The 52,602-nt window shown below is 62.8% G+C and carries 38 protein-coding genes and 3 pseudogenes (1 of these 41 running past the window's edge); 25 read left to right on the plus strand and 16 right to left on the minus strand.

Annotation, left to right across the window (positions count from 1 at the left end; translation table 11 throughout):
* Positions 1-120, plus strand: partial view of a bacterioferritin-associated ferredoxin gene (locus tag BMW74_RS16065; RefSeq protein WP_093423249.1) — the 3' portion only. 99 nt of this gene lie to the left of the window's left edge; the window shows 120 of its 219 coding nt (coding positions 100-219); the start codon falls outside the window, past its left edge; the stop codon is at positions 118-120.
* 199 nt (positions 121-319) lie between these two features.
* Positions 320-790 (plus strand): bacterioferritin, encoded by a 471-nt coding sequence (bfr, locus tag BMW74_RS16070; protein WP_093423077.1) that lies wholly within the window; start codon positions 320-322, stop codon positions 788-790.
* Between the two features lie 133 nt (positions 791-923).
* Here bfr and grxD read toward each other — a convergent pair whose 3' ends face one another.
* On the minus strand, positions 924-1,262 hold the full coding sequence (gene grxD, locus BMW74_RS16075) for a Grx4 family monothiol glutaredoxin (protein ID WP_093423082.1): 339 nt from the start codon (positions 1,260-1,262) through the stop codon (positions 924-926).
* A 97-nt stretch (positions 1,263-1,359) separates the two neighbouring features.
* A complete protein-coding gene (locus tag BMW74_RS16080) occupies positions 1,360-3,468 on the minus strand; it encodes a molybdopterin oxidoreductase family protein (protein WP_093423086.1) in 2,109 nt (702 codons plus the stop codon).
* Between the two features lie 450 nt (positions 3,469-3,918).
* Between BMW74_RS16080 and argF the strand changes: the two genes are divergently transcribed.
* Positions 3,919-4,839, plus strand: a complete 921-nt coding sequence (argF, locus tag BMW74_RS16090) for an ornithine carbamoyltransferase (RefSeq protein WP_093423089.1) — start codon at positions 3,919-3,921, stop codon at positions 4,837-4,839.
* Positions 4,836-5,945, plus strand: coding sequence for an ABC transporter ATP-binding protein (locus BMW74_RS16095; RefSeq protein WP_093423094.1), 1,110 nt, complete (start codon positions 4,836-4,838; stop codon positions 5,943-5,945). Before argF ends, BMW74_RS16095 begins: the two co-directional genes overlap by 4 nt.
* Before the next feature lie 49 nt (positions 5,946-5,994).
* Here the strand turns inward: BMW74_RS16095 and BMW74_RS16100 are convergent, their stop codons facing one another.
* Together BMW74_RS16100 and ybaK are read right to left on the minus strand one after the other, a co-directional pair.
* A complete protein-coding gene (locus tag BMW74_RS16100; RefSeq protein ID WP_093423098.1) occupies positions 5,995-6,777 on the minus strand; it encodes a PhzF family phenazine biosynthesis protein in 783 nt (260 codons plus the stop codon).
* 95 nt (positions 6,778-6,872) lie between these two features.
* The gene (gene ybaK, locus BMW74_RS16105; protein WP_093423103.1) at positions 6,873-7,343 is read right to left on the minus strand and encodes a Cys-tRNA(Pro) deacylase; all 471 of its coding nucleotides are present in this window, start codon (positions 7,341-7,343) and stop codon (positions 6,873-6,875) included.
* A 341-nt stretch (positions 7,344-7,684) separates the two neighbouring features.
* On the opposite strand from ybaK, the gene BMW74_RS16110 reads away from it, so the two are divergent.
* The 11 genes from BMW74_RS16110 to BMW74_RS16160 all read left to right on the plus strand — a co-directional run bounded on the left by BMW74_RS16110 (position 7,685) and on the right by BMW74_RS16160 (position 20,175).
* Positions 7,685-8,536 carry an MIP/aquaporin family protein gene (locus BMW74_RS16110; RefSeq protein WP_093423107.1) on the plus strand — a complete coding sequence of 284 codons (852 nt, stop codon included), beginning with the start codon at positions 7,685-7,687 and terminating at the stop codon, positions 8,534-8,536.
* A gap of 77 nt (positions 8,537-8,613) precedes the next feature.
* Positions 8,614-10,119: a glycerol kinase GlpK gene (glpK, locus tag BMW74_RS16115; RefSeq protein ID WP_093423112.1), complete on the plus strand. Its 1,506-nt coding sequence runs from the start codon at positions 8,614-8,616 to the stop codon at positions 10,117-10,119.
* A gap of 94 nt (positions 10,120-10,213) precedes the next feature.
* Positions 10,214-10,969: a DeoR/GlpR family transcriptional regulator gene (locus tag BMW74_RS16120; RefSeq protein ID WP_093423116.1), complete on the plus strand. Its 756-nt coding sequence runs from the start codon at positions 10,214-10,216 to the stop codon at positions 10,967-10,969.
* Positions 10,970-11,267: 298 nt separating this feature from the next.
* Complete coding sequence (glpD, locus tag BMW74_RS16125) at positions 11,268-12,803, plus strand: glycerol-3-phosphate dehydrogenase (RefSeq protein ID WP_093423121.1); 1,536 nt, start codon at positions 11,268-11,270, stop codon at positions 12,801-12,803.
* 379 nt (positions 12,804-13,182) lie between these two features.
* Entirely contained in the window at positions 13,183-14,097 is a 915-nt protein-coding gene (locus BMW74_RS16130) for a glutamate/aspartate ABC transporter substrate-binding protein (RefSeq protein ID WP_093423125.1), read from the plus strand.
* A gap of 192 nt (positions 14,098-14,289) precedes the next feature.
* Positions 14,290-15,036: an amino acid ABC transporter permease gene (locus BMW74_RS16135; RefSeq protein WP_093423130.1), complete on the plus strand. Its 747-nt coding sequence runs from the start codon at positions 14,290-14,292 to the stop codon at positions 15,034-15,036.
* On the plus strand, positions 15,036-15,707 hold the full coding sequence (locus BMW74_RS16140; RefSeq protein ID WP_093423134.1) for an amino acid ABC transporter permease: 672 nt from the start codon (positions 15,036-15,038) through the stop codon (positions 15,705-15,707). Before BMW74_RS16135 ends, BMW74_RS16140 begins: the two co-directional genes overlap by 1 nt.
* Positions 15,704-16,438, plus strand: a complete 735-nt coding sequence (locus tag BMW74_RS16145) for an amino acid ABC transporter ATP-binding protein (RefSeq protein WP_093423139.1) — start codon at positions 15,704-15,706, stop codon at positions 16,436-16,438. The genes BMW74_RS16140 and BMW74_RS16145 overlap by 4 nt, the downstream gene beginning before the upstream one ends.
* A 169-nt stretch (positions 16,439-16,607) precedes the next feature.
* Entirely contained in the window at positions 16,608-18,512 is a 1,905-nt protein-coding gene (locus BMW74_RS16150; RefSeq protein ID WP_093423142.1) for a two-component sensor histidine kinase AauS, read from the plus strand.
* Positions 18,509-19,837 (plus strand): two-component response regulator AauR, encoded by a 1,329-nt coding sequence (locus BMW74_RS16155; protein WP_093423145.1) that lies wholly within the window; start codon positions 18,509-18,511, stop codon positions 19,835-19,837. Before BMW74_RS16150 ends, BMW74_RS16155 begins: the two co-directional genes overlap by 4 nt.
* Positions 19,838-19,845: 8 nt before the next feature.
* Complete coding sequence (locus BMW74_RS16160) at positions 19,846-20,175, plus strand: GlpM family protein (protein WP_175479240.1); 330 nt, start codon at positions 19,846-19,848, stop codon at positions 20,173-20,175.
* 28 nt (positions 20,176-20,203) lie between these two features.
* Here BMW74_RS16160 and BMW74_RS16165 read toward each other — a convergent pair whose 3' ends face one another.
* Entirely contained in the window at positions 20,204-21,223 is a 1,020-nt protein-coding gene (locus tag BMW74_RS16165; protein WP_093423168.1) for an alpha/beta fold hydrolase, read from the minus strand.
* Between the two features lie 304 nt (positions 21,224-21,527).
* Here BMW74_RS16165 and metR point away from each other — a divergent pair, with 304 nt between their 5' ends.
* Positions 21,528-22,445: a transcriptional regulator MetR gene (gene metR, locus BMW74_RS16170; RefSeq protein ID WP_093423254.1), complete on the plus strand. Its 918-nt coding sequence runs from the start codon at positions 21,528-21,530 to the stop codon at positions 22,443-22,445.
* 17 nt (positions 22,446-22,462) lie between these two features.
* On the opposite strand, the pseudogene BMW74_RS25745 reads toward metR, so the two are convergent.
* The 3 genes and pseudogenes from BMW74_RS25745 to BMW74_RS16180 all read right to left on the minus strand — a co-directional run.
* Positions 22,463-22,555: pseudogene (locus tag BMW74_RS25745) on the minus strand (DUF4381 domain-containing protein); the annotation flags it as partial.
* Positions 22,556-22,583: 28 nt separating this feature from the next.
* Positions 22,584-23,222, minus strand: coding sequence for a LysE family translocator (locus tag BMW74_RS16175; protein ID WP_093423171.1), 639 nt, complete (start codon positions 23,220-23,222; stop codon positions 22,584-22,586).
* A 24-nt stretch (positions 23,223-23,246) separates the two neighbouring features.
* Positions 23,247-23,669, minus strand: a complete 423-nt coding sequence (locus tag BMW74_RS16180) for an NUDIX hydrolase (RefSeq protein ID WP_093423174.1) — start codon at positions 23,667-23,669, stop codon at positions 23,247-23,249.
* 190 nt (positions 23,670-23,859) lie between these two features.
* On the opposite strand from BMW74_RS16180, the gene BMW74_RS16185 reads away from it, so the two are divergent.
* The 4 genes and pseudogenes from BMW74_RS16185 to BMW74_RS16200 all read left to right on the plus strand — a co-directional run bounded on the left by BMW74_RS16185 (position 23,860) and on the right by BMW74_RS16200 (position 26,998).
* On the plus strand, positions 23,860-24,378 hold the full coding sequence (locus BMW74_RS16185) for a DUF4234 domain-containing protein (RefSeq protein ID WP_093423177.1): 519 nt from the start codon (positions 23,860-23,862) through the stop codon (positions 24,376-24,378).
* 81 nt (positions 24,379-24,459) lie between these two features.
* Positions 24,460-24,753 (plus strand): annotated as a pseudogene (locus BMW74_RS16190) (LuxR C-terminal-related transcriptional regulator); the annotation flags it as partial.
* Between the two features lie 165 nt (positions 24,754-24,918).
* Positions 24,919-26,535, plus strand: coding sequence for an FMN-binding glutamate synthase family protein (locus tag BMW74_RS16195; RefSeq protein ID WP_093423180.1), 1,617 nt, complete (start codon positions 24,919-24,921; stop codon positions 26,533-26,535).
* Positions 26,536-26,692: 157 nt separating this feature from the next.
* Entirely contained in the window at positions 26,693-26,998 is a 306-nt protein-coding gene (locus BMW74_RS16200; protein WP_093423183.1) for a putative quinol monooxygenase, read from the plus strand.
* Here the strand turns inward: BMW74_RS16200 and BMW74_RS16205 are convergent.
* On the minus strand, positions 26,973-28,463 hold the full coding sequence (locus tag BMW74_RS16205; RefSeq protein WP_093423186.1) for a glucosyltransferase domain-containing protein: 1,491 nt from the start codon (positions 28,461-28,463) through the stop codon (positions 26,973-26,975). The two genes, BMW74_RS16200 and BMW74_RS16205, sit on opposite strands and share 26 nt — an antisense overlap.
* Before the next feature lie 192 nt (positions 28,464-28,655).
* Positions 28,656-30,077 (minus strand): amino acid permease, encoded by a 1,422-nt coding sequence (locus BMW74_RS16210; protein WP_093423189.1) that lies wholly within the window; start codon positions 30,075-30,077, stop codon positions 28,656-28,658.
* 425 nt (positions 30,078-30,502) lie between these two features.
* Between BMW74_RS16210 and BMW74_RS16215 the strand changes: the two genes are divergently transcribed.
* The 3 genes from BMW74_RS16215 to BMW74_RS16225 all read left to right on the plus strand — a co-directional run bounded on the left by BMW74_RS16215 (position 30,503) and on the right by BMW74_RS16225 (position 44,364).
* Positions 30,503-33,610, plus strand: coding sequence for a transglycosylase domain-containing protein (locus BMW74_RS16215; protein WP_093423192.1), 3,108 nt, complete (start codon positions 30,503-30,505; stop codon positions 33,608-33,610).
* Between the two features lie 178 nt (positions 33,611-33,788).
* Positions 33,789-38,921 carry an NEL-type E3 ubiquitin ligase domain-containing protein gene (locus BMW74_RS16220; protein ID WP_093423195.1) on the plus strand — a complete coding sequence of 1,711 codons (5,133 nt, stop codon included), beginning with the start codon at positions 33,789-33,791 and terminating at the stop codon, positions 38,919-38,921.
* Positions 38,922-39,243: 322 nt separating this feature from the next.
* Positions 39,244-44,364 carry an NEL-type E3 ubiquitin ligase domain-containing protein gene (locus tag BMW74_RS16225; RefSeq protein ID WP_093423198.1) on the plus strand — a complete coding sequence of 1,707 codons (5,121 nt, stop codon included), beginning with the start codon at positions 39,244-39,246 and terminating at the stop codon, positions 44,362-44,364.
* Between the two features lie 381 nt (positions 44,365-44,745).
* Here BMW74_RS16225 and BMW74_RS16230 read toward each other — a convergent pair whose 3' ends face one another.
* The 5 genes from BMW74_RS16230 to BMW74_RS16250 all read right to left on the minus strand — a co-directional run bounded on the left by BMW74_RS16230 (position 44,746) and on the right by BMW74_RS16250 (position 50,498).
* Positions 44,746-45,228 (minus strand): CS1 type fimbrial major subunit, encoded by a 483-nt coding sequence (locus BMW74_RS16230; RefSeq protein WP_093423201.1) that lies wholly within the window; start codon positions 45,226-45,228, stop codon positions 44,746-44,748.
* A 48-nt stretch (positions 45,229-45,276) separates the two neighbouring features.
* The gene (locus BMW74_RS16235) at positions 45,277-46,029 is read right to left on the minus strand and encodes a molecular chaperone (protein ID WP_371911758.1); all 753 of its coding nucleotides are present in this window, start codon (positions 46,027-46,029) and stop codon (positions 45,277-45,279) included.
* A 66-nt stretch (positions 46,030-46,095) separates the two neighbouring features.
* Positions 46,096-47,325, minus strand: a complete 1,230-nt coding sequence (locus BMW74_RS16240; protein WP_256562582.1) for a hypothetical protein — start codon at positions 47,323-47,325, stop codon at positions 46,096-46,098.
* Positions 47,326-47,348: 23 nt separating this feature from the next.
* The gene (locus tag BMW74_RS16245) at positions 47,349-49,877 is read right to left on the minus strand and encodes a TcfC E-set like domain-containing protein (RefSeq protein ID WP_093423207.1); all 2,529 of its coding nucleotides are present in this window, start codon (positions 49,875-49,877) and stop codon (positions 47,349-47,351) included.
* 126 nt (positions 49,878-50,003) lie between these two features.
* Positions 50,004-50,498 (minus strand): CS1 type fimbrial major subunit, encoded by a 495-nt coding sequence (locus BMW74_RS16250; protein WP_093423210.1) that lies wholly within the window; start codon positions 50,496-50,498, stop codon positions 50,004-50,006.
* Positions 50,499-51,008: 510 nt separating this feature from the next.
* Here BMW74_RS16250 and BMW74_RS16255 point away from each other — a divergent pair.
* The gene (locus BMW74_RS16255; protein WP_093423212.1) at positions 51,009-51,578 is read left to right on the plus strand and encodes a PadR family transcriptional regulator; all 570 of its coding nucleotides are present in this window, start codon (positions 51,009-51,011) and stop codon (positions 51,576-51,578) included.
* Positions 51,575-52,333: a siderophore-interacting protein gene (locus BMW74_RS16260; RefSeq protein WP_093423215.1), complete on the plus strand. Its 759-nt coding sequence runs from the start codon at positions 51,575-51,577 to the stop codon at positions 52,331-52,333. Before BMW74_RS16255 ends, BMW74_RS16260 begins: the two co-directional genes overlap by 4 nt.
* Before the next feature lie 30 nt (positions 52,334-52,363).
* On the opposite strand, the pseudogene BMW74_RS25325 reads toward BMW74_RS16260, so the two are convergent.
* Positions 52,364-52,602: pseudogene (locus BMW74_RS25325) on the minus strand (hypothetical protein); the annotation flags it as partial.

The following is a 52,602-nucleotide window of genomic DNA, read 5'->3' on the forward strand; positions in this document are numbered from 1 at the left end:
GTTGCCAGTCAATGCGGTAAATGCGCCTGCCTTGCCAAGCAAGTGGTTCGCGAAACCCTCGCCGACTTGCAATTGAGCCAGGCCGCGATCCCCTACCCGGTAGAATTTTCCGCCGCGTAACGAGAACATTCCAAAGAGCCGGACTTAGTGTCCGGTTTTTTTATGCCCAGAATTCAATCGCTTAGCGCCAGGATGCGGAACACAAACATTCTTATTCCGATTAATTTTCATATATTATTCAATAACTTAGGTTTGACACTCAGAACCCGCAGGCCCAGACTCGGCCGCATATACGGTCATTAAAGGGCAGGACCCCATCATGAAAGGCGACGTCACGGTCATCCAGCACCTCAACAAGATTCTTGCCAATGAGCTGGTCGCAATCAATCAGTACTTCCTGCATGCACGCATGTATGAAGATTGGGGTCTGGAAAAGCTCGGCAAGCACGAGTACCACGAATCCATCGACGAGATGAAACACGCTGACAAGCTGATCAAGCGCATCCTGTTCCTTGAAGGCCTGCCAAACGTCCAGGACCTGGGCAAGCTGCACATCGGCGAGCACACCAAGGAAATGCTGGAGTGCGACCTGCGCATCGAGCGTACCGGTCACGCCGACCTCAAGGTCGCCATCGCGCATTGCGAAACCGTTGGCGACTTCGGCAGCCGTGAACTGTTGGAAGACATTCTCGAATCCGAAGAAGAACATATCGACTGGCTGGAAACCCAATTGGGCCTGATCGATAAAGTGGGTATCGAGAACTACCTGCAATCGCAGATGGGCGAGTAACCATTACCGCGCCGTAACTTCTTGATGGCCAAAAAAAGCCCCGCACTCTTGAGAGTCGCGGGGCTTTTTGTTGCCGGCTGGAATACAACTTACAGGCAATGAAGACTCACTTGTAAGTCGTACTCACGCTGCATCACGCTTCGGTCTTGGCAGCAGCCTTCTCGGCAGCTTCCTTGATCAATGCCTGCAACGAACCGTCAGCAGCCATCTCGGTCATGATGTCGCTACCGCCGACCAGTTCACCACCGACCCACAGTTGCGGGAAGGTTGGCCAGTTGGCGTATTTAGGCAGGTTGGCGCGGATTTCCGGGTTCTGCAGGATGTCCACGTACGCGAACTTCTCACCACAGCCCATCACGGCCTGCGCGGCTTTCGCAGAGAAGCCACACTGTGGGGCATTCGGCGAGCCTTTCATGTAAAGCAGAATGGTGTTGTTGGCAATCTGCTCTTTAATCGTTTCGATGATATCCATGGAGCACCTCGGCTGAACTTTCCGACTCAGTTGTCGGCACGGTGGCGCATTGTAACGGAAAGCCCGACGCCATGCTTGGTCTCCCCGACAGACACACTCACGCCGCCGCGACCGTCACCGGCACACCATTGAGCACCGCATTGCCGGACAACTCGTCCAACTGACGCTCATCCGTCAGGTCGTTGGCGCTAGAGCCCGGCTGCGCCATGGCGATGGTCATCCGCACACCGGGACGGGCATGCCCCCAGCCGTGGGGGAGGCTGACCACGCCCTTCATCATGTCGGCACTGCCCATCACCTCCACCTCGATCTCCCCGATTCGCGAGCTGACCCGCACTCGCTGCCCATCGCACAACCCACGGCTCGCGAGATCGTCCGGGTGCATCAGTAACTGGTGGCGCGGTTTGCCCTTCACCAGCCGATGATAGTTATGCATCCACGAGTTATTGCTGCGCACATGCCGGCGCCCAATCATCAACAGCTCATCGGCAGGCGGCGCTTGCAACGCGGCAAATCGCGCCAAGTCCGCCAGGATCGCCGGCGGTGCCGCCTGTACACGCTGATTGGCGGTTTTGAGTCGCGGAGCCAGGTTGGCCTTCAGCGCCCCCAAGTCAACGCCGTGGGGGTGATCGAACAGGCTGGCCACCGACAGTTTGTGTGTCGAGGCGTCGCCATAGGGGCCGGCACGCAAGCCGAAGTCAATCATCTGCGCGGGAGGCATCGTAGGCTTGAGCGTCTTGCCGGTCCTGGCGGCAAATGCTTGGGCGAGTCCGACGAAGATTTCCCAATCATGCAGCGCACCTTCCGGCTTGGGCAGGATCGCCCGGTTGAACCGGCTGACGTTGCGCACCGCGAACATGTTGAACGTAGTGTCGTAGTGATCGTTTTCCAGCGCCGAGGTGGACGGCAGGATCAGGTCGGCATAGCGCGTGGTCTCGTTGATGTATAGGTCGATGCTGAGCATGAACTCCAACCCGTCGAGGGCGTGCTCCAACTGCCGGCCATTGGGGGTGGACAACACCGGGTTGCCGGCCACGGTCACCAGCGCACGCACCTGCCCTTCGCCTTCGGTGAGTATTTCCTCGGCCAGCGCCGACACCGGGAACTCCCCGCCGTATTCCGGCCGACCCGACACGCGACTCTGCCACAGGTTGAAATGCCCACCGGAAGTGGAGGCCACCAAGTCCACCGCTGGCTCGGTGCACAGTGCGCCGCCCACGCGATCGAGGTTGCCGGTCACCAAATTGATCAACTGCACCAGCCAATGGCACAAGGTGCCGAATGCCTGGGTGGAAACCCCCATGCGCCCATAACACACAGCCGTCTTCGCGCTGGAAAAATCCCGCGCCAACTGGCGGATTTGCGCCGCGGGCACCGAGCACAGTGGGCTCATGGCCTCGGCGCTGAATCCCGACACGGCCTGGCGGACGTCCTCCAGCCCATCGACCGGCAAATGGCTGTCACGCGTCAGGCCCTCGGCGAACAAGGTGTTCAGCAGGCCGAACAACAGCGCCGCATCCCCCCCAGGACGGACAAACACATGCTGGTCGGCCATCGCTGCCGTCTCGCTGCGCCGTGGGTCGACCACCACGACTTTGCCGCCGCGGGCCTGGATCGCCTTCAAGCGCTTTTCCACATCCGGCACGGTCATGATGCTGCCGTTGGAGGCCAATGGGTTGCCTCCCAGGATCAACATGAAATCGGTGTGATCGATGTCGGGGATCGGCAATAGAAAACCGTGGCCGTACATCAAGTAACTGGAGAGGTGATGGGGCAGTTGATCGACCGATGTCGCGGAAAAACGATTACGGGTTTTCAGCAGGCTGAGGAAGTAGTTGCTGTGGGTCATCAACCCATAGTTGTGCACACTTGGATTGCCCTGGTAGATGGCGACCGCGTTCTGCCCATGCCGCTCCTGTATCGCCGACAGGCGATCGGCTACCAACGCGAAGGCATCGTCCCAGGCAATCGGCTGCCATTGGCTGCCGACGCGCCGCATGGGCTGGCGGAGTCGGTCCGGATCATTCTGGATGTCCTGCAAGGCCACGGCCTTGGGGCAAATATGACCACGGCTAAAGGTGTCCTGCGTATCGCCCTTGATTGAGGTGATCTGCAGGTCGGCGTCTTCGCTGGCGGTGGTCTCGATGGTCAAGCCACAAATGGCTTCACACAAGTGGCAGGCACGGTGATGGAGAGTCTTGGTCATGGCCAGTCTCTGTTATTCGAGGCAACCCGGACGCGGCTGCGGAGACAAAACTATGGGCCGGGCCCGGCCGCTACGCCAGCGACGTTCGTCTTGTGAATCGACGACTATCAGGCCAGTCGATACCCAACCATGAGTGCCCGCCCAGCATGGCGCGAACCGACCAGGACGGTCCCCCGCCCCCCCCCCCGGATTGCCAACGCGCGCGAAGGCAGTGTACAAAGGGTTCGCTGCTGTCAGGAACCAGGCTTCAAAAGCGCTACTGCGGTTATCCCGTAGCCCCTCTGAACTCCCCTAAAAACCGTAGCCCTATTGGTAAGACGCGACATTTAATGTCAGTATCGCGCCTTCCCCTATTTCGTCGCCCCGTGCGGCTTACGCCGCAGGTCTCGCCCGTTTCAAATTGAACAAGGCTTTGAGTATCTGCGGTCTGTTGCAAAAAGGTAGTCAATGATGAGCGCAAGGCACTTTCTCTCCCTGATGGATTGCACGCCCGAAGAGCTGGTCAGCGTCATCCGTCGAGGCATTGAGCTCAAAGACCTGCGTAACCGCGGCGTACTGTTCGAGCCGTTGAAAAACCGCGTCCTGGGGATGATCTTCGAGAAGTCCTCGACCCGGACTCGCCTGTCGTTCGAAGCGGGCATGATCCAGCTCGGCGGCCAGGCCATTTTCCTCTCGCCACGCGACACCCAACTGGGGCGCGGCGAGCCGATCGGCGACTGCGCGATCGTCATGTCGCGCATGCTCGACGCGGTGATGATCCGCACCTTTGCCCACAGCACCCTGACCGAGTTCGCGGCCAACTCCCGCGTACCGGTGATCAACGGCCTGTCCGATGACCTGCACCCGTGCCAACTGCTGGCCGACATGCAGACCTTCCTTGAACATCGTGGCTCGATCCAGGGCAAGACCGTGGCCTGGATCGGCGATGGCAACAACATGTGCAACAGCTATATAGAAGCCGCGATCCAGTTCGACTTCCAACTGCGCATCGCCTGCCCTGAAGGCTACGAGCCCAACCCTGCGTTCGTTGCCGCTGCCGGCGAGCGCGTGACCATCGTTCGTGACCCAAAAGATGCGGTTCGCGGCGCCCACCTGGTCAGTACCGACGTCTGGACCTCCATGGGCCAGGAAGAAGAAACCGCCAAGCGCCTCAAACTGTTTGCGCCCTACCAGGTCAATCGTGCCCTGCTCGACCTGGCCGCCGAAGACGTTCTGTTCATGCATTGCCTGCCCGCCCACCGCGGCGAAGAAATCAGCCTCGACCTGCTGGACGACACCCGCTCGGTCGCCTGGGATCAGGCCGAGAACCGCCTGCATGCACAAAAGGCCCTGCTGGAGTTTCTCGTTCCGCCGGCGTACCACCACGCATGAGCCATTCACTCCTGCTGAACCTGCGCAACCTGGCCTGCGGCTACCAAGACCAGCGCGTGGTGCAGAACCTCAACCTGCACCTCAACGCCGGTGACATCGGCTGCCTGCTGGGTTCCTCGGGTTGCGGCAAGACCACCACCCTGCGGGCCATCGCCGGCTTCGAGCCGGTTCACGAAGGGGAAATCCAACTGGCGGGCGAAACCATCTCCAGTGCCGGCTTCACCCTGGCCCCGGAGAAACGCCGAATCGGCATGGTGTTCCAGGACTACGCGCTGTTTCCACACCTGAGCGTGGCCGACAACATTGCCTTTGGCATTCGCAAGCACCCAAACAAGGACCGGGTAACCCAGGAGATGCTGGAACTGGTCAACCTGAAGAACCTCGGCAAGCGCTTTCCCCACGAGCTCTCCGGTGGCCAGCAACAACGTGTGGCATTGGCCCGGGCGCTCGCCCCGGAACCTCAACTGCTGCTGCTCGACGAACCGTTCTCCAACCTCGACGGCGAATTGCGGCGCAAACTGAGTCACGAAGTGCGCGACATTCTCAAGAGCCGAGGCACCAGCGCGATCCTGGTGACTCACGATCAGGAAGAGGCCTTTGCGGTCAGCGACCAGGTTGGGGTGTTCAAGGAAGGTCGGTTGGAGCAGTGGGATACGCCCTACAACCTGTATCACGAACCGCTGACGCCCTATGTGGCGAGCTTCATTGGCCAGGGCTACTTCATTCGTGGCCAGATGCAGACCCCGGAATCGGTACAGACCGAACTGGGCGTGCTACGCGGCAACCGCGCCTACACCTGGCCCGCCGGCGCCGCGGTGGATGTGCTGTTGCGTCCGGATGACATCGTCTATGCGCCGCAAAGCCCGCTCAAGGCACGGATCGTCGGCAAGACCTTCCTGGGCGCCTCGATGCTCTATCGCCTGCAACTGCCGACCGGCAGCCAGTTGGAATCGATTTTCCCAAGCCACGCCGATCATCAGATCGGCGCCGAGGTCGGCATTCGCGTCGCCGCTGAACACCTGGTGTTGTTCCAGGCGTCTGGCAGTACCGCGGCGCAGATTCTGGCCGCGGAATCCGGCGTTCGCCGGCACAGCACCGTCTCCTGAACCTACGCCCTCGATGTGAGCGCACGCGCTGCGCTCACATCGAGCAGGGTTAACCCAGCATCAACGTCCCGCTGGCAACCAGTGTCGCATCCCCACCAATCTTCACCCGCTCGCCCTCCAGCCGGCAGGACAACTCTCCACCCCGCGCCGAACACTGGTACGCCGTCAGGCGGGTCTTATCCAGTTGCCGGGCCCAATACGGGATCAGCAGGCAATGGGTGGAGCCGGTGACCGGGTCCTCATCGACGCCGATGGCTGGCGCGAAATAGCGCGAGACAAAGTCATGCCGCGAACCAGGCGCGGTAACGACGGCCCCCAGCCAAGGCAGCTTCGCCAGGGCCGCCATATCCGGCTGGCAATCGAGTACCGCCTGCTCCGACTCCAGCACCACGAACAATTCATTGGAGCCCAGCACTTCAAGCGCCTTGACGCCCAATGCGCGCTCCACGTCGGCACGCGCGGCCACTGCCGCGACAGCCTTGGACGGAAAGTCCAGCCACAGTCGCCCACCTTCGCGGCTCACGCTCAAAGGCCCGGACTGGCTAATGAATTCCAGCCGTTCGACCGGCTCTTTATAGAGTTCGAACAAGACATAAGCGCTGGCCAGCGTCGCGTGGCCGCACAGCGGTACTTCGGTGGTCGGCGTGAACCAGCGGATATGCCAGCCCTGGGCCTCACGCACCACAAAGGCGGTTTCCGCCAGGTTGTGCTCGCCGGCAATCTTTTGCATCAACTCATCACTGAGCCAGTGTTCGAGCCGATAGACCATCGCCGGGTTGCCGCTGAACGGGCGGTCGCTGAACGCGTCGACTTGATGAAACGCAAGCTGCATGGGAGCACTCCTCTTATTGATGAGGGCAAGCATGCATCAACGCATGATCGACAGACATAGACAGAGTCCGGCGATTTTCACCATACAGCGCGGGATCAGGCCCGGCCGATATCAACAAACTGGGCCTGGGTGTGTTCGGCAAGCACCGTCGGCGCCAACTCGACCTCCAGCCCCCGTCTCCCCGCACTGACATAAATAGTCGCAAAAGGCTGGGCGCTGTTATCAATGAAGGTCCGCAGGCGTTTTTTCTGGCCCAACGGGCTGATGCCCCCCAACAGATAACCGGTTGCCCGCTGCGCAGCCGCCGGGTCGGCCATTTCGACTTTCTTCACCCCGGCAGCCTGGGCCAGCGCTTTCAAATCCAAGCTGCCGACGACCGGCACCACCGCCACCAACAACTCACCTTTTTCACTGGCGGCGAGCAGTGTCTTGAACACCTGCGATGGCTCAAGGTTGAGCTTTTCAGCGGCTTCCAGGCCATAGGACGCGGCTTTTGGATCATGGTCATAACTGTGTATGCGATGTTCGGCACGCACTTTTTTCAGCAGGTCCAATGCAGGTGTCATGACGTCTCCATACGATCGAAGGAAGAAAAACCTGCGCCCGATTCTAGGTCATCGCGTCACAAAAGGCTCCACTGCCAGCCCTCCTCGCCTGGAAAACCGGCAGGCCCGCAGAAGCCAAAAAAGCGCTCACCTAACGGATCGATCAAACGCGCCGAATAGTTCACTTTCGATCTTTTAGAGCAGTGTTTCTTGTCTATATTTCTTCGAATCTGAATAATGTGCGAAAATTCCCACGCCACACCCCGCAGCAAACCGAGACCAGGATGGCGATCCTGCCTCGGCGGCAGTCGCGCTCGGTCCCTTTTGGAAACAGCGCCAGACAACAAAAAACCGAGGTTTGAATGACAACTGCTTTACGACAACCATCGCTCTCGAGCCAGTGCATGGCCGAGTTCCTGGGTACTGCCTTAATGATCTTCTTTGGTACCGGGTGCGTGGCTGCCCTCAAGGTTGCGGGCGCGAGCTTTGGCCTGTGGGAAATCAGCATCATTTGGGGCATTGGCGTGAGCATGGCGATCTACCTAACCGCCGGCGTTTCCGGCGCCCACCTGAACCCGGCTGTCAGCATTGCGCTGTGCCTGTTCACTGCCTTTGAAAAGCGCAAACTGCCGTTCTACATTGTGTCCCAGGTCGCGGGGGCCTTCTGCGGCGCGTTGTTGGTTTACACGCTTTACAGCAACCTATTCTTCGATTTCGAACAAAGCCAGCAGATGATTCGTGGCAGCCAGGCCAGCCTGGAGCTGGCCTCTGTGTTCTCCACCTTCCCCAACCCGGCGCTGTCCACCGCCCAGGCGTTTTTGGTGGAGCTGATCATCACCGCCATCTTGATGGGCGTGATCATGTCCCTGACCGATGACCACAACGGCCTGCCCAAAGGCCCGCTGGCACCGCTGCTGATTGGCCTGCTGATTGCCGTGATCGGCAGCTCGATGGGGCCGCTGACCGGCTTCGCGATGAACCCGGCGCGGGACTTCGGCCCGAAGCTGATGACTTTCTTCGCTGGCTGGGGTGAAATTTCCTTCACTGGCGGACGTGACATTCCCTATTTCCTGATTCCGATCTGTGCGCCGATCATCGGCGCCTGCCTCGGGGCTGCGGCCTATCGCGGGTTGATCGCCCGACATCTGCCGGGCGCCGAACCTGCTACAAAGGATGCAGAATCTACCATCGACGGCAAAACCCGAACCTCTTGAAAGCTGCGGCGCCCGGTCCTGCCCACCACTGACCCTGCGCCCGTACCCACTCCCTTATTTCGTCCAAGGCAATCGACATGACCGACCCACAGAATAAGAACTACATCATTGCCCTCGACCAGGGTACGACCAGCTCGCGAGCGATCATTTTTGACCGTGACGCCAATGTGGTCTGCACCGCACAACGCGAATTTGCCCAGCACTACCCGCAAGCCGGCTGGGTCGAGCACGATCCGATGGAGATCTTCGCCACCCAGAGCGCTGTGATGGTCGAGGCCCTGGCCCAAGCCGGCCTGCACCATGACCAGGTCGCGGCCATCGGCATCACCAACCAGCGCGAGACCACCGTGGTCTGGGACAAGACCACCGGCCGGCCGATCTACAACGCCATCGTCTGGCAGTGCCGGCGCAGCACCGAGATCTGCGAGCAGCTCAAGCGCGATGGCCACGAGCAGTACATCAGCGACACCACCGGTTTGGTCACCGACCCGTACTTCTCCGGCACCAAGCTCAAGTGGATCCTGGACCATGTCGAAGGCAGCCGCGAACGCGCACGCAAGGGCGAGTTGCTGTTCGGCACGGTCGACAGCTGGCTGATCTGGAAGTTTACCGGCGGCAAGACCCACGTCACCGACTACACCAACGCCTCGCGCACCATGCTCTTCAACATCCACACCCTGGAGTGGGACGCGAAGATGCTCCAGGTGCTGGACATCCCCCGCGAGATGCTGCCAGCGGTCAAGTCTTCGTCAGAGATCTACGGCCACACCAAGAGTGGCATCGCCATCGGCGGCATCGCCGGCGACCAGCAAGCCGCCCTCTTCGGCCAGATGTGCGTGGAGCCCGGCCAGGCGAAAAACACCTACGGCACTGGTTGCTTCCTGCTGATGAACACCGGCAGCAAGGCCGTTAAATCCAGCCACGGCATGCTCACGACCATCGCCTGCGGCCCACGGGGCGAAGTGGCCTATGCACTGGAAGGTGCCGTGTTCAACGGCGGTTCCACCGTGCAATGGCTGCGCGACGAGTTGAAGATCATCAACGACGCCCACGACACCGAGTACTTCGCCAGCAAGGTCAAGGACAGCAACGGCGTGTACCTGGTCCCGGCCTTCACCGGACTCGGCGCGCCGTATTGGGACCCCTATGCCCGTGGCGCACTGTTCGGCCTGACACGCGGCGTACGGGTGGATCACATCATTCGTGCCGCCCTGGAGTCGATTGCCTACCAGACCCGCGACGTACTCGACGCCATGCAACAGGACTCCGGCGAGCGCCTCAAGGCCCTGCGTGTGGACGGCGGCGCGGTGGCCAACAACTTCCTGATGCAGTTCCAGGCCGACATCCTCGGCACCCAGGTCGAGCGTCCGCAAATGCGCGAAACCACGGCCCTCGGCGCCGCCTACCTGGCCGGCCTGGCCTGCGGGTTCTGGGGCAGCCTGGAAGAACTGCGCGGCAAGGCGGTGATCGAGCGCGAATTCGATCCGACCCTGGACGATGCCGCCAAGGAGAAGCTCTACGCTGGCTGGAAAAAAGCCGTCAGCCGCACCCGCGACTGGGAGCCGCACGAAGGCGCTGAGTAAGCCAAGTCAGTGATTCGTATCGGAACGTAACTGGCAGGGAGTGGATTCCTCCGGCATCATGGGCCAATTTGCACGGCAGCCCAAAGGACGCCCAATGAATCTGCCTCCCCGCCAGCAGCAAATCCTCGAACTGGTCCGCGAACGCGGCTATGTCAGCATCGAGGAAATGGCCCAGTTGTTCGTTGTCACACCGCAAACCATTCGCCGCGATATCAATCAGTTGGCAGAAGACCATCTACTGCGTCGCTATCACGGCGGCGCAGCCTATGATTCCAGCGTGGAAAACACCGCGTACGCCATGCGTGCCGACCAGATGCGCGACGAGAAACAGCGCATCGGCGAAGCCATCGCCAAGCAAATCCCCGATCACGCCTCGCTGTTCATCAATATCGGCACCACCACCGAGTCCATTGCCCGGGCGCTGCTCAATCACAGCCACCTGAAGATCATCACCAACAACCTGCACGTGGCGTCGATGCTCAGTGCCAAGGACGACTTCGACGTGCTCCTCACCGGTGGCAATGTGCGCCGTGACGGCGGGGTTGTCGGCCAGGCCAGCGTCGACTTCATCAACCAGTTCAAGGTCGACTTCGCCCTGGTGGGCATCAGCGGCATCGACGAAGACGGCAGCCTGCTGGACTTTGACTACCAGGAAGTCCGCGTTTCCCAGGCAATCATCGCCAATGCCCGGCAAGTGATACTGGCCGCCGACTCCAGCAAATTCGGGCGCAACGCCATGATTCGCCTGGGTCCCATCAGCCTGGTCGATTGCCTGGTCACTGACCAGCAACCGGTGCCGGCACTGGCGCAACTGCTGAGCCAGCACAAAATTCGCCTGGAAGTGGTCTAAGCCCTTCTAACAGCCTCATCACCGCACCGATGCCTTCGCGGGCAGGCCGGTCCCGCTCCCACTGGGCCTGCGCAATCCTGGTAGGAGCGAGACCGGCAAGCCGGCGAAGGCGATTGCGCAAGCAACCCACCGCCCCGCCAGCCACCAATGTTCGAAAATCTTCCTTTGACGCCCCTTCGATGAGTTTTTTTAATCGAAGTTAACTGGCTGTGGGCGCTCTTATCGGCTACCATTTTCGAAAATGAACATTAATGTTCGATTTCAAATACAGAACCGCAAAAGAGCCCGAGGCCAGCCGATGCCCACGTCCATCCCGACACCCCCACTTGCCGAAATCTATGACATTGCCGTGATCGGCGGTGGCATCAATGGCGTCGGGATTGCAGCAGATGCCGCTGGCCGCGGTCTTTCGGTGTTTCTTTGCGAAAAGGATGACCTGGCCAGCCACACCTCATCCGCCAGCAGCAAACTGATTCACGGTGGCCTGCGCTACCTCGAACACTATGAGTTCCGCCTGGTGCGTGAGGCCCTGGCCGAGCGTGAAGTGCTGCTGACCAAGGCCCCGCACATCGTCAAGCAAATGCGCTTTGTCCTGCCGCACCGCCCCCACCTGCGCCCAGCGTGGATGATCCGCGCCGGGCTGTTCCTGTATGACCACCTGGGCAAGCGCGAAAAGCTGGCCGGCTCCAGAAGCCTGAAGTTCGGCGCCGACAGCGCCTTGAAAAGCGAGATCACCAAGGGCTTCGAATACTCCGACTGCTGGGTCGACGATGCCCGCCTGGTGGTACTCAACGCCATGGCCGCGCGGGAAAAGGGCGCCCACGTCCACACCCAGACCCGTTGCATCAGCGCCCACCGCAGCAAAGGCCTGTGGCACCTGAACCTTGAACGCACCGATGGCAGCCTGTTCTCCATCAGCGCCAAGGCCCTGGTGAATGCCGCCGGCCCGTGGGTAGCCACGTTCATTCGTGACGACCTGAAGATGCAATCGCCCTACGGCATCCGCCTGATCCAGGGCAGCCACCTGATCGTGCCCAAGCTGTACGAAGGCGACCATGCGCACATCCTGCAGAACGAAGACCAGCGCATTGTGTTCACCATCCCATACCTCAATCACTTCACCCTGATTGGCACCACGGACCGCGAGTACACCGGCGACCCGGCCAAGGTCGCGATCACCGAAGGTGAGACCGACTACCTGATCAACGTGGTCAATGCGCACTTCAAAAAGCAGATCAGCCGCGACGACATCCTGCACACCTACTCTGGCGTTCGTCCGCTGTGCAATGACGAATCCGACAACCCGTCGGCCGTCACCCGCGACTACACCCTGGCGCTGTCCGGCACCCGGGAAGAAGCCCCCCTGCTGTCGGTGTTCGGCGGCAAGCTGACCACCTACCGCAAGCTGGCCGAGTCGGCCATGGCGCAGTTGGCCCCGTTCTTCACCCAAATGCGGCCAAGCTGGACGGCCGCCGCGCCGTTGCCCGGCGGCGAACAGATGACCACGCCAGAGGCCTTGAGCGCGAAGATTCGCGACGCCTTCGACTGGGTGCCAACGGAAATTGCCCGACGCTGGGCCACCACCTACGGCAGCCGTACCTGGCGCATGCTCGACGGCGTGCAGAACCTGGGCGACTTGGGCGTACACCTGGGCGGCGGCCTCTATAGCCGTGAAGTCGATTACTTGTGCCGCGAGGAATGGGCCACCACCGCCCACGATATCCTGTGGCGGCGCAGCAAACTGGGCCTGTTCACCACGGCGGATGAGCACGCCAAGGTGCAGCAGTACCTGGACACGGCCGCCGCCAATCGCGGCAAGATCGAAGCGGCCTGATCGCTGGAACGATCACCACCAGCCCCTGAATCGTGAGATCCAGGGGCTTTTTACATCCCACGCCACCACCGTTTTGTGTGGGTGTGGGAGCGAGACCGGCTTGGACCTGGGCGCCCCACTATTCATTCGGTTTTCCGAACGCTTTGCCCGCAACCTATTCGGTTAACCGGATCACAGCGTTTAAAAAACACCCTGAAAAATACTTAATAACCTTATAAACCAATAACTTGGTCAATAAACACTGGTCTGGCACGACTCATGCTCTACACTCTTGGACCAATGCCGGACGCGCCACACTTCAGGAGCCGTCCACGCATTGCGCTGTACAAGAGGGCCGAAGAACTGGCCCCATAAAAAAAACAATGTCGAGGAAAATTTGATGCGTATCGTTCCCCATATCCTGGGCGCAGCCATTGCTGCCGCTCTGATCAGCACGCCAGTTTTCGCCGCCGAACTCACCGGCACCCTGAAGAAGATCAAAGAGTCGGGCACCATCACCCTGGGCCACCGCGACAGCTCTATTCCGTTTTCCTACATTGCGGATGCGTCGGGCAAGCCAGTGGGCTACTCCCACGACATCCAACTGGCCATCGTTGAAGGCATCAAGAAAGACCTCGACATGCCGGACCTCAAGGTCAAGTACAACCTGGTGACCTCCCAGACCCGTATCCCGCTGGTGCAGAACGGCACCGTGGACGTCGAGTGCGGTTCCACCACCAACAACGTAGAACGTCAGCAGCAAGTCGACTTCTCGGTGGGCATCTTCGAAATCGGTACCCGCCTGCTGTCCAAGAAGGACTCGACCTACAAGGACTTCGCTGACCTCAAGGGCAAGAACGTCGTGACCACCGCTGGCACCACGTCCGAGCGCATCCTCAAGGCGATGAACGCTGACAAGCAGATGGGCATGAACGTGATCTCCGCCAAGGACCACGGCGAATCCTTCCAGATGCTGGAATCGGGCCGCGCCGTCGCCTTCATGATGGATGACGCACTGCTGGCCGGTGAAATGGCCAAGGCCAGAAAGCCGACCGACTGGGCCGTGACCGGCACACCACAGTCCTACGAAATCTACGGCTGCATGGTGCGCAAGGGCGACGAGCCGTTCAAGAAAGCCGTGGATGCGGCCATCGTCGCGACCTACAAGTCGGGCGAGATCAACAAGATCTACGACAAGTGGTTCCAGGCGCCAATCCCGCCTAAAGGCCTGAACCTGATGTTCCCGATGAGCGACGAGCTCAAGGCCCTGATCGCCAACCCGACCGACAAAGCGGCTGACGAAAAGAAATCCTGATTCCTGACTAACCTTACCTCCTGACAGGGCTAATGCCCTTTCAGGAGGCTGTCATTCCCTGCTGGTATTTTTTGGAACACTCGAACCGGTGGTTGTCGAGCCGCTCGTGTGTGCCCGACCACTTGGTCGGGCGGGAACGGAGTTTCCCCAGGCGGGCACTTGTACATCGATTGAATCCGAGGGGAGACCCTAATGAATTACAACTGGGACTGGGGCGTGTTCTTCAAGTCTACCGGCGTGGGCAGCGAGACCTATCTCGACTGGTACCTCTCCGGGCTTGGCTGGACCATTGCCATCGCCATCGTGGCCTGGATCATCGCGCTGCTGCTGGGCTCGATCCTGGGTGTCATGCGCACCGTGCCGAATCGCATCGTATCGGGGATCGCCACCTGCTACGTCGAACTCTTTCGTAACGTACCCCTGCTGGTGCAGCTATTCATCTGGTACTTCCTGGTGCCCGACCTGCTGCCGCAAAACCTGCAGGACTGGTACAAGCAAGACCTGAACCCGACCACCTCGGCCTACCTGAGCGTCGTCGTGTGCCTGGGCCTGTTCACCGCCGCCCGGGTGTGCGAGCAAGTGCGCACCGGTATCCAGGCGCTGCCCCGTGGCCAGGAAGCCGCCGCCCGCGCCATGGGCTTCAAGCTGCCGCAGATCTACTGGAACGTGCTGCTGCCCCAGGCCTACCGCATCATCATTCCGCCGCTTACCTCGGAATTCCTCAACGTCTTCAAGAACTCGTCCGTGGCGTCCTTGATCGGCCTGATGGAGCTGCTCGCGCAGACCAAGCAGACCGCCGAGTTCTCCGCCAACCTGTTCGAAGCCTTCACCCTGGCCACCCTGATCTACTTCACCCTGAACATGAGCCTGATGCTCCTGATGCGCATGGTGGAGAAGAAAGTCTCCGTCCCGGGCCTGATCTCCGTGGGGGGTAAATAATGGACTTCGATTTCAGTGGCATCGTCCCGGCCATTCCCGGTTTGTGGAACGGCATGGTGACCACCCTCCAACTGATGGTCCTGGGCGTCGTCGGCGGGATCATCATCGGTACGATCCTGGCGTTGATGCGCTTGTCCCACAGCAAGCTGCTGTCGAACATCGCGGGCGCCTACGTCAACTACTTCCGCTCGATCCCGCTGCTGCTGGTGATCACCTGGTTCTACCTGGCGGTGCCGTTCGTGCTGCGCTGGATCACCGGCGAAGACACCCCCATCGGCGCGTTCGCCTCCTGCATCGTGGCCTTCATGATGTTTGAAGCGGCGTACTTCTGCGAAATCGTGCGCGCCGGTGTGCAGTCGATTCCCAAGGGGCAGATGGCCGCTGCACAGGCCATGGGCATGACCTACGGGCAAACCATGCGCCTGATCATCCTGCCGCAAGCGTTCCGCAAGATGACCCCGCTGCTGTTGCAACAGAGCATCATCCTGTTCCAGGACACCTCCCTGGTCTACACCGTGGGCCTGGTGGATTTCCTCAACGCTTCGCGCGCCAGTGGCGACATCATTGGTCGCTCCAATGAGTTCCTGATCTTCGCAGGGCTCGTGTACTTCATCATCAGCTTTGCCGCCTCGCTGCTGGTCAAGCGTCTGCAAAAAAGGTTCGCCGTATGATCTCTATCAAGAACATCAGCAAGTGGTATGGGGACTTCCAGGTACTGACCGATTGCAGCGCCGAGGTCAAGAAAGGCGAAGTGATCGTGGTCTGCGGGCCTTCCGGCTCCGGCAAGTCGACACTGATCAAGTGCGTCAACGCCCTGGAACCGTTCCAGAAGGGTGACGTCGTGGTCGACGGCACCTCCATCGCCGACCCGAAGACTAACCTGCCGAAACTGCGCTCGCGCGTTGGCATGGTGTTCCAGCACTTCGAACTGTTCCCGCACCTGACCATCACCGAGAACCTGACGATCGCCCAGATCAAGGTCCTGGGGCGCAGCAAGGCAGAGGCCACCAAAAAGGGCCTGCAACTGCTCGAGCGTGTCGGTCTCTCGGCCCATGCCCACAAGCACCCCGGCCAACTGTCCGGCGGCCAGCAACAGCGTGTGGCGATTGCCCGGGCATTGGCCATGGACCCGATCGTCATGCTGTTCGACGAACCGACCTCGGCGCTGGACCCGGAGATGGTCAACGAAGTGCTGGACGTGATGGTGCAACTGGCCCACGAAGGCATGACCATGATGTGCGTGACCCACGAAATGGGCTTCGCCCGCAAGGTCGCGGACCGGGTGATCTTCATGGACGCCGGCAAGATCATCGAAGACTGCCCGAAAGAAGAGTTCTTCGGTGACATCAGCGCCCGCTCCGAACGTGCCCAGCACTTCCTGGACAAGATCCTGCAGCACTAAGCCCCGACACCGCTCCCCCGCTTCTGTGGGAGCGGGCTTGCTCGCGAAGAGGCCCTCACATTCAACAGTTGTGCAGGCCGAGACAGCGCTTTCGCGAGCAAGCCCGCTCCCACAGGGGGATCGACGGTGGTCTGTTGATTTGTAAGGTGGTTGACCCAAGGCATCTGTGATGAAATGCGACCCCAATCTTTATCGCGCAGCGCCGCCATCACTTGCCGTGAAACCCCGCCTGATTCGCCATCTGTTCCTTCCGCCGCTGGTCATCTTGTTGATGGTCGCCCTGGGCTTCCTTGGCTTCTGGCTCAGCGAGCACTACGGCATTCGCAGCCTGAGCGAAAGCGGACAACGCCAGTTGGAGCTCAACGCTCGCGCGGTGGAAAGCGAAATCAGCAAATACACCTACCTGCCCAGCCTGCTGGAACTCGAATCGAGTGTTTCGCAGTTGCTGGACGACCCCACGCCGGAGCACCGGCAAACCGTCAATGACTACCTCGAAGGCCTGAACCGCCGTAGCCGCAGCCGGGCCATCTATGTGATGGACACCACCGGCCGGGTCCTGGCCACCAGCAACTGGCGCGACGTCGACAGTTACCTGGGCGAAGACCTGTCGTTCCGTGCCTACTTCCAGAACGCCGTGCGCGGTCAGCCGGGGCGCTTCTATGGCATTGGCAGCACCAACGGCGAGCCGGGCTACTACCTGGCCCATGGCCTGGAAGAGCAAGGCAAGATCATCGGTGTCGCCGTGGTCAAGGTCCGTCTGGAGTCCATGGAAGAACGCTGGCAGCGGGCGCGCCTGGAAGCCTTCGTCAGCGATGAGAACGGCATCATCATTCTGTCCAGCGACCCGGCGCGGCGGCTCAAGTCCGTGCGTCCCTTGAGCGAAGACACCAAGGAACGCCTGGCCCGCAGCCTTCAGTACTACTGGTTCCCGCTCAACGAGCTGGAGCCGCTGGCCCGCGAGCGCCTGGCCGAAGGTGTGGAGAAACTCACGTTCCCGGCCAACGTCGAAGTCGCGCAAGGCGACAACGAAGACATCAGCTACCTGTCCCAGACCCGGCCCCTGAGCGATACACCGTGGAACTTCACCCTGCTCACGCCGCTGCAAGACCTGCGGCGCGAGGCCATCAACCAGGGCATCCTGGTTGCCGTGGCCTTCGCCCTGCTGGCCTTCCTGCTGATTGCCTGGAACGAGCGGCGCAAGGTCATAGCCACGCGCCTGGCCGCTCGTGAAGCCCTGCAGGAAGCCAACAACCAGCTCGAACGCAAGATCGGCGAGCGCACCACCGACCTGCGGGCCAGCAATGACCGGCTCAAGGCGCAGATCCGCGAGCGACGCCAGGCCGAGGAAACCTTGCGGCGCGCCCAGGATGAACTGGTGCAGGCCGGCAAGCTGGCAGCCATCGGCCAGATGTCCACCAGCATCGCCCATGAACTGAACCAGCCACTGGCCGCCCTGCGCACCTTGTCCGGCAATACCGTGCGCTTCCTTGAGCGTGGCCAGTTGGACATCGCCAGCGCCAACCTGAAGACCATCAACGAATTGATCGACCGCATGGGGCGCATCACCGCCAGCCTGCGCTCCTTCGCCCGGCGCGGCGATGACCACGGCCAGGCCAGCCTGGCCAAGGCCGTGGACGCCACCTTGCAACTGCTGGCCTCGCGACTCGACGGCGCAGCGGTGCAGGTGCATGGTCAATTCATCGATGCGCAGGTGCAAATCGACCAGACCCGACTCGAACAGATCCTGGTCAACCTGATCGGCAATGCGCTGGACGCCATGCACGCCCAGCCCACGCCCGAACTGTGGCTGGAGGGCGAGGCCAGCGACGGCAAGTACCGCCTGCGAGTGCGTGACAACGGTCATGGCATCGACGCCCAGGCCCGCAAGCATCTGTTCGAACCGTTCTTCACCACCAAGCCTGGCGAACAAGGCCTGGGCCTTGGCCTGACGCTGTCCGCCAGCCTGGCCGCCGCAACGGGCGGTAGCCTGAGCGTCGAACACCCCGCCAGCGGTGGCACCGCTTTCGTCCTCGGTTTACCGCTGGTAAGCCCTCACCCTGCCGAGCCGATATGAATAACGAACTCCATGTACTGATCGTCGAAGACGATCCCCATGTCCTGCTCGGCTGCCAGCAAGCGCTGACCCTGGAAGACATTCCCTGTGTGGGCGTGGGCAGCGCCGAGGAGGCCCTGGCCCAGGTGGGCGACAACTTTGCCGGGATCGTGATCAGCGACATTCGCCTGCCGGGCATCGATGGCCTGGAACTGCTGGGGCGGCTCAAGGCCCGGGATCGCAGTCTGCCGGTGGTGTTGATCACCGGCCACGGCGACATCTCGATGGCCGTCGACGCCATGCAAAAAGGCGCCTACGACTTCATGGAGAAACCCTTCTCGCCGGAACGCCTGGTCGACGTCGCCCGCCGCGCTCTGGAACAACGCAGCCTGGCCCGCGAGGTCACCTCCCTGCGCCGGCAACTGGCCGAGCGCGATTCCCTGGAAGGCCGGATCATCGGCCGCTCGCCGGCCATGCAACACCTGCGCGAACTGATCGCCAACGTCGCCGACACCTCGGCCAACGTGCTGATCGAAGGCGAGACCGGCACCGGCAAGGAACTGGTCGCCCGTTGCCTGCACGACTTCAGCCGCCGTCACGCCCAGCAGTTCGTGGCCCTGAACTGCGGCGGCCTGCCAGAGAACCTGTTCGAGAGCGAAATCTTCGGCCACGAGGCCAACGCCTTTACCGGTGCCGGCAAGCGCCGGATAGGCAAAATCGAACACGCCAACGGTGGCACGCTGTTCCTCGATGAGGTGGAAAGCATGCCCCTGCCCCTGCAGATCAAGCTGCTGCGGGTGTTGCAGGAGCGCACCCTGGAGCGACTCGGCTCGAACCAGAGCGTGGCGGTCGATTGCCGGGTGATCGCCGCCACCAAGTCCGACCTCGATGACCTGAGCCGCGCCGGCCAGTTCCGCAGCGACCTGTATTACCGCCTCAACGTGGTGACCCTGGAACTGCCACCGCTGCGCGAACGGCGCGAGGACATCCTGCAACTGTTCGAACACTTCCTGCAGCAGTCCTCACTGCGCTTTGACCGCAGCGTCCCCGAACTGGACAACCAGACCTTGTCGCACCTGATGAGCCACGACTGGCCCGGCAACGTGCGCGAACTGCGCAACGTCGCCGAGCGCTTCGCCCTTGGCCTGCCGGCGTTCAAGAAATCCGGCAGCACCGGCGCCGCCCAGGGCCTGGGGTTTTCCGAAGCCGTGGAAGCCTTCGAGCGCAACCTGCTCAACGACGCCTTGCAGCGCAGCGGCGGCAACCTGAGCCAGGCCAGCCTGGAACTGGGCATGGCCAAGACCACGCTGTTCGACAAAGTGAAAAAGTACGGACTGAGCCACTAATGGACCTGATTCTCAAGGCAGCGCTGGGCGCGGCGGTGGTGGTGATCCTCGCCTTCCTCGCCAAGACCAAGAACTACTACATCGCCGGCCTGGTGCCGCTGTTTCCGACCTTCGCCCTGATCGCCCACTACATCGTCGGCAAAGGCCGTTCGCTGGACGACCTGAAGACCACCATCGTGTTCGGCATGTGGTCGATCATTCCCTACTTCGTGTACCTGGCGACCTTGTACCTGATGGTCGACCGCATGCGACTGGAGGCTTCGCTGGCCGTCGCGGCAGTGGCCTGGATGATCGCGGCCACGGTGCTGGTCAGCGTCTGGGTACGCTTGCACGCGTAAGCCTCGCGCCTACGGGGACACCGTTTCGCTACAACACCCGTCCCGCCCCCACCGGGTCGATCTGCGCCCAGTGCGAGGTGTCTTCGCGGTGCTGGCGCAGGTAGGGCAACACCGCCGCCAACAGCGGTGCCTTGAACGCGTCCTGGAAACGATGGGCCAGGCCCGGAATCAACTTCAACTGGCTGCCCTGGATATGCGCGGCCAAATGAATGCCATGCATCATCGGCAACAACGGGTCGGCGGTGCCATGCACCACCAGGGTCGGCACCCGCAATTGATTGAGCATCGTCACTCGGCTGGGCTCGGCGAGGATGGCCATGATCTGGCGCTTCACCCCTTCAGGCTTGAACGCCCGGTCATAGGACTGCGCCGCCTGATCCAGCAACGCCTGGCGATCATCCGTCACCTGCGGACTGCCCAACGCCGCCAGCAAGTCCGCCTGCTGCTCCAGCGCCACCTCACGGTTCGGCGCACTGCGCCGTGACAACAACTGCACCAGCGCCGCACTGGGGGCCGGCAGCCCTTCGGCGCCGGAGCTGGTCATGATCAGCGTCAGGCTCTCGACCCGCTGCGGCGCCATCGCCGCCATGTGCTGGGCAATCATCCCGCCCATGCTCGCCCCCAGCACGTGGAACTGCTCCACCTGCAGGGCGTCCATCAACCCCAGGCCATCCTCGGCCATGTCGGTCAAGGTGTACGGCGCCGCCACCGGCAAGCCGAGCTTGTAGCGCAACGCCTCGACGGTCAGGTTGGCGCTGGCCGGTCGCTGGCGCCAGGTCGATAGGCCGACATCGCGGTTGTCATAGCGAATCACCCGAAACCCCTGCTCGCACAAGGCCACGACCACCTCATCCGGCCAATGAATCAACTGCCCGCCCAGGCCCATGACCAACAGCAGCGCCGGATCGCCCACACGGCCGATGCTCTGGTACGCCAGGCTGACCTGCTCCAGATCGACGCGCTGGGTCGGTACCGTCACATCACATCGAGACGCCGCAAAAGACGACAGGCCGAACAGCAGTCCGACCAGGAAAACACACACACGCATGAAAAACACCGAAACGCAGAACCCCAGTAGAGCGCGAGTCTGATGAAATTTGTACAAGCGCGCTGCCACAGTTGCGTGACAGTTTGATGAAGATTGCCCAGCGGTCGTCTGGCAGACCGCGTGATCGTTCTTCGCGAGCGAGCTCGCGCCCACAGTGACCCAGGTCGCACACACGCACCCTGTCCAGCCCAAGCGCTGCTCGCGAAAGGCCAGGTCCCTTCGACATCCATATCGACAGCCACCCCATCATGAGACAAACTCACCCCTTTCGCGTTTAACGCAAAGTTTACTCATGGAGGCCGCCGTGCTCGAAATCCGTCACCTCAAGACCCTGCACGCCCTGCGCGAAGCCGACAGCCTGGTCGAAGCGGCCGAACGCCTGCACCTGACCCAGTCCGCCCTGTCCCACCAGTTCAAGGAGCTGGAAGAACGCCTGGGCATGCAACTGTTCGTGCGCAAGACCAAACCCGTACGTTTCACCAGCGCCGGCCTGCGCCTGCTGCAACTGGCTGACGCCGCCCTACCGCTACTGCGCGGCGCCGAGCGCGATATCGCCCGCCTGGCCGGGGGCACCGCCGGGCGGCTGCACATGGCCATCGAATGCCACAGCTGCTTCCAGTGGCTGATGCCGACCATCGACCAGTTCCGCGATGCCTGGCCGGAAGTCGAGCTGGACCTGGCCTCGGGTTTTTCCTTCGCCCCGCTGCCAGCCCTGGCCCGTGGCGACCTGGACCTGGTGGTGACGTCCGATCCGCTGGAACTGGCGGGGATCACCTACGTGCCGCTGTTCACCTACGAGGCGATGCTGGCAGTGGCCAATCAGCACCGGCTGGCCGGCAAGCCGTACATCGTCCCGGATGACCTGGCCAGCGAAACCCTGATCACCTACCCGGTGGAACGTGATCGCCTGGACATCTTCACCCGCTTCCTGGAGCCAGCCGACATCGAGCCGGCCCAAGTGCGGACCTCGGAGCTGACGGTGATGATGATGCAGCTGGTGGCCAGCGGTCGCGGCGTGTGCGGCATGCCCCATTGGGCCCTGCACGAATACAGCTCGCGGGGCTACGTGAAGGCCAAGCGCCTGGGCGAGAAAGGCCTGTTCGCCACGCTGTACGCCGGCATCCGCGCCGACATGCTCGACGCACCGTACATGCGCGACTTCCTGCTGACGGCCAAGGACACTTCTTTCTCGACGCTGGATGGGGTCAGTGCCGTGCGCTGATCACATTGCCCCCAAAAAACCTGTGGGAGCGGGCTTGCTCGCGAAAACGGACGCACATTCAACATGGATGTTGACTGACACACCGCTTTCGCGAGCAAGCCCGCTCCCACAGGGTAGGTGGTGTGACAACAACCAGGCTCACACCACCCGCCGCTGCTCCAGCATCAAGCGCACGGCCAGCGCCGCCAGCACAAAGCCCATGAAGTAGCGCTGCACCGCCAGCCACAGCGGATTGTGCACGAACCAGGCGGCGATCCCGGCGGCGAACAGCGCGATCATCAGGTTGACCACAAAACTCACGCTGATCTGGGTCAGGCCCAGGGCGATGCTCTGGGCGAACACCGAGCCGTGTTCCGGGCTGATGAACTGCGGGAACACCGACAGGTAGAACACCGCGATCTTCGGGTTCAACGCGCTGGTGAGAAAGCCCATGAGCATCAGTTTGCGCGATGAGTCCGGCGCCAGTTGCTGGGCCTCGAACGGCGAGCGCGCGCCCGGCCGGACCGCTTGCCAGGCCATCCACAGCAAGTACAGGGCGCCCGCCCACTTCAGCGCCTCATACGCCATCGGCACCGCCAGGAACACCGCCGTCACGCCAATGGCCGCCGCCAGCATATGCACAAAAAACCCCGCCACCACCCCCAACAACGAGATCACCCCGGCCTTGCGGCCCTGGCAGATCGAACGGGAGATCAGGTAGATCATGTTCGGTCCCGGCGTCAGTACCAACAGCAGACACGCGGCGGCGAAAACCAGCAGGTCGGGCAGGGCAATCATGGGGCGGTCCTTGTCAGTCGGCGATCAGGCGGGAGTCTTCAGGGCATTGCGATAAAACGGCAGGATCAGGTCCCGCGTCAAGGGCGCCAGCACGATGCCCGGGACATTGTCGACCTCGACCCACAGCACTTCTTCGATCTCTGCCGCCGGGGTTACCGCCGCCTCGATATCCAGCAGGAAAATCTCGGCGTCCACCACATGCCCCGGCTCATTGGCCGCTGGCGCACTGAAGTGGCCCAGGTAGCGAGCGTCGTTGGTGTCGATCACCAGCCCCAACTCTTCCTCCAACTCGCGGGCCAGGGCCTGCACCGGTTGCTCATCGGGCTCGATCTTGCCGCCGGGCTGCATGAAGGCCAGGGTGCCCCGTTTGCGGACCAGCAGGGTGCGGCCGTCGGGACCGATCAACAGGGCGGCGGCGATGCGAATGATCTGAGGTGAAAGGGTCATGGGAAACCGGAGCCTTGAGTCAAAGACGCAAGGATCCCATGGACGTGGGATCGCCGCCACTCATCGGGCACCAGGCCGAAAAGGAGAACCAGAGCTTTCGCACCCAATACGCGGAAATTTCCTATACGCGTATTTGTTAGCTTGCTCGCCCGCTGTACAGCCCCCCTCCGCGCCACCAAAGAGAGCCCGCATGTCCGATATTTCCACACTCAAAAAAGCCACCGTCCCGACCCCACTGCTCATTCTCCTGGCCGTGGTGACCGCAGGGCTCTACCTGTATGTCTGGATGTATAGAACCAGCCAGACCATCGAAAAGGTCACGGGAGCGAAGGTGCTGAGCGAGCGGTTCCTGATCAGCTACCTGACACTCGGTGGGATGGGCGGTCTGGTGCTCACCCTCGTCACTAACTACGCGCCCCTGGCAGTCGTCTACCCGGACTCGGTATCTGTCTACGTGGCGTTTGCGCTGGTGATTAGCTACTCGATGTCTCTCGCCGCCACGCTGCTGGCCATCGCCTGGTGCTTTCACGTGCGCCGAGCGCTCAGGGCCTACACGTTGGTCCAGCACCATTTCGAGCTGCGCATGAACCGTGTCTGGTCGGTGTTGTTCATCTTCTATCACGTCAACTATTGCCTCAATGACCTGCCCACGGCCAAGCAAAAGCACGACAAAAAGCAGCGCTCGGAGAATGACACCGTAGCGTACTGAAGCCGCCTCAGGCCGCTATCTCGCCCCATAGAACCCTCTAACCCGCACCGCTCTGCCCATCGCCTGCCCGTGCCTGGACCGATCGCCCGGTTGTCGTTGATCCAGCCCTGGGTGCTGAGCCTGCTGCGCCAGCGCCTGCCCTATGAAGGTGACGCCACGGCGCCGGTCGACACCCAAGGGCAACACCGCGACTGGCGCCAGCGCCTGGACGTCGGCCGCTGAATGCCCAACGGTTGCTCCGGCAAGGAAATCGCCCGTAAGCTGGTCATCTCTGCCGAAACCGTGAACGTCCATAAAAAACACCTCTACAGCACGCAGGGGATCAAATCCCAGTCCGAGCTGTTCGCTTTATTTCTACAGGCCCAAAGTGCCTGAGACCGTGCTGCAACACTGTTCTGTGGGAGCGAGCCTGCTCGCGAATGACGTCAGTCGATTCACGCTCCATGTCGACTGCACCTGTGAAGTGCGCCTTCGCGAGCAGGTTCGCTCCCCCATGAAAAGCCAAAGCGCCACCACCGAGTCCGAACCCAAGGAACCCGTATGAGCCTGTCACTCCTGAGCCGCTACGCCTTCTTTGCGCTGTGTGTGATCTTTACCCTCGCCAGCCTGCCCTTTCTTGAATACAACTGGCTCTGGCCGATCACGATCATCACCGGCCTGCTGAGCCTGCTGGGGATCTTCGACCTGCTGCAAAGCCCCCACGCGGTACGCCGCAACTACCCGATCCTGGGCAACATTCGCTACCTGGTCGAAGGCATCCGCCCGGAGATCCGCCAGTACCTGCTCGAATCCGACAGCGACGCCCTACCGTTTTCCCGGGCCCAGCGTTCGCTGGTCTATTCGCGGGCCAAGAACGAATCCGCCGACAAACCCTTCGGCACGCTGATCGACGTGTACCAATCGGGCTTTGAATTCATCGGTCATTCGATGCGCCCGGCGCCGGTCAGCGATCCCGACAGCTTCCGGGTGATCGTCGGCGGGCCACAATGCTCGCAGCCATATTCGGCCTCGGTGTTCAACATCTCGGCCATGAGCTTTGGCTCGCTCAGCGCCAACGCCATTCGCGCGCTGAACCAGGGCGCCAAGCTCGGCAACTTTGCCCACGACACCGGCGAAGGCAGCATCAGCCCCTACCACCGCGAACACGGCGGCGACCTGACCTGGGAACTGGGCAGCGGCTACTTCGGCTGCCGCACCCGCGACGGCCGCTTCGACCCCGAGCGCTTCGCCGCCCAGGCCCAGGACCCGCAGGTGCGGATGATCGAAATCAAGATGAGCCAGGGCGCCAAGCCAGGCCACGGCGGCATCCTGCCCAAGCACAAGGTGACCCAGGAAATCGCCGACACCCGTGGCGTGCCGATGGGCGAGGATTGTGTATCGCCGTCGCGCCACAGCGCGTTCTCCACACCGATCGAGATGATGCATTTCATCCAGCAACTGCGTGAGTTGTCCGGGGGCAAGCCGGTCGGCTTCAAGTTTTGCCTGGGCCACCCGTGGGAATTCATGGGCATTGCCAAGGCCATGCTTGAAACCGGGATCCTGCCCGATTTCATCGTGGTCGACGGCAAGGAAGGCGGCACGGGCGCCGCGCCCGTGGAGTTCACCGACCACATCGGCGTGCCCCTGCGCGAAGGCCTGCTGTTCGTGCACAACACCCTGGTGGGCCTGAACCTGCGGGACAAGATCAAGCTCGGCGCCAGCGGCAAGATCGTCAGTGCGTTCGACATCGCCAGCGTCCTGGCCATCGGCGCCGACTGGGCCAACTCGGCCCGGGGCTTCATGTTCGCCATCGGCTGCATCCAGTCGCAAAGCTGCCACACCAACAAATGCCCGACCGGCGTCGCCACCCAGGACACCCTGCGCCAGCGTGCGCTGGTGGTCCCAGACAAAGCCCAGCGGGTGTTCAACTTCCACCGCAGCACCCTCAAGGCCCTGGCCGAGATGCTCGCCGCCGCCGGCCTCGAACACCCGTCCCAACTGTCGGCCAAACACCTGGTGCGGCGCATGTCGGCCACCGAGATCAAGCTGTTCTCGCAGTTGCATGTGTTCTTGAAGCCCGGGGAACTGCTCACCGGGAACGTGAGCGGCGAGTTCTACTCGCGGATGTGGCAGATGGCCCGGGCCGATAGCTTCGAGGCCAATGACGTGGCCGCCTGAGATCACCACTGCCCTTGTGGGAGCGAGCCTGCTCGCGAAGGCGATCAGTCCATCAACATTGATTTTGAATGTGATGGCGCTATCGCGAGCAGGCTCGCTCCCACCTGGATCTCTATCAACTGACGGGCCATAGGCCCCACCCTTTCAAGGAAGAACCATGCTCAACGTAATCGCCGAAGACTTCATCCAACCCGACCACCTGGACACCGTGCGCCCGTGGTACGCCGAACTGGTGGAAAAGACCCGCCAGGAACCGCTGTGCATCGCCTACGACCTGTTCATCGACCAGAACGACCCCGGGCACTTCGTGTTCATCGAACAATGGCCGGACCAGGCGGCGCTGGATGCCCATTGCGCCAGCGAACACTTCCGGCGCCTGGTGCCGCAGATCAACGCGTATCAGGCCAAGCCGTGCCGGGTGGTGTTGATGGAGGGCTTCACCGGCGCGGCGGTTCCTTCATGACGATGAAGCCGTAATCCCCCACTCGGTACAGGTTGTAGAACTGGCTGTCGACCACCGGGGTATACCCCCGGTAACCCAACAGGGTTGCGTTACGCCGCTCATTCTCCGGGAACACATTGCGGACCCCCACCCTGGGCAGGTTCTCGGCCAACATGAAAAAGTTCACGTTCAGGATGTACTTCAAGACGGGCATCACCTTGAACGAACCGCTCGCCTCATCCAGCCAGCGATCGGATGACGTGCGCGACATGTAGATCCGCTTCGCCTCGCGTAACTGAGGGTTGGAGGCGATGTCATGGCCCAGTGAAAACAGGGCGTTGGTGGCGAACTCCTTCTGCACGCTCAACACCCGCCCATAGGCGAACGACAGCGCCAACATACTCAGTAAAGGGATCGCCAGCAGCAACCCCAAGCGGGGATCAATGGCCACCAACCCGCGACGTGCCAGGTCATACACAAACACCCCGAGCACGGCGAACCCCATCAAGGTCCTGGCACCTTCATTAAAGTCCCTGAACAGCAACGTAGTCCCGGGCACCAACAGCAGCAGTGCCGGCACACAGAGCAGGCACGCCACGCCCAGCAGGGTCTTGCGCCACCGGCCGTCCGGGCGCTGACGCAACGCCCAAAGCACCTGCCATCCCCCCAACATCGCGCACACCAGCATGGCCCACAGCAACCCGCGATGGCCGCCCTCGAACAACAACGCCACGTTGCTCGCGACCCATTGCAGATTCCCCCACACCCGGACGAGCCCCTGCTCACTCAATGCCTGCATCGGCAAACGCTGGGCAATGATCGAGGGGTATCCCGTCACGCCGTAGACCAGCGCACCCACGATCAACTGCGAGCTTTTCAGCGCCAGCAACGAACCCAACGCCCGCCAGGGCTTGGCTTCGCTCACCCACCTGACCAGTTCGATGCAACACAGCCCGAGGAAGACGTTGATACACAACTGATACAGGCCCATGCCCAGCGCGACCAGCACGCCGGGCACCACCACCTGCAGCGCCACCGACTTGAACCGCAAGGTCATGGCATAGATCACCGCCACCAGGCTCAACGCCATGGTCGGGCCGTCGTACTGATAAGACAGGTTCTGTAGGAAAAACGGGTTGTACCAGAGGGGCAGCACCACCAGGCAGTCCACCCACGTCGGCTGTCCTGCGTAATGGAAGGTGAGGCTTTTCAACGCCAGGGCAATGGCGACGAGGGCAATCAGCAGGGGCAAAGGGAACACATTCGGGGCAGCCGAGGTGAACGTCAGGCCGTGGTAAAACAAGTCGGCCAGCCACCGCCCCTGCCCCGTCCACGCGCTGCCCGCCGCCAATGAGCGCCAGTTGTCGTCGATGTAGGCATGATCCGCGAGGATCAGCGGCAGCACGTACACAAATGCCGCCAGCACAAAGAATCCGAATACCTGACGTTCGGACAGCGGCTTGCTTGAGAGGCTCATCAGGCTCATTCCGTGCTCCGTTGCGTGCCGCCCCAGGTTCTATAGGCGGCCCTGCAGACAGGCATTCCACGCTAGAGCGATAAGTGCTCAGCGTCTACTGTCAGAAGTACCAGGCGGGCATAGCTTTCGGACCAACGGCGGGTCCCAAACAAAAAAGCCCCGGCCATTTCGACCGGGGCTTTTCAGTTCAACCGTTCGGGTTTACGCCGCCGAACGCACCGCGCCCTGCGCACCGCTGCTCGGTTGCAGCTTGAACACGTAGAACAACACCGTCAGCAGCACCAGGAACGCCGGGCCTACATACAGGGCGACGCGGGTGTCCGGGAAGTAGGCCATCAGGCCCACCACCAGCACCAGGAATGCCAGCGCCAGGTAGGAACTGATCGGGTACAGCCACATGCGGTACTTGAGCGCCGCGCGTTCGGTCGGGCTCAGGCCACGGCGGAACTTGAGCTGGGCCAGCAGGATCATCACCCAGGTCCAGATCGCACCGAAGGTGGCGATGGCGGTGACCCAGACGAAGACTTTCTCCGGGACCATGTAGTTGAGCAGCACGCCCAGCAACAGCACGAAGATCGACAGCAGCAGTGCCCGGCGCGGTACGCCGTTGCTCGAGGTCTTGCCGAAGCCCGCCGGGGCCTGGCCGTTCTGCGCCAGGCTGTAGAGCATGCGCCCGGTGCTGAAGATGCCGCCGTTGCATGACGACAGCGCCGCGGTGATCACCACGAAGTTGATGATGCCCGCCGCGGTCTTGATCCCCAGGCGCTCGAAGGTCATCACGAACGGACTGCCCTGGGTGCCGATTTCATTCCACGGGTAGATCGACAGGATCACGAACAGCGCGCCGACGTAGAACAACAGGATGCGCCAGAACACCGAGCCGATGGCCTGGGGAATAGTCTTCTGTGGGTTCTTCGCTTCACCGGCCGTCAGGCCGATCATCTCCACGCCCAGGTACGCGAACATCACCATTTGCAGGGACATCAACACGCCCGAGACGCCATTGGGCATGAAGCCACCTTGGGTCCACAGGTTGGAAATCCCCAGCGCCACGCCATCGTTGCCAAAGCCGAAGGCAATGATGCCGATGCCGCCGACAACCATCGCAATGATGGTGACGATCTTGATCAGGGCGAACCAGAACTCGAACTCACCGAAGGCCTTGACCGCGAGCAGGTTGATCGAGCCCATGCTGACCAACGCGGCGAGCGCCCAGATCCAGCGCGGCACATCGGGGAACCAGATGCCCATGTACACCGCCACCGCGGTGATTTCCGCGACACAGGTCACCAGCCACAGGAACCAGTAGTTCCAGCCGGTCAGGAAGCCGGCCAGGGGGCCGAGGTAGTCTTGGGCGTAACGGCTGAACGAACCGGCCACCGGATTGTGCACGGCCATCTCACCGAGGGCGCGCATGATCACCAGGATGGCCAGGCCGCCAATGATGTAAGACAGCATGATCGCCGGGCCGGCCATTTCGATGGCCTTGGCCGAGCCCAGGAACAGGCCGACACCGATACAGGCGCCGAGCGCCATCAAGCGAATATGCCGTTCACCGAGTTCGCGTTTGAGCGGTCCGCCCTGAGCGGTCTCGCCGTGGGGCTGATGATTGCCGACAGGCATAGGGGTACAACCTCGTCTTGTTTTTGGGTATGACCACCGAGTGTCAAAACCCGGGCCGATAAGCCTGGATTGAGCGCGACCGGACCGACTTCGTGGGTCGATTCGTCTTGTAGGAAAAAACCTCAAGATCAGCGGGGCGGCGAGTATTGCACAGCAATGGTGCAGCGTCATGCCCCGACCATCGGCTGATATACGCGGGCGCACGCCTCTAATTCGGGGCTTTGCGCCAGGCCCAAAGCCATGACACCACCTCTTCCACGATGGTCCTGCGTGAATACATGACGTGTGCCCACCCTCGCTCCCACAATGATCCTGCGTGAACACAAAGCCTGTGCGCCCAGCCCCACACAATTTTTTCACGCCCCTGCGCCAACGTCTAAGCTCAACACAAGTCCGATCAATCTGCGTGAATGGATCAGTCGACTATGGGCGCCTTGTGGCAGACCGACTCAAGCAAGACCGTAGCGCCAGCCGACCGTGTGGATGAAGCGTCTCCACCGCCTGAAAAACCCCGTCGGCGCTACGCCTGGCGGATGTTCTGGTTGTTGCTGTTGATCAGCGCCGTGGTGCTGTTCCTGGCCGCGCAGAAGGAGATCCGCACCTCACGCCTACAGGCCCGTGAGTTCAGCCACTGGGCGGCGGCGCTGAGTTATTCGATGCACCCCGGCCCCAGCGATTCGATCTACTACCCCGGCGCCGGGCCGTTCGACAAGCGCCTGGGCTACAGCGCCCTGGGCGAGTTCCTGCCGCGCCTGCTCAAGCGCGACTACGTGATCGCCGCACAAGCGCGGTTCTCCCCCACGCTGCTGGATTACAGCCGGCAAGGCTTGTTCGTGCCCTACGCCGAGAAGATCCAGGCCGGGCTGTCGATCACCGACTGCAGCGCCGCGCCGCTGTACCAGTTCAACTACCCACAACAACTGTATGCAAGCTTCGCCGCCATCCCGCCGTTGATGGTCCACAGCCTGCTGTTCATCGAAAACCGTGACCTGCTCGACCCCCGCCAGCCGTTGTCCAACCCGGCCGTCGACTGGCCGCGCTTTGCCATGGCCGCGTGGTCGCAAGTGGCCAAATTGCTCCACCTGCCCGGCCAGACGGCGGGCGGCAGCACCCTCGCCACCCAGTTGGAAAAGTACCGGCATTCGCCCGATGGCCTGACGGTGTCGGGCAGCGAAAAGATCCGCCAGATGATTTCCGCCAGCGTGCGCGCTTACCAGGCCGGTCCAAACACCCTGGGGGCACGGCAGAACATCGTGCGTGACTACCTCAACAGCGTGCCGCTGTCGGCGGTGCCGGGGCATGGCGAAGTGCATGGCGTCGCGGAGGGGTTGCGGGTCTGGTACGACGCCGATTTCACCCAGGTCAACCAGGCCTTGGCCAGCACCGCCACCGACCCCACCAGCCTGGCGCAACGGGGCCTGGCCCTGCGCCAGGTGTTGTCGTTGATGATTGCCCAGCGCCGCCCCTCGTATTACCTGAACAAGGGCCGCGCCGACCTGGCCAGCCTGACCGACAGCCACATCCGCCTGCTGGCCCAGAGCGGCGTGCTCGACGCGCCACTGACCACCGCGGCGCTCGCCAGCCAGGTGACCTACCGCGATTGGCTGCAGCAGCCGACGATCCAGCCGATCGAAACCACCAAGGGCATCAGCGTGGCCCGCAGCCGCCTGGCGTCGATGCTCAACCGGCCGCTGTACGACCTCGACCGCCTCGACCTATCAGCCACCAGCACCCTGCAAGGCGACCTGCAAACCCAGACCACCGAGTACCTCAAGCAACTCGCCGACCCGGTCTTCGCCGCGAAAATCGGCCTGCTCGGCGAACGCCTGCTGACCGCCGCCAGCACCGCCCAGGTACGCTACAGCTTCACCCTCCTGGAGTTGACCCCAGACGGTTCGCGGGTCCGCGCCCAGACCGACAGCACCGACCAGCCCTTCGACATCAACGAAGGCAGCAAACTGGAACTGGGCTCCACCGCCAAGCTGCGGGTGCTGACCACCTACCTGCAAATCATCGCCGAGCTGCACCAGCGCTATGGCGACAAGCCCCCGGCCGAGCTGAAAAAAGTCGAGGTCCCTCCCCTGGACCTACTGACCCGCTGGAGCGTCGACTACCTGATCCAGAACCCCGACCGCAGCCTGTCGAAGATGCTCGGCGCGGCCCTGGACCGCAAATACTCGGCCAGCCCCGGCGAGGCGTTCTTTACCGGTGGCGGCCTGCATCACTTCCATAACTTTCGCAACGAAGACAACGGCCGCTCGCCCACCCTGCGCGATGCCCTGCGCGAGTCGATCAACCTGCCGTTCATCCGCCTGATGCGCGACCTGGTGCGCTACGTCACCTACAACGGTCCCAACAACAGTGCCGAGTTGCTCAAGGATGACGACAACCCCCGGCGCCAGGAATACCTGGCCCAGTTCGCCGACCGCGAGGGCACCACCTTCTTGCTCAAGTTCTGGAAGAAGTACCAGAAGAAGGACACCCAGGCACGCCTCGACACCTTCCTCGACGGCATGCACCCGACACCGATTCGCCTGGCCGCCGTGCACCGCTACCTGCTGCCCGGCGCCAGCCAGGAAGACTTCAACAGTTTCGTGCGCTCGCACCTTGTGGGCGCCAAGCTCAGCGAGAAACTCACCGACGAGCGCCTCGAACGGCTCTACGCCAGCTATGGTCCCGGCGCCTACGACCTGCCGGACCAGGGCTTCATCGCCAAGGTCCACCCCCTGGACCTGTGGCTGATCGGCTACCTGCTCAGCCACCCCGACGCCACGTTCAGCCAGATCGTCAAGGCCAGCCAGTTCGAGCGCCAGGAAGTCTACAGCTGGCTGTTCAAGAGCCGGCACAAGAGCGCCCGCGACAGTCGCATCCGCACCATGCTGGAGATCGAAGCGTTCCTCGACATTCACCAGCGCTGGCAGAGCGTCGGCTACCCGTTCGACCACCTGGTACCGTCGCTGGCCACCGCCATCGGCAGCTCAGGCGACCGCCCGGCGGCGTTGGCCGAACTGGTCGGCACCATTCTCAATGACGGCGTGCGCCTGCCAACTCTGCGCATCGACAGCCTGCACTTCGCGGCCAACACGCCCTACGAAACCCGCCTGACCAACGACCCGAATGTCGGCAAGCGAGTCATACCTTCCGAGGTGGCCACGGCCCTGCGCGAAGCCCTCTCGCAAGTGGTCGACGCCGGCACCGCCAAACGGGTGGCGGGCAGCTTCAAACTGGCCGACGGCACGCCGCTGGCCATGGGCGGCAAGACCGGCACCGGCGACAACCGCATCGAAGCCTTCGGCGCCGGTGGACGGATCCTCAGTTCCAAGGCGATCAACCGCACCGCGACCTTCGTGTTCTACATCGGCGACCACCACTTCGGCACCCTGACCGCGTTCGTGCCGGGGGCCTCGGCCCAGGGCTTCAAGTTCACCTCGGCGCTGCCGGTGCAGGTGCTCAAGGGCATGGCGCCGATCCTCACGCCCTACCTGCAACCGGGCAGCCAGACCTTGTGCCGGGTGCAGACGGCCGCCCGCTGACGCCGTTCAGCACGGGATCAGGTGATCCCGCGCGCGGGTAGTAATAGGGTATTTTTCGCGCTCGATTTTTAACCCTTTCCAGCCCTTTCACTGGCTGTTTTCACGGATCTTTTGCGTTTTTACCCAGCGGATCGCTTCAGTAGCCTGAAGGTTCATTTACCCCTTCAGGTATTCCTCCATGAGCACACGTGCCCCCACCCCGACCACCGGGGTCCATGACGCCTTCATCCGACAGCAAACCCCGCCCTGGCTGCTCGGTACCACGCCCCAGCGCATCGCCGCGTTCAAGGCGCTGAAGCCTCCGATTCCCGTCGTCTACGCCGCGCCCACCCAGCCCGCCGCGTTGCCTGCCCTCAAGCACGCCATCGGCCAACACTGGGAGCGGCAAAATGCCGTGGATCACAAGCTCCAGGCCTTGAACGACCTGCAGGGCTTCGCCGAGCCATTGCTCAAGAATGCCCTGGCCAACTACGGCGACATCGATGTGCGCAACACCTACATCCGCCTCTACAGCAGCGCCGACCTGCCGTGGTGGACGATCAATGTCATCCCCGGCGAAAAGAGCCAGACCCGCACCCTGCTGGAAGCGGCGCTGCACAACTTCAGCCTCGGGGAGACCTTCACCGACTACGCGTTCCTCTCGGGCGAAGACGTGCGCGGCCAACGCACCCCACTGACCTTCAACCACGCCACCACGGGCGAGGTCCTGAGCGCCGAAATCTTCAAGACCCTGTGTCGCGACCTCGACCTCGGCGCCCGCTACCAACGCGAACTGCACGCCGCCCTGGGACTGAGCGCCCCCACGGTCGAGGCGTCGCTGCGCCACAAGGTGATCGCCAGCCTCAAGGCCGGCCTGGACAGCGCCGCCCACCTGGCCCTGGCGCAACAGGACATCGGCGAGGACGACTATGCGCTGATCCAGGCCATGCTCACCGGCCGCCCCGGCCCGTTGACCCTCGGCGGCCAAGCCATCGAGTTCTACACCCTGGACCTGCTGGACACGCGCCTGCCCGGCATCCTGATCATTGCCACGCAAACCGCCGACTGGGGCACAGGACGGATGTTGGCCTATGTCCCGAATGACCCGCACCACCCGCTCAAGCACTACCCCTCGTCGCTGGACTTCGTGCAAGAGCTGACCCGCCAACTGCGGGACGAGCCCCCGGCGCCGGGCGAATCGCCAGTGCGCTATCAACAATTCTTCAGCCAATTCGTCGCCCAGCAACAGCGCGGTGCGTTTTTCGCTGAACTCAACAGCCTGCTCGCCACCGTGCGCTGGCACCCACGCGACCCCACTGACAATCGCCCGAACTGGCGCGCGCAGCCGGTGGAGACCCCCAACCTGCGCCTCAAGGTCGCGCCCGTGCGCGAAGACAGCGCCAACCGCAGCAGCGACCCGGGGCAACATGACCTCTGGCATTACCTGTACCGGGTCAAACACAACAAGGTGCTCAACGACGCCCAGGAAATCGCCGTCAGCACCGCCTACGCCGACCGCATGGCGCGCTGGGCCTGGTGGGACAACCTGGGCAAGATCGTCAGCGACCTGTTGAACGCGGCACTGCTGGTGATCACCCCCTTTGTGCCGGGGGTGGGTGAGTTGATGCTGGCGTACACCGCCTACCAATTGGCCGACGAAGTGTTCGAAGGGGTCATCGATTGGGCCGAAGGCCAGGGCCTCGAGGCCCTGGAACACGTGTTTGCCGTGGTGCAGAACGTGATCGAACTGGCGACCTTCGGCGCAGCGGGCAAGGTCGGCGAAGTCGCGCGCCTGAAGCTGTCGCCCTTCGTCGAAGGCCTCAAGCCCGTGCAGACGCCCAGCGGCCACACTCGCCTGTGGCACCCCGACCTCAGTCCCTATCAACACCCGGCCCTCGACCTGTCGCCACGGGCCAGGGCCGACGAGAACGGGCTGCACCGGCACAACGGCAAGCAGCTGCTGCGCCACGACGGCCAGCACTATGAAGTGCGCCAGGACCCGGTCAGCGGGCAGCACCACCTCCAGCATCCACGGCGACCCGACGCCTACCGTCCACGCGTGCGGCTCAACGGCAACGGGACCGTCGTGCATGAACTGGAGCAACCGCGCACCTGGAGCAACCGCCAATTGCTGCGCCGCCTGGGGCCGATGACCGATGGGCTGAGCGATGCCGAGCTGGAAGATGCGCGGCGGATCAGCGGGGTCGATCACGGCCACTTGCGCCGCCTGTACACCGACAACCAGCCAACGCCGCCCTTGCTCGCCGACACCCTGCAACAGCGCACTAGCGAGCACTATGCCAGCGCCAGCGTGCAACGCATTCGCAGCGCACAGCCCCTGGACCCCGCCGCCCTGTGGTTCGAGCAAACCATCACCGAGCTGCCGGGCTGGCCGCGAGAAAAGGGCTTGCAGGTGTTTGAGCGCTCCGACCTGTCCGGGGCTTCGCGTACCTACGGCAATCGCGAAGCCAGCGGCAACGACCTGGTGCGCATCAGCCTGGCCGACGTCCTGGACGGGCGCTTGCCGGAGCAGGTCCTCGCGACCCTCGATGACGCACACGCCAACCAATTGCTGGGATACATCGAGACCCCGGCCCAACGGCCCCAGGCCTTGCGCAACCTGCTCGCCGACTATGTCGCGAGCAAGAGCACCGAGGTCGCCCGCGACCACTATCTACGCCACCAAGCGTCCAGCGACCCCAAGGTCGAGTTACTGCGCGAGCAGTACCCGGAACTGCCGTTGAGCATCGCCGAGCAACTGGTCAGGCACACCCGCCCGGGGCAACGCCAGACCCTGAGCGACGCCAAGCGCCTGCCGCTGGACGTCAGCAACCGGGCTCGCGAACTGGCCTTCGAAGCCACCAGCACACGGGCCTTCGCGCCCATCTACCGGGAACAGCCCTTGAGCCCGACCAGTGAAAACCTGGCCCTCAACACCTTGCGCCTTTATAGCGATGCACTGGCCAATGTCCGCCTTGAAGTCCGTGAGGCCCACGTCACGGGGGCCTTGCGTGTGCGGGTCGGCGCCGAAGATGCGCCCCACGCCCGCGTGCTGATACGCGGTACCGACGGGCGCTACCGGGTGCGTGGCGACACCGCGCAGCCACTGAGCGAACCCACGGACTTCTACAGCGCCGTGCTCCTGGCCCTGAGTGCAGACGCCAGCAAGACCCCGCTGTTCGCCCTCAATGAAGGTGAGTTGTTCCGCCAATGGCTGGTCCGCAAAACCCAGCCCCCCACACACCGACGCCTGGCCCTGGCCCAGCCGCCGATCCGCACTGAGGCCGAGCGCGAGACCTTGGTCCTGTTGACCGGCGGCAACAGCTTCAGCCGCCTGGGCGGTGCACAAGCACCCAACCCGCAGTTGACGGCAACGCGCATCAAGCGCTTGCTGCCCGAGATGTCCGAACAAGGGGTCGAACGCTTTTCCGAGGTGGTCGAAGGCGCAGAGGGGGGCCAGCTCCTGGAGCGGATCGAAGGCGAAAAAAACACCCTCAGCACGCAGTTGGACAGCTTCGTCAGGGGCCCGACCCGCTGGCCCGCCAAAAGCCGCCTGGAAGCCGTTGAGCGCCAGGCCCGCGCCCTGTTCGCCGACAAACTGCTTGAATGCTGGCAGGACGGCTACACCCAGCAATACGATGAGTACCGCTCGTTGCGCACCCCTACCGTGCTGGACCTGTCCGAGTTGCCGTGGCCCGAGCGGATGCCCGAACTGACCCAGGACTTCCACCACGTGACCCAGTTGTACCTGTTCGGCAGCGGCTTCTCGGATGAGCACGCCAGCTTCCTCCTGCACTTCCCTTCGCTGCGCCGGCTCGACCTGTCGGATAACGTACTGACCGCCGTGCCGCCCGCCGTGGGCAAAATGCGCGCGCTCACCCACCTGGACCTGAGCAACAACCGCCTCATCCTCGACCCGGCCTCCCACGAGCACCTGCGTGGCCGACATCGCCTGCGCGAACTGGCCCTGAGCAACAACCCACTGGGCACGGCGCCGGACATCAGCCAGATGCCCTCGCTGACCGGGCTGCTGCTCAGCCACACCCAAATCAGCGAATGGCCCGGCGGGCTGTTCGCCCAACCCCGGGGCGAGGACTTCATCCTGCAGATGCCCGGCAACCCCATCACCCACTTGCCCCAAGTCCCTCCCGCCTCGGACGAAGCCCTGACCATCGCCCTGGCCCGCGTCGACTACCGCACGCTCACAGCCGATTACCAGGACCTCTATGAGCACTACCGCGAGGCTCACGGCCTCGACCCCCATCGTCACTACGACCCCAAAGGCGAGAGCGGCCCGTGGCTCGAAGGCTTGGATGACGCACAACAGCACGCCTTCAAGGCGACCTGGTACGCCCTGGAACACGAGCACGGCTCCCAGGGATTTTTCGAGGTCATCAGCTCCCTGGAGGACCCGGAGTTTTTCGAGTCCGAGGAAGACCAAACACTCTATGCGCGGGACCTGGGCATCCTGCGCCGTCAGGTCTGGCGCATGTTCCAGGCGATGGAGGCCGACGGTGAGCTGAGGCAGCGCGTGTTCCGCCAGACGAGCTTTCCGGGCTTGTGCGCGGACGCCGGGATGCAGATCTTCAATGGCCTGGGGATCGAGGTGGAAGCCAGCCAGGCCCGGCTCTTCAGCCGTACCGCCAGCGAGCGTGAAGAGCGCCTGGTGACCCTGGCCCGAGGCGCAGCGCGCCTCAAGCTATTGGCCAACGTCGCGCGGGCCGACATCGCCCATCGGCTCAAGCCCCTTGAGCTGGGCGGGCTCGGCCTGCGCCTCAATACCCAAATGATCGACAGCCTGCCCGGCACCGTCGATGAAGTGGAAGTGCACCTGGCCTACCAGACACGCCTGGCCCGGCGGCTCGACCTGCCGTGGGTCAGCGAACACATGGTCTACCGCTCGACCGCCGGCGTCAGTGACGCGGCCATCGACCAGGCCTACAACGCCGTGCAGGCATTGAGCGAAGGCGATGGACTGGTCAACCAGATGCTGCTCGAACCGTACTGGGAGCGCTTTCTCAAGGAGCAGTACGCCCCGGAGTACGACGCCAACGAACAGTCTATCGATGAGCAGTTCGACGCGCTGGATGAGCTGTACAGCGAACAGCAGGCGCTGGCCCAGGACGTGGACCTGAGCGAGGAGCAACGCGCGATCTGGCACACTGCCTTGCAGGCCAGGGCCCGAGAACTGGGGCTCGATGCCACGCAGTGGCTGCCGGACCCAAGCATGTCCGAGGTGCAGTACAACCAGGCGCTCAATGATCTGGGCGAGCGCCGCCAGCAATGGCTACGCGACCAGACTCGCCTGCTGCTCGATCGACTCGACCAGTAAAGAGCGCTGCGGGCAGATCCCCCGGTGGCCGTAAAATACTGACACCCGTGGCGAGCAAGCTCGCTCGCCACGGGCTGTTTGCATGTCGAGATGACCTTAAGGTGGGTGTGCACCTGATCGCTCCCACCTTGATCGACCACAACCCACCATCCCCTGCCCCGCACCGATCACCCATCTCCAGGCATTACTTATCTATTTTTAACATTTGAATAACTAACCCTAATCCCGTCTACCTCCCGCTACCGCTGCGGTTTTTTGCGCTTTTTTTCTCCCCCGCGAGGCATAGGCTAAGGCTTCAACTCACGGATCGAGTCCAACCTTCATGTCTGAACCACTGACCTTTAAACGGCCCCTGCCCCACACGGGGAAAGGCCCACATCACGCCTTGATCAAGCGCCATGTTCCCCACTGGCTGTCTGCGGCCCAGTTGTCCAGGGTGGCGGCGCTGAAGGCTGCTCGCCTCGCGCGCCCCGCGTGGTACGGCCACGCCAGCACCGACCAGCATCGGGCCCTCAAGCACGCCAACGCCAACAGTTGGACCACGCAAAACGCGGTCGACCGCCAGCTACGCGAACTCCAGGACGTGTACGCGTTCGCCGAGCCCCTGCTCAAGCAAGCCATCCAGGACACCTACCACCTGGACCTCGACGTGCGCACGACCTTCCTGCACCTGTACATGCCTCGCCAACTGCCGTGGTACAGCCATGACTTTGCACGGGGCGTCACCACCCGCAACGTCTCACTGCTGGACGCCGCGTTGCATAACTTCGCCCAGGGCGAAACCTTCGAGGCCGACTCCTGTTACATCAGCCAACCCGACTACCGGGGGCATTTCGCGATCAAGCCGTTGACCGGCATCATGTCCATCGAACAGTTCAAGACGCTGTGCCGCGAACTGGACTTGGGCCGGCTCTATCAGCAGCACCTCAAGGCCCACTTACTGGCCACCGCGTCCCACGCCAGCGCCACGCTCAAGCAGCAGGTCATCGCCAGCCAGAAGGCCGCGCTCAGGACGGCCGCCGAATTGGCCCGGATCAAAACCAATGCCCAGGGTGTGCCCGACCTGAGCACCGGCGCCTACCACGTGTTGCTGCGCGCGCTGCGCGGCGAGCGCGGGCTGATGCAGTTTTATCAACTGAACATACTCGACGCCGCGCTCACCGGCATCCTGCTGATCAGCGCCGACCAGGAGCGGGTGACCCATGCGTCGAAGCTGATTGCCTACATCCCCCACGACCCCGAAAACCCACTCAAGGAATACGACTCGCCCCTGGCGTTCATGCTCGACCTGTCGCGCAAGCTGCGCAGCAACGGCCAGCACACTGCTGGCCACAACGGGCCGACACGGACCTACCGGCAATTCTTCAGTCAGTTCGTCGACCATGGCCAGCGGGGGCATTTCTTCAGCGGCCTGGACCAACGCCTGTACCGGATCCAGTGGCATCAGAACGATCCGCTGGACCCACGCCCGAGCTGGCGCGAAAGCCCCATCGACAGCCCCAACCTGCAGTTCAGCGTGCAGCGCATCGACGCCGACCTGTGGCCGCACCAGTACCAGCAAGCCTTCAATAAAATCCTCAACGATGGCCGCAGCCTCGCCGTGCCCACCGCCGATGCCGACAGCAATGCCCGCTGGGCCTGGTGGGATAACGTCAATGCGATGCTCAGCGACCTGTTCAACCTTGCTCTGCTGGTGGTCACGCCGTTCGTGCCGGTGCTGGGCGAGTTGATGATGGTCTACACCGCCTTCCAATTCACCGACGAGGTGGTCGAAGGCCTGGTCGACCTGGCCGAGGCGCACTATCAGGAATGCGCCCGGCACTTCATCGCCGTGGCCATCGACGGCATCCAACTGGCTGCCTTGGGCGCCGGGGGGAAAATTGCCCATGAGCAGTTGTTCACACCCTCGCCCTTCGTTGACGCCCTGCACCCGATCCAGGTCGCGGACACGCCACGCTTGTGGAACCCGGACCTGCGCCCCTACGCCCAACACGACCTGCGCTTGCCGGCGGACGCCCAGCCCGATGCGCAGGGCCTGCATACGCACCATGCACAGACCGTGCTACGCCTGGAGAACCGGCATTATGTGGTCGAGCACGACGCGCACAGCCACACCTACCGAGTCAAACACCCCACCCGGCCCGATGCCTACGCCCCCGTCCTTGAGCACAATGGCCACGGTGCGTGGGTCCATGAAGGCGAGCACCCCTACACCTGGGACGGCGAGACCCTGCGCCGCCGCCTGGGCCCGATCACCGACGGCTTGAGTGCCAGCCAAGTGGAGCAAGCCTGCACCAGCAGCGGCACCCACAACGGCGCCTTGCGCCAGATGTACGCCGACCGCGACGGCCCTGCGCCACTGCTGGTCGACAGCCTCCAGCGCCTGCGCCTGCAAGCCGAAGTCGAGCAGGCCCCCGAGCAGATCCGCGCCGGGGCGCCGACGGAACTGCCGCTGAACTGGCCGGCGCAAACCACCAGCGAACTGCCCGACTGGCCCACGGACAAAGCGATCAAGGTGTATTTGCGCGATGACCTGAGCGGTGATGCCCTGACCTACGGCGCCGCGCAGGCCGATGAGGTCCACACCCTCACGACCTGCTACCGGGACGTGGCGACGGGTAAGTTGCCCGAGCAGGTCGTCGGTTTCCTGAGCGAAGCCGAACTCCAGGCCCTGCTACCCGCGCCATTGCCCGAGACACCGACCGGGCGCATCCAGGCCCTGCGCGAGCAACTGGCCAGCGAACTGACCCAGCAACAACCGGACATTTTCTATCACCTGTACAGCACCCGCGAAGCCCTCGACAGTCCCCATGGCCGGTTGCTGCAAACTCAGTTCCCAGCGCTGCCCAAGCGCCTGGTCAATGCCCTGCTGCTGCGCGCCACGCCCAATGAGCTGGCACAGATGACCGCGGAACAGCGCATCCCCCTGCGCCTGAAGAACCTCGCCCGGGAACTGGTCCGGGAAACCCAGGCCAGCCATGCCTACGAAGGCTTCTACCACGCCCAGGATCTGCCCCTGGACACCGAGCGCCTGGTGCTCAATGCCTTGCGCCTGAACACCGACGCCCTGGGTGACTTGCACCTGGCCATCCATGAGCGCAGCCCTGGCGGCCCACGGCGCTGTGCGGCGGGCCCCGTCGGCGCCAGCGTGCAGCGGCGCCTGCTGCGCCAGGCCGATGGCCGCTACCGGATCCATGCGCCCAACCCACCCGCGCCCCAGCCGCTGTATGACCTGTTCGAGGCCCTGTTGCGCGTGGTGCCGCCCGAGAAGCTCGACTACCTGCCAGGCCAGGGTCGGCTGCTCAAACAGTGGTTCATGGAGCAACTGCAACCCCCGGCCGAACGCCGCAAAGTGCTGGAGCCCCCGACCCTGCGCCAGGCCGATGAGCGCGTCACCCAAACCCTGCTGCAACGGCCCATGCTCGGTGCCTTTCGCCGCTGGTTTCGCGGCTCGCCACCGAGCGTCGAAGAGCGGGTGACCACGCTCTGTCCGGGGCTGAGCCAAGCGCGGGTGCGCGGCCTTGTGCAGCACTTGGAAACCCTGGAAGACTTGTCCATCCTCGACAAAGAGGAAGCCGAGCACCGCCGCCTGCTGGAGACCCTGCACGCCTGGCGCAGGAAACCCACGCAAATCCCCCACGACAGGGAACTCGCCGCCCACGAAATCGGCACACGCGAGTACCTCATCAAGGTCCTGAAGGCCTGCTGGGAAAAGACGCTATTCAACCGGCTGGGCGACCCTGCGGGGCCTCGACGCGGGATCAGCCTTGACCTGAGTGGGACCGGCATAGGCCCTTACATCCGCACCCTTGATCATCTGCCGGCCGACTTCACCCACGTCACCCATCTGAACCTGAGCGGCACCTGGGTCGGCGACCTGGACATGACGTTCCTCGACAACTTCCCCGGCCTGCGCAACCTAGAACTGGCGGACAATCAACTCACCGCCGTCCCGGCGCAACTGGCACGGTGGCCTGAGCTCACGCTCCTGAGCCTGCGCGACAATCCCATCGAATGGCGCCCTTCGGACTATGAACACCTCAGGCAATCCCCGATGCTGCAAGCCTTAACCCTGGAGGGCAACACACAACTGCGTGTCCCACCCGACCTCGCCAGCCTACCCGACCTGCGCCTGTTGAACCTGCGCCGCACCCGCGTTGACCAATGGCCCAACGGGCTCGGCATCCCGCGCAGCGGTACCCTGGAAATGGACCTGAGCAACACCCTCATCCGCACGGTGCCCGAGTACCCCGCCCACTCCGCCGAAGCCCGCGTGATTGCCCATAGCTGGCTGGACCGCAGCAAGCTCGAAGTCGCCGATGAACAGCGGTTCGTCGACTACCGCCGCACCGCCGGCATCGACCCGTACCGCACCGCACCGGCGGGCGGTAGGGCCGACAGCACGTATTGGCTGGAAAACCTCTCCGAGGAATTTCGCCCTGATGCCGAGCAACTGTGGAACGACCTGGAGCATGAACACGGCTCCCAGGGTTTCTTCGACGTGATCAAATTGCTGCGCCCCGAAAGTTTCCAGACGGACGACGATGAGGCGCTGTTCAGCGAAGGTCGCCACGACCTGACGTTGCGGATCTTTGAAGTGATGATCGCCATCGACTACAACCCACAGTTCCGCGAGCGGGTCTTCAGCCTCGCCGGCACCCCCGCCAACTGCGCCGACGCCGGCGCCCACCTGTTCAACCGCATCGGCGTGGAGACCCTGTTGGAAAACATCCGCCAGGGCCGCAATGAGCAACCCGGCGTGTCACTGGAAAACCGCCTGGTCAGCCTGGCCCGGCAATCGTCGCGCCTGGATCGGGTCAACGCGCTGGCCCACGCCGAAGTCCGGCACCGCACCGCACCGCCGGAGGAAGGCGGCCTGGGCCTGGCGTTTGGCAGCGCGGACAACCAGGTCGACGACGTGCAGGTGTACCTGGCGTACCAGACCGGGCTCAAGACCCGGCTCGACCTGCCATGGCTGTCCGAGCATATGGTCTATCGCAACACCGCCCGGGTGACGGACGAAGCACTCGACCGGGCCTACCACGCCATCCTCGTCCAGGAAAACGGCGACGGACTGGCCGATGGGTTGCTGGAACAAACGTTCTGGAGCGAGTACCTGCACGACACCCACCCGGCCGACTATCAGGTGGCACGCGCGGAACGCGAACAGGCCGGCAGCCAGCTCGAAGACCTCCAGGACCTCCAGCGCGAATGGGCCAGCCCCGACCTGTCCGCCACCCGCGAGGCCGAACTGCGTGGACCGTTGATCGACCTGGCCGACGCCCTGCTGATTCCCCATAGCGTGGTGTTGGTCAAGGAGCCCTTGTCGACCGCCACCATGATGCGGCTCTATGCCGACATCGAGCACGGCTACGCAGAAATCAGCCGCCAACTGACCCGCCAAGCCCTGCGCACGGCCGGACTGCTGGATAGGGAGGCCTGAGCCACCGCGTTCGCTGTAGGCCCGAGGCTTGCCCGCGAAGGCGCTGGCTCAGACGACATTGATGTTGATGCCTGACCCACCACGTTCACTGTAGGAGCGAGGCTTGCCCGCGAAGGGGCCCACACAGCCAACCGCTTCATCGACTGAACCACCACCTTCGCGGGCAAGCCTTAATGCCAGTCAGTTAAGCGAAACCCACGTGGGAGCGAGCCTGCTCGCGATAGCAGTAGGTCAGTCAACGGAGATGTTGGCTGTGTTGCCGTCTTCGCGAGCAGGCTCGCTCCCACAGGTTTGGCGCCTTAACTGACTGGCATTAGGGCAAGCCTCGCTCCTACGGGATTTAGGCTGGACCCGATCAAAGGTGGGAGCCGGCAACCCCGCTCAGGGCGCCAGAAAGTCAAACATCACATGCACCGTGCCGTAGTAGTCGCCCGCCCGGAACCCTTCGGCGGGCTTGATCGCGCTGATCTCCAGTTCGGCCCGTTTACCCACCCGGGCCTCGGCCGCCGACACCACTTCCTGGCTGTCCAGGGTCAATGGCTGGCGGTTGAAGCTGACCCGCAAATCGATGCGGTGGGCGCCGTCGGATAAATAGGCCTCGTCATCCAGGCGGGCCGACACCGCGCCGCTGACGTTCTTCACATCAAACAGTTCGCGGAACTTGCCCAGGTCCTGGGTGACCAGGTCCCAGGGCAGCACCTGGGAACGCCCGATCCAGTCCGGCCTGACGGGCAGCACATGGGCCTCCTGGATCGGAATCCCCACCGAAACCTCGAACACCTGGCGCTCCTGCAACGCCTGGGCGTTGCCGCCGCTGATGAGGGCGAACAGTCCGGCCACGGCCACAAGGGTTGTCTTCAACATGCGGTTCACCTGCTGGTTCGGTACACACCAATGACGGAACATCCCGGTTCAACCCTGGGCCGGGCGTTGGATTTCAACCTTGCGCTGGGCACTGCCCTCGATCAGCTTGAAGCGATACTGGCGCCCCGGGGCTTTATCGAAGCTGTAACTCTTGCCCGCCAGCACATGGTGTTTGGTGGTGGGCGCACACGCGTGTTCGTCCTTGAGTTCGCAGTCCCTGAACTCGTCGAGCACCACCACGCTGTTGCCAGCGTTGCGCACGGTGTAGCGAGCCTGGGTGTCTTCGATTCGGGTGTCGAAGCGGGTGTCCTTGGGCCGCACGAAAAATACCGTGCCGTAGCCGGCGAGGATGTTGACCCCGGCACTGATCGTGCTTTTGTAGGCCTCGCGCTCCTCCTCCGAGACCGCGAACTGGTCTTCTTTCTCTGGCAGTACCGGCACGAAGCGCACACGGAAGTAGCGTTCTTTGTCCCGCTCACCCTGGTACAGCAAGCGCGTGCCCTGCATGCCCTTGCTCGGCACGATCAACCGCGCCGGGCTGGCGATCAGGCCGTCACGGCTGCCGGTGGCGCCTTCGGACGACAACGGCACTTCCCGGGGAACGCCCTCGGCGTCGTAGACGATCTCCAGGATATTGACCTTGACGAACGCCGTGCTGGTGCCGCCGTTGTAGACCCGTTTTAGGTAGGTGCTTTGCTTGCCATCGAGGTAGTCATACACCACCCCGACATTGATCTGCGGTGCGGCCCAGGCACTGGAGACCAACAAACAGCCGCCCAGCACCCCGAACAAAAACTTCAGATAAACCTTCATATGACACTGCCTTGTATGAATGAAAAATGTCGCCCGGGCGTCGGTGTTCAATCTTTAGATTTCGGTATCCCAGATCACCGTCGCGGTGCCCCGGTAGGTGCTGCCGGCCTGTTCGAGCATGCTCGCCACCTGCTCTTTGTCGACTTCGAAGTGCAGCGTTCCGGGCTTGCGATCGACGTAGAAACCCGGCTGGAACAACTCGGTGCGACTGCCGTCGAGGAGCAGCGGCACACGGTTCACCGCTTGTCCGGAAGGATCGTTCAAGCCATGGGGCAAGCTGACCTTGATGTCCACGGGCACCTGGTGCCCGGCCTCGTTCTGCAGGCCGCAGGTGTTGTCCATGACCTGGCCACACTCCAGCGTCATCTTGAAACGTGAGGAGGAGGCAATCAGGAAGGCCTGGTCACGGAACAAGCGGACCGGCACGCGCCCCTGGTTCAGCCACGCTTGCCAGCCGCCCTGGGGAATCAACTCGACACGGTTGCCGCCCGGCGGGACTTCGACCCGAAGCTCGTGCTCCACACTCAGAGTGAAGTTGAAGGTAATGGCGCTCTTGGACGGGATCATCACGTCGCCAAAGTCATAATCACCGCCCGGCCCCATGGAGTAGGTGATGCTGCCGGTGTACACGCCACTGGACATGCCCAGCGGGTTGGGGGTACGCAACTCATAGGCGTACTCCATGGTGGACATTCTCATGTAGGCCATATCCTGCGATGGCTTTCGGCTGCACGCGCCTGCGTTCTCCGGTGTCAGCCAGAAGAACGAGGCATTAGCGGTGCCGGCCGCCAGGTGGCTGGTGCTATCGCACGGTGCTGGCGCCCGCATCCATTGCGCCTGCCACGTCCCCTCCTGCGCCCAGCCGGAGACTCCCGGTGGCCTGGGCACCACCCAATACCCGCCAATCCCGGCGATGCGCAGTTGCACCGTTTCGGTTTCCCCGGTCCGCGCATGCGTCACTTGCAGGTCACGCCAATCGGACGGCACCTTGACCATGAAGCCCTGCCGCTCGTCTTCGTGATTGGCGACAATCGGGGCAATCGTGGCAGAGGTAAAACTCTCGTCCCGGAGACTGAAGATGCCCAACTGCTTGCAGCGCGCCGGAATGTGCGCCGCGCAGATCGAACTGATGGGCGTGGTGTTTTCGAAGCGGTTCACCAGCGGGTTGCTGGGGTCCGGCCGGAACCGGGCGGTGATCTCTTCAGACCAGGCAGGCATGGCGCCCAGCAACAACGCGGCGGTGATGCCCACCAGGGGCGTGGTCAATGTATGGATGCGTTTCATTGCGAAAGGTCTCGTCATTGCACTCAACTGGCGGTCTGGGGGCTGAGGGTGGTGTCGGCCAGGGTGTCCGGCGTGCAGCGCAGGTCGCCGGCCATCAGCACATTGTTCTCGCTGGGCGTGGTGCTCGGGTCCAGGCGGAACCGGCAGAGCAACTGATCGCCATAGCGCACTTCCAGGGTCGGCGAGCGGGACGTCATTTCCATGGAGAAAAAGCCGTCCACTTCGCTGACGCCACGGCTGGCGTGGTTGATCACGTGGTGGCCCTTGAGCGGTTGGCCACGGCCGTCAATCAAGCGCCCCAGCACGGTCACGGTTTGCATGACGCGGACCTTGCGGTAGTCGACCCCGCCCTTGTTCAAGTGGTAGCCGGCCCGGTGCGGCTGGAGGGTCGCCGGGGGCGCGTAGTTGCCCTCGAAGTCGAAGCTCACCGAGCTGTTCTTGTAGGCACTGACCGGCACAAAGTTGCGCCCGGGGCGCAGCGTGGTGCTGCCACCGCTCATGTCATCGGCGCGCAGGCTGATGTCGTCCAGGTCGGACTCCACGTCGACGATCATCCCCGCCTGGGTGCCCGAGTACTGGCTGGTCAGGACCATTCGCTCGCCGCCAACCGCCAGGGTGCTGTCCAGGTTCAGGCCACCGGTGAGGTTACCGTTGAACGAAGAGCGCTGGGCAAACAGGTCGCCGTTGACGCGCTCGGTCTGGAAATGCGCACTGCCCGACAGGCCCATGCCGTAGGTGTCGGTGGTGACGGTGCCGAGCACACTTTGCAACGAGTGGTCTTGCAGATCGCGGCGGTAGGTCAGCGACGCGTTGTTGTCCCGCGCACCGTCGCGCGAAGTGCGGGTGCCCAGGGTGCCGGTGAGTTGCTGGCCGCTGGGGCCCAGCGCCAGGTTCAGGCTCAGGTCCACGCCACGGTTGCGCACATCGCCCGAGCTGAAACTGCCGGGGCGATCGAACACCGAAAAACGCCAACTGGCGTCGTTGCCAAACAGCACCAGGTTCTGCATCCAGCCCAGGTCGACACTGGTGCCTTCACTGTTGCCTTCGCTGTAGGCGACACGGGCATTGATCGTGTTCTTGCTGTCGATACGGTGGTTGATCGACAGCGACGAGGTGCTGGTCTGGCCGATGAAGACGTTGCGCTGGCGCACCCGGGTGCCGTCGGGCAGGACATCGTAGGTGTTGCGGGTGTCCAGCCAACTGCGGTTGTGACTGGCGATCAGGTTGCCATGGCCATAGCTGTAGAGCCCTTGCACATCCAGCCCGGTGCCGTGGTCTTCGGTCTGGTAGACGTTGGCGAACACACTCGCGCTGCTGGCCAGGGACCAGTCGATCGAGCTGCCGTACTGCATTTTGTCGCGCACCTGGCGTGTCGACAGGCCCAGGACTACCCGCGGATGCAACAGATAATTGAGCCCCGCACCGGCCGTCATTGAACCGGCGCTCTGCTCGTCCCAGTTGCTCAGCAGCTTGCTCTCGCGCCCCAGGAACAGGTTGTAGCGCCAGGATGAATCGTGGTCGCGCCAGTTGCTGGGTTTGTAGATCAACTCAGTGGTGGTCGAGGTGGTCTGGCCGTCCTCGATCAAACGCACTTCCACCTCGTAGATGCCACCGGGCAATGGCCGAGTGTCGAGGGTCTGCAACCCTGGCTGCACCGGCTGGGTGTTGATCAGCAGGCCATTGCGATAGATCTCCACCGACGCCTGGCGGTTGGCCGTGACGTAGACCGGGTAGATCGCCGGCTTGGGGTTGTTGATCGCCAGGCTGTCGGAACTGCCAAACATGGCGCCCAGGGCGGTATCGGGGCTGGAGCCGAAGGTGCGTGGCTGGCGGTTCAGGCCGTCGGAATTGGGGGTGAAATAGCCCAGGCGAAAGAACTGTCCCTCGTACTCGCGCTGGGTGTAGAGCTCATGCACGGCGTGGTAGAGCTGGCTGTCCTCGCCTTCCATGCGTGACAGTTGCAGGTTCACCGCTTGGCTCCAGTTGCCCAGGCTGCTGCTGGCTTCCAAGCCCAGGCGACCGCCCAGGTTCTGTTCCTGGCCGCCGTTGAGGTTCATCTGGCTGCGCAGGATCAACCCGCGGCTGCCGTCGTGGGGCAATTCATAAAAGCGCTTGGCCGCCCCATCGCGCTCGGCGTTCTGGGTGAGGATCGACAACACGGAGTTTTCAAGGTTGTAGTGCACCGCGATGACTTGCTCGGGGCAAGTGCCTTCACACGCACCCAGCTTCACGCCTTGCTTGAGATAGGCCGCCAGCGCCTCGCGCTCGGCCGCCGGAACACTGCTTTCATCGCCCTCGGTCAGCTCCAGCAACGTGACGCGCTCGTCATTGGACAGGGTGACCATGGCATCACTGAGAAACTGCTGGTCGACCTCGATCCTGACCGCCAGTGGCACATTGAACAGATAATCTTCGAAACCGGCCGGCAGCCCTTGGGCCTGAACAGCCAGACTCTTGGGTGCCGGGGTCTCGTCTTCGGAAGACGACGCCGCCAACACACCGGTACTAATCAGTAGCGCAAGCGCAGCCGCGATGGGAGTCATCGGGAACATGAACGGAATACTCTGATGGCGGACGATGGAATGGGAAACAACAGGCCAGCCGGGGAGATCAGGTCCGGCCGACCTTGAACAACCCACCGGCCAGGCACATGGCCCGACCGGCGCCCTACCGTGTCATCAGGGCGTGACGACTGGCGGTACGGCGTCGAACGTCACGTTGGCCACCGTGACGTAGTCGCCCGCTGGGTAGCCGCCAACGCCAGGGGCAGCCGGCGTTAATCTCATCGAGGTACGGTGACCTGGGGTGGAAGTGGGTTCATCGACCACCATTTGTGGGGTGGTGGTCAATTCAACACCGTTGAACTCTACTTTGACTGGAATCGTGTTGGCGCCATTGAACAGCTCGACCAGGCTTTCCAGGCTGGCGTGGATGGAGCCATTGGTGTTGCGAGTGTCGAACTGGAAGCTCAGAGGATCGAAACCACCGTCCTGGACCCGATAGAAGAAGCTCTGCGGGCCGCTGATCGGCGTCACGGGTTGGACGTGAAAGGTGTTGGTCGGAACGTGAGCCCGCAAATCGATGGACTGACGGGCCTCACCGGCGGCAAACGCCATCGAGGAACTGAAGGCCAAAACGGCCAATGGGGCAGCCATCACAAACTTCTTGAACATGGTCGATACCTGCTTATCAAATATATAAGTGTGCCGCTGGCTGTTCAGCGAAGGCCCAAGCCTTAACCAAACACCAACAACTTTCGTCGCCCGTTAGTGCAACGCCGGTGAATAATCCGGGTATTTATATTTTAAATATGCAGGTGGATTCGCACAGTCACGTAGCCAATGGAATCAGTGATATACGGAAAAAGATGGCACAATGCCAAAACTTAGAAATGATCTGTAAGAACGAGACTACACACACTAATTATCGCGCACCTGATTATATTTCCGTAGGAACAGTACCACAAACCACGACCCTCACGAATCAACGCAACTGGCAAGTAAGACTTATGAGTTATCAACGCTACAGGCAGGTATAGACCCTATAACGGAAGTTGCTTATGCCTGTGCCAAAAAAAGGGATGAGTGGTGTGAGCGTACCCGTGGCCGTTGGTCGACCGGGGTTGCTCAGGACTTAAGATATATCTTAAGTTATGTCTAACCCACGAGAGCGAGCACGCAAAAATGAGAGACCATCATGCCCACCGCGATCACGTCGACAGCCGCGATGGCTTCGAAAAACGCCCGGGTCCTGGCCGCGAACGTGGCGGCCGCGGCCCCCGGGTCTTCGCCCCCGGCGATTTGAAGCTGCTGCTGCTGGCGTTGATCGCCGAGCAGCCCTGCCACGGCTACGACCTGATCCGCCAGATCGAAACCCTGTTCGACGGCGCCTACAGCCCCAGCCCCGGCGTGATCTACCCGACCCTGACGTTCCTTGAAGAAAGCGAAATGATCAGCGGCGACGCCGATGGCGGCAAAAAACGCTACACCCTCACCGACGCCGGTCGCGTGTCCCTGACCGAGCAGGCGGTGGCCCTGGATGGCGTGCGCATGCGCATCGAGGTCAGCAAGCGCTCACTGCGCGGCCACGACCGCCCTGCCGAGATCCACGAGGCGGTGCACAACTTGCGCCACGCCCTGCAGATGCACCATGGGCGCTGGAGCCCCGAGGAAATCCTGCGGGTACGCGACCTGCTCAACAACACCGCCAAGGCCATCGTCGACACCCCCACGTCCCAGGAGCGCGCCGAATGAACCTCGCCATCCATCGCATCAGCCATGACATCAAACGCCGCCGCCTGGAGGTGCTGCGGGTCACCGACCTGACCCCGCGCATGCGCCGGATCACCCTCGGCGGACCGGAGCTGGCCGGTTTCATCAGCCTGGGCACGGACGATCACGTCAAACTGTTCTTCCCCCAGACCGCCGAAGAACAGGCAGCCCTGGAAACCCTGGTGCTCGCCCCCGGCAAGAGCGACAGCCCGCTGCCGCCGATGCGCGACTACACGCCCCGACGCTACGACCTCGACCGCCTGGAGCTGGACATCGACTTTGTCCTGCACGGCGACGGGCCCGCCGCCACCTGGGCGGCCCAGGCCACCCCCGGCCAGCACCTGCACATCGGCGGGCCACGCGGTTCGATGATCGTGCCCGATATCTTCGACAGCTACCTGTTGATCGGCGACGAAACCGCCTTGCCCGCCATCGCCCGACGCCTGGAAGCGCTGCCGGCCGGCCGCACGGCCCAAGTGGTGGTGCAAGTGGAGAACGACGCCGAGCAGCAAGCACTGGCAAGCGCGGCGCAGGTCGAGGTGATCTGGGTGTCCCGTGCCGGCGGCGACCACGCATTGCTGGACACCGTGCAGCAACTGAACGTGCCCGACGGCGCGCTCTACGCCTGGGTGGCGACCGAGAGCAAACTGTCGCGCCAGTTGCGCCGCGTACTGCTGGATGACAAAGCCCTGGACCCGGACTTCGTCAAGGCGGCGGGCTACTGGACGCTGGAGTAACGTTTGCGCCGGACTTTTCGGTGCGCCCCCTCATGTGGCGAGCAAGCTCGCTCGCCACATGAGTTCCGGAGAGGGCATCCCGAAGTCGATATATGTATCGTTCAGTTCGCCGACATGCGGCCCATGGGGTGGCAACGGTGAGGGCAATGGCAGCGGTGCCAAATAGGTCACTCGTCCACTGGGGAACGGCTCGACATCGCCCGCTTTATGAGGCTGTTCTAGTTGCGGTTGAGGCATGGCGCTATCAAGGTTATCGGCCATGTTCAGCC

Origin of the sequence: Pseudomonas sp. ok272 (assembly GCF_900109995.1) — a bacterium.
GTDB lineage: Bacteria > Pseudomonadota > Gammaproteobacteria > Pseudomonadales > Pseudomonadaceae > Aquipseudomonas.

Excerpts from the sequence above, each read along its gene's own strand:
- BMW74_RS16245 (WP_093423207.1), bottom strand. The coding sequence starts at position 49,877 with ATGTTCCCGATGACTCCCATCGCGGCTGCGCTTGCGCTACTGATTAGT.
- glpD (WP_093423121.1), top strand. The coding sequence starts at position 11,268 with ATGCCCACGTCCATCCCGACACCCCCACTTGCCGAAATCTATGACATT.
- BMW74_RS16165 (WP_093423168.1), bottom strand. The coding sequence starts at position 21,223 with ATGCGTGTGTGTGTTTTCCTGGTCGGACTGCTGTTCGGCCTGTCGTCT.
- BMW74_RS16210 (WP_093423189.1), bottom strand. The coding sequence starts at position 30,077 with ATGCCTGTCGGCAATCATCAGCCCCACGGCGAGACCGCTCAGGGCGGA.
- BMW74_RS16135 (WP_093423130.1), top strand. The coding sequence starts at position 14,290 with ATGAATTACAACTGGGACTGGGGCGTGTTCTTCAAGTCTACCGGCGTG.
- BMW74_RS16150 (WP_093423142.1), top strand. The coding sequence starts at position 16,608 with ATGAAATGCGACCCCAATCTTTATCGCGCAGCGCCGCCATCACTTGCC.
- bfr (WP_093423077.1), top strand. The coding sequence starts at position 320 with ATGAAAGGCGACGTCACGGTCATCCAGCACCTCAACAAGATTCTTGCC.
- glpK (WP_093423112.1), top strand. The coding sequence starts at position 8,614 with ATGACCGACCCACAGAATAAGAACTACATCATTGCCCTCGACCAGGGT.
- BMW74_RS16230 (WP_093423201.1), bottom strand. The coding sequence starts at position 45,228 with ATGTTGAAGACAACCCTTGTGGCCGTGGCCGGACTGTTCGCCCTCATC.
- BMW74_RS16145 (WP_093423139.1), top strand. The coding sequence starts at position 15,704 with ATGATCTCTATCAAGAACATCAGCAAGTGGTATGGGGACTTCCAGGTA.
- BMW74_RS16240 (WP_256562582.1), bottom strand. The coding sequence starts at position 47,325 with ATGAAACGCATCCATACATTGACCACGCCCCTGGTGGGCATCACCGCC.
- BMW74_RS16140 (WP_093423134.1), top strand. The coding sequence starts at position 15,036 with ATGGACTTCGATTTCAGTGGCATCGTCCCGGCCATTCCCGGTTTGTGG.
- BMW74_RS16175 (WP_093423171.1), bottom strand. The coding sequence starts at position 23,222 with ATGATTGCCCTGCCCGACCTGCTGGTTTTCGCCGCCGCGTGTCTGCTG.
- BMW74_RS16215 (WP_093423192.1), top strand. The coding sequence starts at position 30,503 with ATGGGCGCCTTGTGGCAGACCGACTCAAGCAAGACCGTAGCGCCAGCC.
- BMW74_RS16095 (WP_093423094.1), top strand. The coding sequence starts at position 4,836 with ATGAGCCATTCACTCCTGCTGAACCTGCGCAACCTGGCCTGCGGCTAC.
- BMW74_RS16255 (WP_093423212.1), top strand. The coding sequence starts at position 51,009 with ATGAGAGACCATCATGCCCACCGCGATCACGTCGACAGCCGCGATGGC.
- BMW74_RS16205 (WP_093423186.1), bottom strand. The coding sequence starts at position 28,463 with ATGAGCCTGATGAGCCTCTCAAGCAAGCCGCTGTCCGAACGTCAGGTA.
- BMW74_RS16180 (WP_093423174.1), bottom strand. The coding sequence starts at position 23,669 with ATGACCCTTTCACCTCAGATCATTCGCATCGCCGCCGCCCTGTTGATC.
- grxD (WP_093423082.1), bottom strand. The coding sequence starts at position 1,262 with ATGGATATCATCGAAACGATTAAAGAGCAGATTGCCAACAACACCATT.
- BMW74_RS16220 (WP_093423195.1), top strand. The coding sequence starts at position 33,789 with ATGAGCACACGTGCCCCCACCCCGACCACCGGGGTCCATGACGCCTTC.
- BMW74_RS16120 (WP_093423116.1), top strand. The coding sequence starts at position 10,214 with ATGAATCTGCCTCCCCGCCAGCAGCAAATCCTCGAACTGGTCCGCGAA.
- BMW74_RS16195 (WP_093423180.1), top strand. The coding sequence starts at position 24,919 with ATGAGCCTGTCACTCCTGAGCCGCTACGCCTTCTTTGCGCTGTGTGTG.
- BMW74_RS16080 (WP_093423086.1), bottom strand. The coding sequence starts at position 3,468 with ATGACCAAGACTCTCCATCACCGTGCCTGCCACTTGTGTGAAGCCATT.
- BMW74_RS16185 (WP_093423177.1), top strand. The coding sequence starts at position 23,860 with ATGTCCGATATTTCCACACTCAAAAAAGCCACCGTCCCGACCCCACTG.
- BMW74_RS16100 (WP_093423098.1), bottom strand. The coding sequence starts at position 6,777 with ATGCAGCTTGCGTTTCATCAAGTCGACGCGTTCAGCGACCGCCCGTTC.
- BMW74_RS16155 (WP_093423145.1), top strand. The coding sequence starts at position 18,509 with ATGAATAACGAACTCCATGTACTGATCGTCGAAGACGATCCCCATGTC.
- BMW74_RS16260 (WP_093423215.1), top strand. The coding sequence starts at position 51,575 with ATGAACCTCGCCATCCATCGCATCAGCCATGACATCAAACGCCGCCGC.
- BMW74_RS16250 (WP_093423210.1), bottom strand. The coding sequence starts at position 50,498 with ATGTTCAAGAAGTTTGTGATGGCTGCCCCATTGGCCGTTTTGGCCTTC.
- BMW74_RS16200 (WP_093423183.1), top strand. The coding sequence starts at position 26,693 with ATGCTCAACGTAATCGCCGAAGACTTCATCCAACCCGACCACCTGGAC.
- argF (WP_093423089.1), top strand. The coding sequence starts at position 3,919 with ATGAGCGCAAGGCACTTTCTCTCCCTGATGGATTGCACGCCCGAAGAG.
- BMW74_RS16130 (WP_093423125.1), top strand. The coding sequence starts at position 13,183 with ATGCGTATCGTTCCCCATATCCTGGGCGCAGCCATTGCTGCCGCTCTG.
- BMW74_RS16225 (WP_093423198.1), top strand. The coding sequence starts at position 39,244 with ATGTCTGAACCACTGACCTTTAAACGGCCCCTGCCCCACACGGGGAAA.
- ybaK (WP_093423103.1), bottom strand. The coding sequence starts at position 7,343 with ATGACACCTGCATTGGACCTGCTGAAAAAAGTGCGTGCCGAACATCGC.
- BMW74_RS16110 (WP_093423107.1), top strand. The coding sequence starts at position 7,685 with ATGACAACTGCTTTACGACAACCATCGCTCTCGAGCCAGTGCATGGCC.